The sequence below is a fragment of the Marinobacterium marisflavi genome (assembly GCF_982447095.1).
In genome coordinates, this window is record NZ_OZ457898.1 from 1,028,802 (window position 1) to 1,085,676 (window position 56,875).

Below are 56,875 nucleotides of genomic sequence, written 5' to 3' on the forward strand. Positions count from 1 at the left end.
TTGAAGGCGAGGCGCATGATCAGACCTTCTATATTAGTTGTCAGGTTGCTCTATTGAGCGAGCCAACACAGGGAATAGGCAGCAGCCGTCGTCAGGCGGAGCAGGAGTCAGCGCGAGCGGCATTGGTTGCGCTTGGTCTGACTAAACAGGGAGGTGCGAAGTAGTGGAAGCTAGTAACAGCCGTTGCGGCTATGTGGCGCTGGTTGGGCGTCCTAACGTTGGAAAGAGCACGCTACTGAACCGTATTCTAGGTCAGAAGCTCAGTATCACCTCACGTAAACCTCAGACCACGCGTCACCAGATTCTCGGGATTAAAACCGACGATGAGCTGCAGGTGATTTATGTGGACACGCCGGGGCTGCATAACGACTCTAAAGGCAACGCACTTAATCGCTACATGAATAAAGCGGCCAGCGAAGCGCTGCGTCACGTAGATCTTGTGGTGTTCCTAGTTGATCGAACCGCTTGGACTGATGAGGATGAGATCGTGCTCGAGAAGCTCAAGCACGCTCGCTGTCCTGTGGTTCTCGCTGTAAACAAGGTCGATCTGCTCAAGGATAAAGAGTCACTGCTGCCGTGGATTGAGCAGCTCAACGCCAAGCGCAGTTTTGATGAGATCGTTCCCATCTCTGCTGAGAAGGGCCACAACGTTGATAAGCTTGAGGCGGTGGTTGCCGAGCATATGCCTAAGGGTATGCACTTCTACCCTGACGATCAGATTACTGACCGCAGCTCGCGCTTTGTGGCTGCGGAGTTGGTGCGCGAGAAACTGATGCGTAATCTCGGTGATGAGGTGCCATACGGTACAACCGTCGAGATTGAGGAGTTCTCTCAGGATGAGCGCGGTCTGTTGACTATCAGCGCGTTGATTCTAGTAGAGCGTGACGGCCAGAAGCGTATTGTCATTGGTGATAAAGGCGACCGGATTAAGCAGATCGGTCGCGACTCACGTCTTGATATGGAGCGCATGTTCGACGCTAAAGTGATGCTTAACCTCTGGGTTAAAGTGAAGCGCGGTTGGGCCGATAACGAGCGCGCCCTCGCCAGTCTAGGCTACAAACACGACTAGCTATGCATCAGCATGACCAGCAGCACGCCGCCTTTGTGTTGCACTCGCGGCCTTACCGCGAGACTAGTTTGCTGGTCGACCTGTTTGTGGCTGAAGTGGGGAGGGTCTCTGTGGTTGCCCGTGGCGGGCGGCGCCCTGGCTCATCTTTGCGCCAAGCCCTGCAACCCTTCAATCAACTCTCAATTCGATTCAAAGGTCGAGACGAACTGAAGACCTTACTGGGTGCTGAGACAACTGAGCACCTACCAGCCCTGCAGGGGCGATCACTTCTCTGTGGCCTCTATGCCAATGAGCTAGTTCAGCGTTTGCTACAGCCACTCGAGCCGATGCCGCGTCTTTTTCTCTTCTACCGTTATCTGCTGAATGAGCTTATCAGCGGCGAGGATCTGGAGGGAGCACTGCGCACCTTTGAGCACCAACTGCTGAAAGAGCTGGGCCTTTGGGATGATCTGAATCAGCTGACAGAACCCTATTACCGATACACAGAGCAACAAGGCTGGGTGGCAGCCAGTGATCCGAGTCCGGGTTGCTACGCGCAGAGCTGGCTTCGTGAAATTGAAGCGGACCGGTATACTGACGCGAGCGTGCGCAAGGCGGCTAAGCATCTGATGCGTACAAAATTGAACCAACTATTGGGGGACAAACCCCTGCGTTCGCGAGCACTGTTTGAGCGCCGCGACAAAGCAAATCGCACTCTATCAACAGGAGCATCGAGTGAACCATCCTAATCGTCTGCTACTTGGCGTAAACATCGATCATGTGGCGACCCTTCGTCAGGCACGTGGTACGCGTTACCCCGATCCTGTACTTGCAGCCGGCCTAGCCGAGCACGCGGGTGCTGACGGCATTACCGTTCACCTTCGTGAAGATCGTCGCCACATTCAAGACCGTGATATCCGAGTGCTGGCTGATACCCTGCAGACGCGTATGAATTTTGAGATGGCAGTCACTGACGAGATGATCAGTTTCGCTGAGCAGATCAAACCGGCACACGCGTGTTTGGTGCCGGAGAAACGCGAAGAGCTAACTACTGAGGGTGGCCTAGATGTAGCGGGCAACCTAGCAAAAGTTACTGCGGCCTGTGAACGTCTGGCTAAGGCGGGTGTAGAGGTCTCTCTGTTTATCGATCCCGATCCGGTACAGATCGACGCTGCGATAGCCTGTGGCGCACCGGTGATCGAACTGCATACAGGCGCCTATGCCGATACCGAGGGCGCCGAGCAGCAAGCGGAGTTAGAGCGTATTCGATTAGCCTCTGAATACGCCTTCAGCAAAGGCTTGATTGTCAACGCCGGCCATGGTCTGCACTACCACAACGTTGAACCGGTAGCTGAGATTCCACAGCTGCATGAGCTCAATATCGGCCACGGTATCATTGCGCGCGCTATCTTTGTTGGATTGGATCAAGCGATTCGCGAGATGTCTGAGCTGATGCATCGTGCAAGTGGCCGAGTTGAAGCAGAGCGGCTGCGAATTCGCGCATGATTGTAGGTATAGGCACCGACATTGTTGCGATCGCACGGATAGCGACGGCGTTAGAGCGAACCCCCGGTTTGGCAAAACGCATTTTGACGCCGGCTGAGTTGGAGCAGTTTAACGCTTCATCTCAGCCCGAGCGCTTTTTGGCAAAACGCTTCGCGGCCAAAGAGGCGGGAGTGAAAGCACTTGGTACCGGTATCGGCAATGGCGTAGGCTGGCAGCATCTCGAGGTGAGTCACAACGAACTGGGGCGGCCACTGCTCGATGTTTCGTCTACCGCAGCAGAGCGCGCAAAAGAGCTTGGGATAACCCATTGGCATTTAAGTTACAGCGATGAAACGGACTATGTCGTTGCGCAGGTCATCGCTGAAGGGTGCTAGAGATTCAGAGCCCTGTCAGTGTTATGATGTAAAAATTCTAACAAACTAAATTCTTATTACTTTAGCGATCTTCTATGACTCCGAACTATCCAACTATCGCTGACTGTGTCGGCGAAACCCCCCTGGTTCGCCTGCAACGCATTCAAGCCCCGAACGGCAATACTGTGCTGTTAAAGCTCGAAGGAAATAACCCAGCAGGATCGGTTAAGGACCGTCCCGCCCTGAGCATGATTCAGTTAGCAGAAGAGCGTGGTGAGATTAAGCCGGGTGATGTCTTGATCGAAGCGACCTCGGGCAACACAGGAATCGCTTTAGCCATGGCCTCTGCGATCATGGGTTACAAGCTTAAGCTCATCATGCCGAACAACATGAGTACTGAACGCAAGGCAGCTATGACGGCCTATGGTGCTGAGTTGATTGAGGTGACTAAGGAAGAGGGTATGGAGGGCGCGCGTGACCTGGCTCAGGCGATGCAGGCCCGTGGCGAAGGTAAGGTACTCGATCAATTTGCCAACCCGGACAACCCGGTTGCTCACTACAAAGGCACGGGTCCAGAAATCTGGCGACAGACACAGGGCACAGTGACACACTTCGTCAGTTCAATGGGCACTACCGGCACCATCATGGGGACCTCGCGTTACCTGAAAGAGGTTAACCCAGAGATTCAGATTGTCGGTCTGCAGCCCTGCGAGGGCTCTGCTATTCCGGGTATTCGCCGCTGGCCAGAGGCCTATCTGCCTAGCATTTTTGAGCGCCCACGTGTTGATCTGGTCTTAGACGTAGATCAGTCCGACGCTGAAGTAATGATGCGTCGTTTGGCGCGTGAAGAGGGAATATTCTGCGGTGTTTCATCGGGTGGTTCAGTGGCTGGTGCGCTGCGCGTTGCCGAAGAGGTAGAGAACGCAGTTATCGTATGTATCATCTGTGACCGCGGCGACCGCTACCTGTCGACAGGCGTTTTTAATAGTTGAGCCTTTAAAGATCAGCTTTTAACAGATAAATAGTGCCTGTCACATTTGCCGCCAAACGCGTTCACTTCTAAACTGATGGGCATTGTTTGTTTAACCCCGGTTTTTAGGGGGAGTGCCCTCGGGGCATGAGGTTACACAGTTTATGGTTAAGGTCCGAGAGGAACAGCCAGTCAGGCAGGATGGCTCTGTCGATCTAGAGCTCTGGCTGGAGCGTCTTCAGACTCAAATAGAGATCAAAGATCCGGCACGTTTCCTCAACGCTTGTCAGATTGTACAAGCTGCCGTCGAAGAGACGGATGAAGAGTATGATGACTGGGCGTCCGAGCAAGGTGCATTGCAGATCGGCATGGAGATGGTGCAGATTCTGGCTGACCTGCAGCAGGAGGAAGATGCACTCATCGCTGCTGTTCTGTATCGTGCAGTGCGCGAGCGCAAACTCTCGCTAGAGCGAGTAAAGAGCCGCTTCGGTAATAAAGTTGCCCACCTTATAGAAGGTGTGCTGCAGATGGCAGCTATCGCCAGTCGTAAGAATCCTCGCGATGAGAACCCGGTTCTGGGTAACACCACTCAGACTGACAACGTGCGCAAAATGTTGGTCGCGATGATCGACGACGTGCGGGTTGCACTGATCAAACTGGCTGAGCGCACTTGCGCTATTCGAGCCGTAAAAAACGCCGACCGCCGCAAACGTTACCTCGTAGCCCGTGAAGTCTTTGATATCTATGCACCCCTGGCGCACCGCTTGGGTATAGGGCATATCAAGTGGGAACTTGAGGATCTCAGCTTCCGCTACCTAAAGCCGAACGACTACAAACATATCGCTGAGTTGTTGTCCGAGAAACGACTCGATCGCCAGCAGTTCATTGATGATGTTGTCACGCTGTTGCGTGCGCGACTGCTAGATGCTGGGATCGATGGTGAGGTCGCAGGACGGGCGAAACATATCTACTCGATCTGGCGCAAAATGCAGCGCAAGAATATCGACTTCAGCCAAGTTTATGATGTGCGCGCTGTGCGTATTCTGGTGCCGGAAGTGCGTGACTGTTACACCGTGCTCGGTATCGTGCACGGATTGTGGCGCAATATTCCGCATGAGTTTGATGATTACATCGCTTCACCCAAGCCGAACGGTTATCGCTCGCTGCACACTGCTGTATTCGGGCCAGAAAGTAAGGCGCTCGAGATTCAAATCCGAACCTTCCAGATGCATGAAGAGGCAGAGCTTGGCGTCTGCGCACACCACCTCTACAAGGGAACGGATGTGGCGGGTCGACAGGATGGTTATGAAGAGAAGATCTCGTGGCTACGGCAGGTACTCGAGTGGCATGATGACCTGGGCGAAACTGAGTCCCTCGGCGATATGTTGCGTACCGATGTCGCGCAAGATCGTGTCTACGTATTTACTCCCGATGGCCACGTTATCGATCTGCCTGCTGGCGCGACACCGGTCGATTTTGCGTATCGGGTTCATACCGAGATAGGGCATAGATGCCGTGGCGCAAGAATCTCAGGGCGTATCGTTCCGCTTAACCGCAAACTGCAGACGGGTGATCAGGTTGAGGTGATGACCTCGAGCGAAGAGCGCCCAAGTCGCGACTGGCTTAATGCTAACCTCGGCTTTGTGTATACCTCTCGCGCGCGAGCTAAGGTGGCTCATTGGTTTAAGACCCAGGCTCGTGATCAGAATGTTGAAGCGGGCAAAGATATGATTGTGCGGGAGTTCAAGCGCTTGGCGCTGAACGCCACGCATATGGATCTGGAACAGATCGCGACTTACCTCAAGTTCTCGAGCGAAGAGGATCTCTGCGCAGCGGTTGGCGCGGGTGATCTGCGCCTGTCGCAAGTGATCAATGCGGCACAGCGCCGAGAGGAGGAGGCCGAGCGCGATTCGCAGTTGGATCTCGATATTCCAACTCAGCGTCGTCCCAAGCCTAAATCGACCAGTTCGGGCGTCAGCATCCTCGGGGTTGGTAACCTAATGACCCAGTTCGCTAGTTGCTGTAAACCGGTGCCGGGTGACCCGATCGCCGGGTTCATTACTCAGGGGCGGGGTGTTTCGATCCATCATGCTGAGTGTGCGGAGCTTGAGCGCCTGCGCGAGCGAGAAGCAAACCGTATTCTGAGTGTCGATTGGGATGATGGGGCCGAGATTACTTATCCAGTCGACATCGTCATTGAGGCGTTCGACCGCTCGGGTCTGCTGCGGGATGTGATGGTGATTCTAGCCAACGAGAGGGTCAACGTTCTGGGTGCAAACACTCTCACTGATAAGCAGAGTAACCAGGCGCATCTGGAGCTGACGCTTGAGATCGGCAGACTCGACAAGCTCGGTAAGGTGATGGATAAGATTAACCAAATTCCTAACGTCAACGACGTACACCGTAAGCGCACCAGCGTACACTGATTTGAGAGCCGATTTGAGAGCCGATGCCTAGATATACCCTCGAAGATCTGACTTACCTGATGTCTCGCTTGCGCGACCCAGAGGGTGGTTGCCCTTGGGACCTGCAGCAGACTTTTGCCAGCATTGTGCCCCACACCTTGGAGGAGGCTTATGAAGTGGCTGATACCATTGAGCGTGAGGATTGGGTGCATCTGCGGGATGAGCTCGGGGATCTTCTATTTCAAGTGATCTTCTATTCCCAGCTCGCCAAAGAGGAGTCGCTGTTTGACCTCGAAATGGTTATTGATCAGTTGGTCACCAAGTTGGTGCGTCGGCACCCACATGTGTTTATCGATGGCCAACTAAGGGGAGCTCGCGCTTCGGCTGAGGTCGAGACGGATGCTGTTAACCAACAGTGGGAGGCTATTAAAGCCCAAGAGCGCGAGCAGAAGTCTCGTGCAGGCGTGCTCGACGAGATACCGCTGTCACTACCTGCGCTCAGCCGCGCTGCCAAACTACAGAAGCGTGCCGCCGGCGTTGGCTTTGACTGGCAGGAAGCGAGTGACGTTCTCGATAAGATCGAGGAGGAGATTACTGAGCTACGAGAAGCGATGGCTGCCGGCGATGAAGCGGCAGTTGCTGCCGAGATGGGTGATCTACTCTTTGCTCAGGTTAATCTGGCGCGCAAATTAGGCGTCAACTCTGAGCAAGCTGTGCGCGCCACCAATGCCAAATTTGAGCGCCGTTTCCGCTATATTGAAGAGAAGCTGAACGCGTCTTCGCGAGATTGGAGCCAGTTCTCTCTCGACGAACTCGATCATTGGTGGGACGAAGCCAAAAAGCTCGAGAGATAAACCGCTCGAGTCCTAAACCTCTGTTCTCACCCTCAACTTGAGTGGAGTCCTCTATGAGTAGCCTACACGAAGATCTACGTGATGATGTCCGTCGCCTCGGTGATAGCCTGGGGCGCACCATTTCGGCTGACCTTGGCCCTGAAATGGTTACAGCGATTGAGCGTATCCGCCAATATGCCAAGGAGGGGCGCGCTAGCGGTGCGAGCGATGCTCTGCAAGCTGAACTTAGCGCGCTGGATGACGAAGATCTACTGCCCGTCGCGCGGGCTTTTACCCAGTTTCTCAACCTCGCTAATATTGCTGAAGAGCATCACCGTATTCGCCGCCAAAAACAGAAGATCCAGGCAGATGAGGATGAGACCTTCCGAGTATTCTCGATGCTGCGCGATGCGGGTCATTCAAATGCAGAGATCGCTGCTGCACTGAGTCAGATGAAGATCGACCTAGTGCTGACCGCCCATCCGACTGAGGTGAACCGTCGCACTCTGATTAACAAGTTCGATGGGGTGATGGATTGCCTCAAAGCGATGGATCACGGAGTTGAGGTAGGCTCGCGTTTGGATGAGCTGATCAGCCAGATCTGGCACACCAATGAGATTCGCAAACAGCGACCCACACCGGTCGACGAAGCCAAGTGGGGCTTCACCGTGATCGAGAACTCACTCTGGCATGCAATCCCTAAATACCTCAAGCAGTTGGATGCGCAGATGCGACACTCCTTGGGTAGTGGACTGCCTTTGGATGCCTCACCTGTGCGCTTCTCCTCGTGGATGGGTGGCGACCGGGACGGCAATCCGAATGTGACCGCTAAGGTGACGCGTGAAGTGCTGCTGCTGGCGCGCTGGCAGGCAGCAGATCTCTACTATCAGGATGTTGATCAACTGCGCTCAGAGCTGTCGATGAGTCGTGCCAGCGCAGAGCTGCAGTCGGTTGTTGGTTCTAATGTTTCCGAGCCTTACCGCGCGCTGCTGGGTGATCTGCGTGCGCGTCTGGCGCATACGCGCGATGGCATTCAAGCCTGTCTTGAGGGTAGGCCCTGTGACCCATCGAGCTGGATCCGCACAGCCGATGAGATACTCGAGCCGCTGCAGCTATGCCACCGCTCATTGTGTGACTCTGGATTGGAGCTGATCGCTGGCGGTCGCCTCGAGGATCTGTTGCGCCGTGTCGCTTGCTTCGGCGCTACGTTGGTACGCTTAGATATTCGCCAGAACTCTGAAGTGCATGCTGGTGTTATCGCTGAGATCTGCGACCATTACGGCATGGGCAATTATCTGGAGTGGACAGAAGCGCAGAAGCAGCGTTTTCTGCTGGATGAACTCGCGTCTAAACGTCCCCTGTTTCCGCGAGACTGGCAGCCCAGCAGTATGACCCAGGAGGCGCTTGATACCTTTGCTGTGGTCGCGGGGACCTCGCCAGAGGCCTTGGGTTCCTACGTCATATCGATGGCGGGTCAGCCCTCTGATGTGCTCAGCGTGATTCTCTGCCTGCGAGAGCAGGGGATGAAGTACAACATTGCGATCTCACCGCTATTTGAGACCTTGGCTGATCTAGATAACGCCAAGCCCTGTATTGAACGGCTGCTCTCAATACCCTGGTATCGAGAGTACATTGACGGCCATCAAGAGGTGATGATCGGCTATTCGGACTCCGCTAAAGATGCTGGTCAGTTGGCTGCGGCCTGGGGGCAGTATCGTGCTCAGGCGGATCTGACCGCGCTGTGTGAGGCTGAGGGTGTGCATCTAACGCTGTTTCATGGCCGTGGTGGTACGGTGGGGCGTGGTGGCGGCCCAAGCCATACCGCGATCCTGTCTCAACCGCCGGGTTCGGTAGCGGGCAGTATGCGTGTCACAGAGCAGGGCGAGATGATTCGCTTCAAGTTCGGGGTGCCGGAGTTAGCGATGCGCAATCTCGCGCTCTATACCCATGCTGTAGTGCAAGCGACGCTCGAACCGTTCGGCAAGCCAGAGCCGCAGTGGGCTGAATGCATGGATCGGATGGCAGCAACCGGATTGAAAGCTTATCGTGCAGTGGTGCGCGAAGATCCCTTGTTCGTTCCCTATTTCCGTGCTGCTACCCCCGAGCAGGAGTTAGCGAAGCTGCCACTGGGCTCGCGTCCCGCTAAACGCAAATTGGACGGCGGTGTGGAGAGTCTGCGAGCTATTCCGTGGATTTTTGCGTGGACGCAGATCCGCTTAATGCTGCCCGCTTGGCTCGGTTCGGATCAGGCTTTAGCTGAGGCGATCAACGAGGGTAAGCAGCCGCTGTTGAATACAATGTACCAGCAATGGCCCTTCTTTAGGTCTTATATCGACCTACTGGAGATGTTAATGGCGAAGACCGATGCCCAGATCGCTGCCTACTATGAAAAGCGTCTGGTCTCAGAGGAGTTAGGGGTTCTTGGCTCAAGCCTAAGGGAGCGCTTATTAACAATGAAACAGTTGGTGCTGGACCTAAAACAGCAGAAGCTGCTATTGGTTGACAGCCCCCTGATCAAACAGTCTATAGAGGTACGCAATCCCTACCTGGATCCTCTGCATTATCTGCAGGCTGAGCTCCTTTACCGAGATCGCAATCACCCCGAAGAGCGTTTAGAACAGGCCCTCATGGTGTGCATCGCGGGTATCTCTGCTGGCATGCGAAACACCGGATGATAGAAAAGATAGGGAAATAGACTTCGGTCTGATTGTCATTCATGTCCCGATCTTATAATGTCAGTCCAATTCGGATTTTAGTACCGCCCATCGGGCGGTAAATTTATTTTGAGGAGATACAGTTAATGCGCATTATTCTTCTGGGCGCTCCCGGTGCCGGTAAGGGTACTCAGGCTCAGTACATCACAGAGAAATACGGGATTCCGCAGATCTCTACTGGTGATATGCTTCGTGCAGCTGTTAAAGCAGGAACACCTCTGGGTATTGAAGCCAAGAAGGTTATGGACGCAGGTCAGCTTGTTTCTGATGACATCATTATCGGTCTGGTGAAAGAGCGTATTGCCGAAGCTGATTGTGCCAACGGCTTCCTGTTTGATGGTTTCCCACGCACCATTCCCCAGGCAGATGCCCTGAAGGACGCTGGTGTAGAGTTGGATGCGGTGGTTGAGATCGACGTGGCTGATGAAGAGATCATCAAGCGTATGTCGGGTCGCCGCGTGCACCCAGCGTCTGGCCGCACCTACCACATTGTCTTCAATCCGCCTAAAGAAGAGGGCAAGGATGATGTGACGGGTGAAGAGCTGGTTCAGCGTGCTGACGATGCAGAAGATACCGTACGTGAGCGTCTCAATGTTTACCATGATCAGACTAAACCGTTGATCAGCTACTACCGCGGTTGGTCTGAAGCCCAACCTGCCTCTGCTCCAAGCTACGTATACGTTCCCGGTGTTGGCTCGGTAGATGCTATTCGTGATGCTGTGTTTGCTGGTCTCGACAGCTAAGCACCGCATTCATTAAAATACAGGGCCGCCTCGAGCGGCCTTTTTTGTTTCTCCCCTCCAAACTCTCCCGAGGCGCTAATGAAGAATGATCTGGTTTTCGGTATCCACGCAGTTGCTACTCTGCTGACGCGTGATCCGAGTCGCGTGCGTAAGCTCTTTCTTGTGAAGGGGCGTGATGATGGCCGTATCCAGCAGATTATCGACCTTGCAAACCAGCAAGGTGTCAGCATCGAACCGATCAACAAGCAGCGCTTGGATGAGCGTGTTGACGGTGTACATCAGGGCGTTGCAGCCGAGGTAAAGCCAGCGCCGCAGTTGGGCGACAAAGAGTTGGATGCTCTGCTAGAGGGATTGACCTCTCCTGCACTCTTGTTGGTATTGGATGGGGTGACTGACCCGCATAATCTCGGTGCCTGTCTTCGCACCGCTGATGCTGCCGGTGTTGCAGCGGTGATAGCGCCGCGAGATAAGTCTGCACCGCTGAACGCAACTGCGTCCAAGGTCGCTTGTGGTGCGGCTGAGGCGGTTCCTTACTTTCAGGTGACCAACTTGGCCCGTACACTGCAAAACCTGCAGCAAGCTGGCATCTGGATTGTGGGTACAGCGGGAGAAGCAGAGCAGTCGATCTACCAAGCCGATCTTACCGGCCCTATGGCGCTGGTGATGGGTGCTGAGGGTAAGGGGATGCGCCGTCTTACGCGCGACCACTGCGACCTGCTGGTCAATATCCCTATGGCGGGTGAGGTGAGTAGCCTGAACGTGTCTGTGGCGACTGGTGTCGCACTGTTTGAGATTGTTCGACAGCGCGGCTAAGCGCTGTCGTTTGGGCTGGATCTAAGCTGGGCCTAGGCGGTCTTTAGCTTATCCTGATAAGGTGGCCAGCCCATTGCTTTACCACCAAGCAGGTGCAGATGGATGTGGTACACCGTCTGTCCACCATCCTCATTACAGTTCATCACCGTACGGTAACCTGCTTGGTCAAAACCCTGCTCTTTGGCGATCTTTGCCGCTGCCAGACTCATCGCGCCAAGCACAGCTTTGTCACTCTCATCGGCAGAATTCAGCGTAGCGATATGTTTGCGCGGGATGATCAACGCATGGGTAGGTGCCTGCGGATTGATATCGTTAAAGGCGATTACTTCGTCATCTTCATAAATGCGGTTGGCAGGGATTTCGCCTGCAATAATTTTGCAGAAAAGGCAGTCCATTGGGGATTACTCCTGTGCTAAAAGCGGTCGATCCCAGGATTGTAACAGTAGTTCGCGATCTTCAGGACTGAGTCGTAGATTTAATTCGATATCCTCACGCAGAGATACGCCCAGTGCCTCTAGATTTGTCCCAAAAGGCTCATCGGTTAGCCCGAGTTGAAGCTCTCGCTGCCATTGGAGCCAGCGGCGTAACTCAGCGATACGGTACTCTAAATCCTCTTTGTGAACGCCGATCGGTTGCATATAGAAACCGCCCTCTGGACCAGAGAGCTCAGCACAGGAGGCAAGCACAGGATTACAGCCTGAAACGGCGGTCTGCGGTTTGGTATGCTGGCACCCCAGTAGCGGTAGTGTCAGTAAAGCGAATAAGAGTGGCTTAGGGTCCATCCTAGTATCTCGGTGCTCGGTGGTATGACTCTGAGCTTAATAGTAGACCAGTCGAGAACAAAGTGCTCAGTTACAGCGGCCTCAGTTGCGCTTTGCAATAGTGATTCCTCTGCTATGCTGAAATTGTCGGCATTCATAACCGACTCACTCAAATGGATTGAGTGAACTAATGATCATGGAGGATCTATCATGTCTCGAGGCATCAATCGCGTTACCCTGATCGGCCATCTGGGGGCTACACCTGAGATGCGCAGCACATCGACCGGTAATCACGTCACAACGCTATCCCTTGCAACCCATGAAAGCTGGCGTGATCGCGCCACACAGGCGACTCAGGAACGCACCGAGTGGCACAGAGTTGTACTCTTCTCACGCCTTGCCGAATTGGCAAATCAGTATCTCGCCAAAGGGAGTCAGGTCTACATTGAGGGCTCATTGCGCACCCATAAATGGAAAGATCAGAAAGGTCAGGATCGCTACACCACCGAAGTAGTCGCCAACGAGATGGAGTTGCTGGGAACGGTCAACCGCAAAGGGTCAGAACCGAAGGAGGGGCAGATTTCCAATGACCTTGAGGATGAGGATATTCCGTTTTAGAGGTTAGACCGATCGCGTCTTTCGGCTGCGCCGAAAAACCCTCCCACAAAGGAGGGAACAACTGCCTCACTCGAATGTCGGGTAATACTCTTTGCCTACAACCCTCCTACAGGCTCGCTGAGGTTGGCTGAAATTCGACTCGGCATTGGAACGCTCACCCGCTCGAAGTTATGTCCGAGCGGGTGAAGGTAGAGGGTAGATCAGCTATTCTCGCGAGCGATTGCTCTGTAGCCGATATCGGTACGGAAGTAAGCATCTTTCCAGCTTACCTCTTTTAGCAGTGCATAGGCGTTCTGCTGCGCTTCAGTGACGTTAGCACCGAGTGCAGTCACACAAAGCACGCGACCACCTGCAGTAACAACCTTGCCATCTTTCAGCGCAGTACCTGCGTGGAACACTTTGGCATCAGCTGGCGTTGACTCAGGCAGAGAGATCTCATCGCCCTTGTTGTAGTCACCCGGGTAGCCACCGGCTGCCATTACGACACCGATTGCCGGACGTGGATCCCACTGTACAGTTGTAGTGTCGAGCTTGCGTGCCAGCGCAGCTTCACAAAGTTCAACCATGCTGGTCTGCAGACGCATCATAATTGGCTGAGTCTCTGGGTCGCCGAATCGGCAGTTGTACTCAATAACCTTAGGCGTGCCATCAGCAGTGATCATCAAACCGGCGTAGAGGAAACCTGTGTAGGGGTTGCCCTCTGCGGCCATACCGCGAACGGTCGGCATGATAACCTCTTCCATGATACGCGCATCGATCTCAGGTGTTACCACCGGGGCAGGGGAGTAAGCACCCATGCCGCCTGTGTTCAGGCCCGTATCACCGTCGCCCATACGCTTGTGGTCCTGGCTGGTCGCCATTGGCAGCACGTTGGTGCCGTCAACCATGACGATGTAAGAGGCCTCTTCACCTTCGAGGAACTCCTCGATGACAACACGGCTACCCGCATCGCCAAAGGCGTTGCCCGCTAGCATATCTTTAACGGCTTCTTCAGCTTCCTCGAGTGTCATCGCAACGATAACGCCTTTGCCTGCAGCAAGTCCGTCAGCTTTGACAACGATTGGGGCACCTTTCTCACGCAGGTAAGCCAGTGCAGGCTCGATTTCATTGAAGTTCTGGTACTCAGCTGTTGGGATCTGCTGGCGGTCCAGGAAGTCCTTAGTGAAGGCTTTAGAGCCCTCCAGCTGGGCAGCGCCTGCGCTTGGGCCGAAGATCGCAAGGCCGCGGCTCTCGAACAGGTCAACAACACCATCAACCAGCGGCGCTTCGGGGCCTACGATTGTCAGTGCAATGTTGTTCTCTGTAGCGAAATTAGCCAGCGCCTCTTTGTCCATCACATCGATAGCGAGGTTCTCAAGCTTCGGCTCAATGGCAGTGCCAGCATTACCTGGCGCAACAAAGACAGTCTCAACGCGGCTATCTTTGGCGCAGGTCCAGGCCAGTGCATGCTCTCGACCGCCCGAGCCTAGAATCAAAATTTTCATACTTTTCTACCTATCCTACCTATTCTTAGTGGCGGAAGTGGCGCATGCCAGTGAAGACCATCGCGATGCCGTGCTCGTTAGCTGCGTCGATCACTTCCTGGTCACGCATTGAGCCACCTGGCTGGATAACCGCTTTGATGCCAGCTGCTGCAGCGGCGTCGATACCGTCACGGAATGGGAAGAAGGCGTCAGATGCCATTACGGAACCGGCAACTTCCAGGCCTTCGTCTGCAGCCTTGATACCTGCGATTTTAGCCGAGTAGACGCGGCTCATCTGGCCCGCACCAATACCGATTGTCTGGCCATCTTTGGCGTAAACGATCGCATTGGATTTAACGTATTTGGCCACTTCCCAGCAGAACAACAGATCGCGGATCTCCTGCTCAGACGGCTGGCGCTGAGTCACAACTTTGAGTTCAGACGCATCGACCATACCTAGGTCACGATCCTGCACCAACAGGCCACCGCTTACGCGCTTGTAGTCAAAGGCAGCACCCGGCTGAGCGGCGAACTCACCACACTCTAACAGGCGAACGTTGGGTTTAGCTGCGACAACTTCAGAAGCTGCTGCTGAAACCTTAGGCGCAATAATAACTTCAACAAACTGGCGCTCAACGATCACACGAGCCGTCTCTTCGTCCAGTTCACGGTTGAAGGCGATGATGCCACCGAAAGCTGAGGTTGGGTCAGTCTGGAAAGCGCGGTTGTAAGCTTCAAGGATGTTGTCGCCAATCGCTACACCGCAAGGGTTAGCGTGCTTCACGATGACACAAGCGGGCTCTTTGAATGGCTTCACACACTCAAGTGCAGCATCGGTATCGGCAACGTTATTGTACGACAGCTCCTTACCCTGCAACTGACGCGCGGTTGATACGCTCGCCTCATTCGCATCCGCTTCAACATAGAAAGCTGCGCGCTGGTGCGGGTTCTCGCCGTAGCGCATGTCCTGCACTTTCACGAACTGAGTGTTGAAGGTGCGTGGGAAGGTTGCTGGCTGCTCTTCAGGCTGGTTTACGATGGCGCCCAGGTAGTTGGCAATCATACCGTCGTAAGCTGCGGTGTGTTCGAACGCTTTTACAGCTAGATCGAAACGCGTCGCATGCGTCAGGCCTTTCTGCTCGTTGAGCTCAGCTAGGATGCTGTCGTAGTCAGATGCGTTTACAACGATGGCAACATCTTTGTGGTTCTTCGCGGCTGAGCGAACCATTGTTGGACCGCCGATATCGATATTCTCGATAGCCATTGGTAGGTCACAATCAGGGCGCGCAATGGTTGCCGCGAACGGGTAGAGGTTTACCACAACCATGTCGATTGGGTTGATACCGTGCTCCTGCATGACTGCATCATCGGTACCGCGACGGCCGAGGATACCGCCGTGTACTTTTGGATGCAGAGTCTTAACGCGACCCGCCATCATCTCTGGGAAACCGGTGTAGTCGGATACTTCAACTGCGGCAATGCCTTTTTCGCAGAGCAGTTTGTAAGTACCACCGGTCGAGAGAATCTCAACGCCCATTGCTGTGAGCGATTGAGCAAACTCGACGATACCGGTTTTATCAGAGACGCTGATCAGCGCGCGACGTACAGGTGTAAGGTTTTGTACAGACATCAAATATTTCCGTGTGCTGGAGAGTTAAAATCAGAGCAGGCCGTACTGCTTAAGTTTTTTGCGTAGAGTGCCGCGGTTTAGGCCGAGCAGCTCTGAGGCGCGAGTCTGGTTGTCTTTGGTGTAGGCCATAACCGACTCGAACAGTGGCGCTTCTACTTCTGCCAGTACCATCTGGTAGACGTCTGTTACCTCAGTACCGTCCAGCTGTTTGAAGTAGCTGTTCAGTGACTGATGGACTGAGTCACGCAGGGTGTGGGATGGCATCTCTGTCGCCGTAGTTGTCTCAATGTACTGCTTTAGTTCTTTTGTGTTCACTCGGTTCTACCTTGATCCATTCAGGCTGCATGAGCATTGGCGAAAAATTGATCAATCGCCTGCAGCTGAGTTTGTGCTTCATCTATCTGGTTAAAAAATTTGCGGAACGCTTTGCCCTCTGGTTCGGCTGCCAAATACCAACCGACATGTTTGCGCGCGATACGCACGCCCATCAGCTCCCCGTAAAACTGATGCAGGGCTAGGACATGCTGTTTCAGAATGTCATAAACTTCGCTGCGCTCCGGAGCAGGCAGTTTTTTGCCTGTACGAAGGTAATGATCGATTTCACGCAGCAACCAAGGGCGTCCCTGTGCCGCGCGACCGATCATAACGGCATCAGCACCGGTGTATTCCAGTACCTGTTCTGCCTTTTCGGGGCTGTTGATATCGCCATTGGCGATCAACGGAATCTCTATCTCTTGGCGCACAGCGCGAATGCTGTCGTACTCAGCGGCACCTCGGTAAGCGTCTGCGCGCGTACGACCATGCAGTGTCAGCATGGCGATGCCTGAGTCTTGAGCCAGGCGCGCAATCCGTGTGGCATTACGTGTCTCATGGCACCATCCAGTGCGTGTCTTCAACGTGACTGGCAAGTCTACAGCGTCAACAACCGCACTTAGAATCTCTGCAACTAAACCCTCATCTCGTAACAGCGCTGAGCCTGCTGCTTTGTTACAGACCTTCTTTGCCGGACAACCCATATTGATATCAATAATCTGAGCGCCGTTCTCGGCGTTGAGTTTGGCCGCGGTTGCCATCATTTCGGGATCACCGCCAGCTATCTGTACCGCGCGGGGTTCAGCTTCGCCATCATGGTTGAGTCGGTATGAGGATTTGCGTGTATGCCATAGGCTGGGGTCGCTGGTCACCATCTCGGAGACCACTAATCCAGCGCCCATTTTGCGGCACAGCTGACGAAATGGGCGGTCTGTTACGCCTGCCATCGGAGCCAGAGCAACCTGAGTATCTAGATTGTAGGGACCGATCCTTAGCATTGCGTACCTAATATCAAACAGTCGCTGCTCTAGTTCAATGGGGAGCGGCAAGTAGGGTGCTTTTGAGAGGGCGTTATGATACCCGCGTGAGCGCTGAGCTCAAAGGGATTTTTGTACAAAAAATGATCGATTTTGGGGTTGACCTTGATCGTTTTTTATACATCTTAGCTTTTCGCTGAATGTAGACGAATCTCGTAGCTGACCGCTTCAGGTCCAGGGGTGGTGAGTGGTAGGTTGACTTCAATATCTAGGCCAGCTGGTAGACGAGCTGCGCCCTCAGTGTTGGTGCCAAGATATTGTCCGGGCTGGAAGGTGCGGCGACTCACCAAGTTGCCTTTAAGATCAGTAAAGCTGACTTCAATGGCCGGGTAGGGTTGCGCAAATGCAGCCTCATTGCGAATTCGGATCGCTAGGCTGATAAGGTCTGTAAACTGTTGATGTGGCCGCGCCACCACTTGATCGGGCTTAAGGTTTGCTAGGCCCTGATTAGCATTTAGGTCGCAGCGCACGCGCTCACAGGCGATCTGGTAGAACGGCGTTAGCGCTGGTTGGTTCGCCAAAGTGGCGCGTTCAAACCAGAGGTACTGTCCCAGTAATCCCGCCAGGGCAAGCATTGAACAGAGCGTCCAGAAGAGCACTGCGACTGGGTTAGCGTCGCGCGGCTCGTTATTGTGCAGTACGATCGGCTCCGCCAGGATGTCGATCTGCGGAATGAGTGCCGGGTCAATCGCAGGTTTGGGCTGCTGTTGCTGTGGTGCTTGAGTATTGGGGGTTGGCTGCGAACCTGGTGCAGACCTGGCAGCAGGTACCGTCGGAGCGGGCGCAGCTTCAGAAGCAGGATTCTGGTTAAACTGCACGACTCGCGCATTCGCGCCCTGAGTGGCGTAGTTAGAACGTGCTGTGGAATCTGCCAGGCTGGCTGAACCTAGCGGCTCAGGCTGGGCGGACTGCTGAGGTGCGTTAGGCGTTGTGGCGCTTGATTGACTTCGCGTTTGAGTCTGACCTACAGGTTGCAGCGCGTGAGATTGGGCGTCAAAGACGGTCAGGCAGGCGCCACAACGCACCTGTCCTTGCGCAAGACGCATCTGGCCTTCGCTGACTCTGAACAGTGCATGACACTCGGGGCACTGGGTAACGACCAACTCTAACTCCTGTCCTCGTGAACCATTTAGCGGCGCTTGGTGCCGCTCAGACGGATCCACTCTTCCTTGTTCGCAGCAGGCTCCATATCGAACCACTGCGAGTAGTGTTCAATTACTTCCTCTCCCTGTGAGTCTAGCAGACCTGAGAGCAGGAGTTTACCACCGGGCTTAATCAGCTCAGCCAGTGTTGGCGCAAGCTGCTTCAGCGGGCCGGCTAAAATATTCGCCACCAACGTGTCCGCCTGAATCAGCGGTACATCCTCTGGGAAGAAGACCGGCAGGCGACTCGCATCAAGCTGGTTGCGCACCAGGTTGTCTTGGGTAGCCTGCAGCGCCTGCGGATCAATATCGACGCCTGTAACAGACTCCGCCCCTAACAGCAGTGCGGCAATACCTAAGATGCCGCTACCGCAGCCATAATCCACGACTACCTCACCTTGCAAACTCTGTGCCGCCAGCCACTCAAGGCATAGCGCCGTAGTTGGGTGGGTACCGGTTCCGAACGCTAAGCCAGGATCCAGCATCAAATTGATGGCATCTGTATCCGGCACTTCACACCAGCTTGGACAGACCCAAAAGTTCTCGCCAAACTGCATTGGGTGGTAGTGACTCATCCACTCCCGTTCCCAATCCTTATCCTCAAGAATCTCTGACCTGAAGCTGGGTTTTTGCTCCTGCTCACCGAACATCGAGCCCTGGGCTTCATCGAGCAGCTCTAGGGTCTCTTCAAGGTTGTGCTCTGCGGCAAAAAGACCGGTGACTGTGGTGTTATTCCACAGCGGAGTGGTACCTAGGTCAGGTTCGAAGATAGGTTGATCTTCGCCGTCCTGATAGGTCACTGCTGCGCAGCCAGCTGCCAAGAGCAGGTCTTCATACTGTTCGGCTTGATCGGGAGAGGTTTGAACCTTGATTTGTAGCCAGGGCATAGCGGGTTTCCTTTGGAGCTCGAGCCATAAGTATCGCCCAAGATCTGAGTTTTAAATAGTTCACGTCAGAAACAAAAAGGCCCGCCAGTGCGAGCCTCTTATTCCATCCTCGATGTAGAGTCCTACAGGCCCAGTTTCTTCTCGAGGTAGTGGATGTTAACGCCGCCTTTCTCAAAGTTAGCATCGCGCATGATGTCATGGTGTAGCGGGATGTTGGTTTTGATGCCGTCAATAACCATCTCATCCAGTGCGTTGCGCATACGAATCATCGCTGTTTCACGATCATCAGCGAATGTGATCAGTTTAGCAATCAGTGAATCGTAATGAGGCGGCACTTTGTAGCCAGAATAGATGTGCGAATCGACTCGAATACCGTTACCGCCCGGCGCGTGGTAGTAGTTCACCGGGCCCGGGCTTGGCATGAAGTTCTTCGGATCTTCAGCATTGATACGGCACTCAAAGGCGTGGCCGCGCAACACGACATCTTCCTGTTTGATAGAGAGTGGCAGGCCAGAGGCGATACGCAACTGCTCTTTAACGATATCAACCCCGGTAACCTCTTCAGTCACCGGGTGCTCTACCTGTACACGAGTATTCATCTCGATAAAGTAGAAACCGCCATCTTCGTAGAGGAATTCGAACGTACCGGCACCGCGGTAACCGATTTCAATACAGGCATCGACACAGGCTTTTAGTACCTTGGCGCGTGACTCTGGGTCTAGGTGTGGCGCTGGAGCTTCCTCGACCACCTTCTGGTGACGACGCTGCAGTGAGCAGTCGCGGTCATAGAGGTGAATGGCGTTACCCTGACCATCGGCCAAAACCTGGACCTCTACATGGCGAGGCTTCTCGAGGAACTTCTCCATGTATACGGTATCGTCGCCGAATGCAGCCTTGGCTTCTGAACGAGTGACCTGCACAGCGTTGTGTAGATGAGCTTCAGTGTGCACCACGCGCATACCGCGACCACCGCCACCGGCAGCAGCTTTGATGATGACAGGGTAGCCGATGCGGCGAGCAATTTTATGTAGCTCTTCGACATCATCGATCGGGAGTGGGCCATCAGAGCCCGGTACCGTTGGTACGCCGGCTTTCTGCATCGCCTGAATCGCAGATACCTTATCGCCCATCAGTCGAATAGTGTCAGCGCGCGGTCCGATGAAGGCGAAACCAGAGCGCTCTACCTGCTCAGCAAAATCAGCGTTTTCTGCCAGAAAGCCGTAACCCGGGTGAATACCCATAGAGTCGGTCACTTCTGCAGCAGCGATTAGAGCAGGAATGTTGAGGTAGCTTTGGGCGGAGGAGGCGGGGCCGATACAGACGGCCTCATCTGCCAAACGTACGTGCATCAGGTCACGGTCTGCCTGTGAGTGCACTGCCACAGTCTTGATGCCCAACTCTTTACAAGCGCGCAGGATGCGCAGGGCGATCTCGCCGCGGTTGGCAATAAGCACTTTATCCAGCATGGGGTAGATCCTTTCGTTGGTGGTGCTTAGGCAATAATAATCAGCGGCTGGTCGTACTCAACTGGCTGACCATCTTCAACCAGGATCGCTTCGACCACACCGCTCTTATCTGCTTCGATCTGGTTCATCATCTTCATCGCCTCAACGATGCAGATTACGTCACCCGCTTTCACCGTCTTGCCGACTTCGACAAAGGCTGGAGCGCTTGGAGAAGGTGAGCGGTAGAAAGTACCAACCATCGGAGAGTTAACTGTGTGTCCAGCAGGTGCTGCGGGCGCCGCTTCTGCCGCTGGTGCAGCAACAGGTGCTGGAGCCGCTGCCAGAGCCGGTGCAGCCATAACAGGAGCTGCTTGTACCATTGGTGCTACTGATGAACCGCGGCTGATACGAACTGACTCTTCGCCCTCTTTGATCTCAATTTCGTTGATGTTTGACTCTTCGAGGAGTTCGATAAGTTTTTTGACTTTGCGGATATCCATCAGACTTTCCTAAAACAACTAAATGGCTGCCATATCGCGGCAGATAGAGGGAGAAGAGAGCAAACAGGGCCTCTTCTACATTGGTCGATAGTGTGCGTAATCTAGGTTGGAATGTCCAGCGAAAATAATGGCAAAATGAGGTAGATGTGTGACATTTATCGACAGTTTCCTCGAACATATCTACAAAGTTTCGTCAATCCTTCTTGTCGTTCATCGATGCGTCAGATAAGCGCTTAACAATAGGACTTTGCCCTATTCACCATCCCTGCTATTGTGGAACTGTTTATAGTGCAGTGCAGCATAATCAAAATTTGAGGTACAAAAATGCAGTCGCTCCAACGTCGTTGGCTAGATTTATGGGACCGATACAGTGCTACCCGCGGAAGTCGCCTGTTATTCCCGCTGGGGATTGTGCTGGCACTCTATCTCTTCGCTGCGATTGTTATTGGCATTTATTGGAGTTGGGCTCCATCACAGTTTGATGTGCGTGCTACTGCGGCCGAGCGTGCCGCTGCTGAACAATCTGAAGTCGTTGTTGGCTCTCATACAACTAGCACGCTGATCTCTCTGGTGGAGACTTTGCTGGACAAGCCAGGTGGCTATATGTCTAACGATCGAACTCCACCGGGAGTCTGGCTGGATAATATCTCCAACTGGGAGTTTGGTGTGCTGGTTCAGGCGCGAGATCTGAGCCGCGCGATGCGCAAAACCTTCAGCCGTTCGCAGTCGCAATCAACCGAACAGCCTGACCTTGCCGCGGCAGAACCGAGACTGCATTTTGACAACAACTCATGGCTATTACCCTCTACCGAGAGTGAGTACAGGGACGCCCTTGGATCGCTTTACGCCTACCACCAAAATCTATCGAGTGCTTCAGCAGAGAATACGCAGTTTTACGCGCGCGCTGATAACTTGCGGGATTGGCTGGGTGACGTTTCGACCCGCTTAGGCAGTTTGTCCCAGCGCTTGAGCGCCAGTGTTGGGCAGAAACGCCTGAATACCGACCTAGCGGGAACCAGCGGTGCCGATCAATCTACAGCAGTAGCGGCCGAGGTCGAAGTGCAGACGCCTTGGATGGAGATAGATGATGTTTTCTATGAAGCGCGAGGGACTGCTTGGGCGTTGATCCATATTTTGAATGCCATCGAACTCGACTTTCAGCAATCTCTTGAGCGGAAAAATGCTGTTGTGAGTCTGCGCCAGATTGTCCGAGAGCTGGAGGCGACGCAGAACACCATCTGGAGTCCGATGATTCTAAACGGCACTGAGTTCGGTTTGCTCTCCAACCATTCGCTGGTGATGGCGTCCTATATATCGCGGGCGAATGCAGCCATCATCGATCTGCGAGAGTTGCTCTCTCAGGGCTAGCCGGTGCGAGGCTTTTCGCGATTCAAAGGTGTGTAATTTAAAGTAGAGGAGCGCTTATGCGCCGAGTCGTTTTTAATCAGAAAGGTGGTGTGGGTAAGTCCAGCGTCGCCGTTAATCTGGCCGCTGTCAGCGCGCAGAGTGGTAATCGCACACTGGTTATTGATCTCGATCCCCAGTGTAACTCGACACACTATCTACTCGGTGATGACTCTGATCTGCCAGAGCTCGATATTAGTGACTACTTTGAATCGACTCTGAGCTTTTCGGTAACAGCTAAACAGGCGAGCGACTACTGTCACTCTACGCCGTTTGAAAACTTGGATATCCTGCCGTCCAACCCTGAAGTTGGGGATCTGCAATCCAAGCTGGAGTCGCGCCACAAAATCTACAAGTTAAGAGATCTGTGTGAGCAGTTAGAGCAGCACTACGATGCGATCTACATTGATACTCCACCTGCGTTTAACTTCTTTTCGCTGTCAGCACTTTGTGCTGCTGAGCGCTGTTTAATCCCGTTTGATTGCGATGAGTTTGCCCGTCAGGCGCTCTATTCGCTGGTTCATAACCTACGTGAAACTCAAGCGGATCATAACGAGAAGTTAATATTAGAGGGGATAGTGGTAAATCAGTTCCAGCCGCGTGCCTCTTTGCCGGCAAAAATTATTGCCAGTCTGGAAGAGCAGAAACTACCGGTACTGAAAACTCGAGTGCCCGCTTCAGTAAAGATGAAGGAGTCACATATGGAGGCTAAGCCGCTGATCTACTTGGCACCCAAGCATAAGCTGACGCAGGCGTTTGTTGAGCTTTATGGCGAGTTAAACACCTAGCCGCCTGACAGGCATCAAGCGCCTTTTCGAATGCAGACCCAGGTTTAAACCGGGATTCAGACTTTAGCTTTGCTTCGGCGAGAGGATTCGGAGCAAGGCTGAGATTTTCTTCTTAAGTTGAAAAGCCAAAGGGCGAGAGCCGCACTGCTGATCAATAGAACGTCAATCTCTGTCATTGGTCGTCCTTGTTATTTTTCTCAATTGTCAGTCTAACGAATTCCACCAGACTGACAATGAAAAATATTAAAGACCGGTTACAGCCCTTTCACCGCAAAAATACCCGGCGCGTTGCGCCAGTAACCCTTGTAGTCCATGCCGTAACCGAAGATGTAACGGTCAGGTATGGTAAGGCCTGTGTAACGGGCTTTGAGTCCGGGAATCGCCTTGCGGTCGTGCTCTTTATCGATCAGAACGGCAGCCTCAACAGATGAAGCGCCTTCACGTTCGAAGTGTTTCATCACCTCAACCAGCGTATGACCCTCATCGAGAATGTCGTCAACCACGAGCACAGGTCGGCCCTTGAATTCGATCATTGGCGGCACCTTCCACTCAAGTTCATGGCCTGAGGTGGTGTTGCGGTAACGCGTTGCGTGCAGATAGCTCGCTTCCAGGGGGAAGTTCAGGCGCGTCAAGAGTTGGCCACCAATGACCAATCCACCATTCATGATTGAGAAGATAACTGGATCTTGGTCAGCGAGATCTGCGCTGATCTCTGCGCCCATTTTATCGATCGCCTGTGCCACTTCGGATTCGCTGAAAAGTAGATCAGACTCGATGTAAACCTGTTTGATCTCGTCTAAATTGGGTCGGCTCATGACTGCAGTCCTGTAAAAATCTTGAACGCACCTTAATGTGACTTGGTGCCTCACGCAAGTTTGTTAAATCGAGCGTGCGGATATAAAAAAACCCGCCGAGTCGAACTGGCGGGTTTGGTGTATGAGTGTTGCTTACTTGGCAGCTTCGTACGCAGCCGCAGACTGTTCGATTGCAGCGCGCGCAGCAGCAGCGTCTGACCAGCCTTCAACCTTAACCCACTTACCTTTCTCAAGCTTCTTGTAGTTCTCGAAGAAGTGAGAGATCTGATCTTTCAGCAGGTCAGACAGGTCATCAACATCGTTGATGTCGTTGTAAGCCTGGCTCAGTTTTTCGTGTGGCACAGCGACGAGCTTAGCATCTTCGCCCGCTTCGTCAGTCATGTTGAGGATACCGACTGGACGGCAACGGATTACAGAGCCAGTCATTACTGGGTGTGGAGTCAGTACCAATACGTCCAGTGGGTCACCGTCGTCTGCCAGGGTGTTGTTCACGTAGCCGTAGTTAGCAGGGTAGAACATAGGCGCAGCCATAAAACGGTCAACGAAGATTGCGTCTGCATCTTTGTCGATCTCGTATTTTACTGGCGAGCTCTCAGCTGGGATCTCGATGATTACATAGATATCGTTGGGCAGATCTTTGCCCGCAGGTACTTTTTCAAAGCTCATGCTTGCTTCCTATCAGTTAAGTGTAAGCTGTTTGGCCATTAGTTCGTGGCCGCGATTATAGTCAGTTCTTTGTCTGGGTGCGATGGTAAGCTTTCAACGTTTCGATCTCTTTCTTCGAGCCCATGGCGACAGAGACACGCTGGTGAATGTCGTCCGGTTCGATATCGAGAATCTCTTCGTAACAGGTCGTGGCTCCACCGCCCGCCTGTTCTATTAGCATCCCCATTGGATTGCCTTCGTACATCAGGCGCAATTTACCTGGTTTCTTCGGATCGCGTGAGTCCCATGGGTAAGTAAAGATACCACCGCGTGTCAGCAGGCGATGGATTTCAGCCACCATCGATGCGATCCAACGCATGTTGTAGTTCTTCTCGCGCGGACCCGCTTCACCCTGGATCAGATCACTAATGTATGACTGCATTGCTGGCTCCCAAAAACGCTGGTTGCTCATATTGATGGCGAACTCAGCAGTCTCTTCGGGTACTTTGACGTTCTCTTCGGTGAGAATGAAGTCACCGGTGTGGGCCAGCGTGAACATGTTTACGCCTTTGCCTGTGGTCAGCGCCAATACAGCAGATGGGCCGTAGAGTACGTAGCCCGCCGCGACCTGACGGCGACCCGCCTGCAGGAATTCAGCTTCATCCTGTTTCGCCCAGGGCTTAGGTGCCTCGAGAATAGAAAAAATTGTACCTACCGATACATTGATATCGATATTAGATGAGCCATCGAGCGGATCGAAGGTAATTAAGTAGCGACCATCTCGATCGCCCCAGACAGGCTTGTCCTCCTCCTCTGATGCGACGCCACGTACCAAACGGTTATCCAACAGGACCTTTTTGATAATGTCGTTGGAGACGATGTCGAGCTTCTTTTGGGTCTCGCCCTGTACGTTGGTCAGTGTGCTGGTGCCCAAGACGCCGGCCAAGGCTCCCTCACGCAGCTGCAGTGCTACCTCTTTGCAGGCGATCATCAGTACTTCAATGACTTCAACCAGATCCTGGTCAGTTTTATTGTGCTTTAGAAAAGAGCTAAGTAACTGCATCGGTTGGTTGGCCTCGGTGTTTTTTGGAGGGAAAAATAGGATGCAAATTATAGGGGAGTTGTTAGTCTATTGCACCGCGGCATAGCCGTTTTTTCGGCTAAGGTCTTAGATATTCGGCCTTTTTCCCTTCAGTTTACGGAGTCTGCCTTGATGCACCTGCACATCTTGGGTATCTGCGGCACCTTTATGGGGTCCCTGGCACTGCTGGCGCGCGAGCTCGGCCACAGAGTGACCGGTTCAGATCAAAACGTTTACCCACCGATGAGCACGCAGCTGGAGCAGGCGGGTATCGAGCTAATTCAGGGTTATGATCCGGCGCAGCTCGACCCTCCACCTGACTTGGTAGTCATCGGTAATGCGATGTCGCGAGGTAATCCCTGCGTGGAAGCGGTTCTTAATCGAGGGCTGCACTACTGCTCGGGTCCACAATGGTTGCACGATCATCTGTTGGCTGATCGCTGGGTGTTGGCTGTTGCCGGCACCCACGGAAAGACCACAACGGCTAGTATGCTGGCTTGGATACTCGAGTATGCCGGCATGAGACCAGGCTACCTTATTGGTGGTGTCCCGCTCAATTTCGAGCGCTCCGCGCGCGTGGGCGAGACAGACTTTTTCGTTATCGAGGCGGACGAGTACGACACCGCATTTTTCGATAAACGCTCTAAATTTATTCACTATTCGCCGCGCACTCTGGTTATGAACAACCTAGAGTTCGACCATGCTGATATCTTCGACAATCTGCACGCGATTGAACGCCAGTTCCACCATCTGGTGCGCATTGTTCCCGGTGAGGGGCAGATTATCTCGCCCAGAGAGAACGAGGCGTTAAACAGGGTTCTTGAGCAGGGCCGTTGGTCAGATTTGCTTCAGACTGGCGAAACGCCTGAGGCAGACGCCTGGATAGAGGTTAGCGAAGAGAACCCGCAACAGTTCACGCTCTGTTTGCAACAAGGCGAGCGTGCGCGTGTGAGCTGGACGCTGAGTGGTACACACAATCAAGTAAACGCGCTACACGCTGCTTTAGCGGCCCGACATGTGGGCGTAACACTGGAGGCCGCAGCTGAGGCGCTGAGTCAGTTCCGCTCAGTAAAACGCCGGATGGAGTTGCGTGAGGAGATTAATGGCGTCGCACTCTATGATGACTTTGCTCATCATCCGACCGCCATAGCGACCACGCTTGAGGGGCTCAGAAGAGTTAAGCCCGATGCGAGGATTGTCGCGGTGATTGAACCCCGCTCAAATACGATGAAACAGGGCGTGTTTAGCGACCAGTTAGCTAATTCTTCTAAAGCTGCAGATCAGGTTTTTTGGTATCAACCCGCAGAGCAGGGCTGGTCGCTGGATGAAGCAGTAGCTGCCGCATCGAACCAACAGGTGTTCGGCGATTTTGATGCGATGATTGAACAGGTTGTCGCAGCGACGACTTCGGGAACTGAACTGGTCGTGATGTCCAATGGCGGCTTTGGTGGTATACATGAACGCCTAATAGAGGCGCTAAGGGAGCGTAAATAGATGGATAGTCCGCGTAGAGTTAGTCTAGCGATAACCGGCGCATCTGGTGTGCAGTATGCATTGCGCCTACTCGAGTGCCTTGTCGCTCAAAAGGTGCAGGTGCTGGTTATGATTAGTAAAGCTGCTCAGGTTGTTACCGCTGCTGAGACGGAGATTAAGTTGCCGGGAACCCCTGAAGCTCAAGAGTCGTTTCTGACTGGGTTTTACGGTGCAGCTGAGGGGCAGATTCGCGTCTTTGGCCGCGAGAATTGGTTCGCTCCGGTCGCTTCAGGCTCTGGTGCGCCGAGTTCGATGGTTATTTGCCCCTGCAGCACAGGAACCTTGTCGGCGGTAGCCACTGGGGCCAGTAATAATCTTATCGAGCGTGCGGCTGACGTGACACTCAAGGAGCGTCGCAAGTTGATACTGGTGCCTCGTGAAGCGCCATACTCCGAGATACATCTCGAGCACATGTTGAAGCTAACGCGTATGGGTGCCGTCGTGGTACCGGCATCTCCGGGGTTCTATCATAAACCTGAGAGCGTCAACGCTATGGTCGACTTTATCGTTGCTCGCATACTCTCTCAGCTAGATCTGCAGCAAGATCTGATGCCCGCCTGGGGTAACAAGCTGCTCTAAGGTAGCTATCAATTGATTAGATTGAGGAGACAGATATGGCGCAGATTATCGCGCTAGATACAGCAACTGACGCGTGCTCTGTTGCACTACATTGCGATGCCGGTAAGTTTGATCGCTTTGAAATTGCGCCACGCCAACATACGCACCTACTGCTGCCAATGGTTGAGGCTGTGCTGGCCGAAGCACAACTGCGTGTGAAGGATCTTGATCTTGTTGCTTTTGGTCGAGGTCCGGGCTCATTTGCTGGCATACGAATTGCTACTGGAGCTGCACAGGGGTTGGCCCTGGCCTATGAAACGCCGGTTGTGGGTGTTTCCACCCTCGAAACGATGGCATGGCGCGCGCTGGAGGAGGCTCCGGGCGCTGAGTATATCCTCGCAGCACTAGATGCTCGGATGGACGAGGTCTACTGGTGCTGTTATCAGCTGGTTGATGGCGATCTCAAACCGTTGCACGAAGAGCGGGTTAGCGCGCCGGCTGATGTAGCGCTCGCTGTTGAGGGTAAATGGACACTGGCCGGTAGCGGTGCTGTTTATCTGGCAAACTCGTCGAAAATAGAGGCGAGTGTAGTACGCTGCCTACCCGAGATTTACCCGGTTGCAAGGATCATGGTGCAACTGGCCGAGAGAGAGTTCAATGCGGGCCGTGCGCTTGCGCCAGAAGAGGCACAGCCTGTCTATCTGCGTGAAGGTAGCTGGAAGAAAAAGGACGAACAGTGACACTCAGCGATTGGATACACACCATTATTCTTGCCCTGATCCAGGGGCTGACCGAATTCCTGCCGATCTCAAGCTCTGCGCATCTAATACTGCCATCGCAGCTACTTGGTTGGGAGGATCAGGGTTTAGCCTTTGATGTTGGTGTGCATGTCGGCACTCTCTGCGCGGTGGTTATCTACTTCCGCACTGAGGTCTTTACTATTGCCAAAGCTTCGACGCTGTCGCTTTTTGGTCAGCGCTCGAGCGAAGCGAAGCTCGGTTGGTTGGTAGTGCTCGCTACATTACCGGCTATTCTCGCGGGTTTGCTGCTGGGTGATTTTATTGATCAGTATGGTCGATCGATCCTCGTTATCGCGGCGACCACACTCATTTTTGGCGTTCTGCTCGGATGGGCTGATGCCACTAATCGCGCGACCAAAAAGATGGAGTCGCTCGGCATTCCCGAAGCGCTTGTGATCGGTATTGCACAAGCGATCGCGCTGATCCCTGGAACTTCACGTTCGGGTATTACTATTACTGCCGCGCTGGCACTGGGTTATGAGCGTCAAAGTGCGGCGCGTTTCTCCTTTCTGTTGTCGATTCCAGTCATTTTGGGTGCAGGGACGCTGAAAACTCTCGACCTGATAGAACAGGGAGCTGATGCACCTTGGATGATGGTGGGTGTAGGAGCATTGATCGCAGCGCTGAGTGCTTGGGCCTGTATCCATCTGTTCTTGAGCTGGCTTGATCGTATCGGCATGCGTCCGTTCGTTATCTACCGTTTGCTGCTGGGCTTCGGGCTGCTAGCCGTCTGGGGTATGAGTGCCTGATGCTCGCAATCGCGGCTGAACCTCCATTTATTTCTGCGGCAACAGCGCTGGCTGAGCAGGTCGGTGCTGAACTGCTGACAGAGTGGTCTCTGGACGATGATAGCCGCTTCGAACAGTTATTGGTGTTTGGTGCTGAGGGTGTATCACTCTGTACCACAGGACGTAAACGACCGGGTCCCGTGCAGGTGGATTTCCTCTCAGGTGCGGTCAATCACCGGCGTCAGTTTGGTGGCGGGCAGGGGCAGCAGATCGCCAAAGCCTGTGGCGTATCAAGTTCATTTAAACCCTATATCGCTGATATGACCGCAGGTTTGGGGCGGGATGCATTCGTGCTGGCGACGCTGGGCTCAAAGGTACAGATGGTGGAGCGTAATCCGCTGGTTGCAGCGCTGCTTCAGGATGGTCTCGAGCGAGCTCAGTGCACCGATGATCCAGCGATTATGGATATTGTCCAACGCCTGAGCTTTGATTCGGGTCAATCAGTTGACTGGCTGAATAGGCATCAAGGTGAAGCAGATGTCGTCTACGTCGATCCGATGTTTCCTCACTCCCAGAAGAGTGCTCAGGTCAAAAAAGAGATGCTCGCTTTTCGTTCGTTAGTGGGTGCTGATGAGGACAGTGCTGAGTTGCTGGCGGCGGCGCTGGAGAGTGCTCGTTGCCGGGTTGTGGTCAAGCGTCCCCGCAAAGCACCCTGTATCGAGGGACCACAGCCCGATTATGCGCTGGAGGGCAAATCGGGTCGTTTTGATATCTACGCCCTGCGCAAGCTCGAACCCTCTCAGTAGTGCGGTGGAATCTCGTTCGCTTTAGCCGCGTCATCACCTGTATCGAAGTTGCGAATTTGGGTGCTCAAAATCAGCACCATCCGCTTGAGCTGGTCTAGCTCTTTCTCCTGACGAGCGATAACGTCACTGAGTTTATCGATCGCATCCTCCTGAAAGGCAATGCGTGACTCTAGATCGTCGAGTCGGGCACTATCAGACATCTTGTTGCTCCTGTTAAACAGTACTGCGGCGCTTATTTACAGCTTTCTCGCTGCTCCGCTACCGCTTACTCGCGGCTCTCTGACCGCTTTCTAGCGGCTTTCCAACCAACGCGGCGCACGATTATATGAGATTCTTCCGTTCTCTTTATACCAGTATGGTTACAATTCTTGTCGATGCCACCGAAGTGCGGGGCCTAAGAGCTGACACTAGCCTTAAGTACTAGGCGTGAAATGGGCTAAGTTGTTGAAAAAAATTGGTTAGTAGGATATATCTGCGGGTTGCTGACGATCTTGCAAAGATTTAATAGAGCGTCATTTGGGCAAATTTAGACTGTAATTTCGAATAACAAGAGACAATTTGATAGATGAGTGGTTCGCAATTGGTAAAAAATATAGTTATTAGTTTTGTTGCGGTTGCCGTGATCGCTGCTGCTTGGCAGGTTCTCGGTGTCGACAATTATGTGGGCGTTCTTGGCGTTGCGTTCGTTGCAGTGCTGGTGAGTACCTTTGTAGCGGGCTCAGGCTCAGCCTCGGCTGCTGCAGATACATCAGACGATGATCTGTATGTCGACGACAACGCTGAAGGTCGTGAAGTGGGTACCGTTAAGTTCTTCAATGTTAAAGAGGGTTGGGGCTTCATTACTCGCTCTGAAGGAGATGATGTATTCGTTCATTTCCGTAACATCCGCGGCCGTGGTCATCGTTCTCTGAACGAGGGGCAGAAGGTCACCTTTAGTGTTGGTACAACGGATAAAGGCTTGCAGGCGGAAGACGTTGCAGTGATGCGCGGCTAAAACCTACTGAGCATAGAAAAGGCAGCTTCGGCTGCCTTTTTCATTTTTGGTTCATGGGTGATGCTTTAACCTAAAATTTTACAGTGGAGTCAGACCCCTTTTTAGTGTTTTTATGAGAGCGCCTGAATGAATATTGTTAAAAAGGGGTCAGACCTCTTAGTACTGCCCAAGGTATGGATGAAAAAGGGGGCCGACCTCTTGGCACAGCCCGCGATGCTGTTGGGACTAGCGTTGTTTGCACCTCTAGCCCAAGCTAGCGACTGTGCCAGAAACTTGCTCGAGGCTCAGCGTGATCAGAACTGGGTCTATCAAGTTGCGTACCAGGGTATGGGAACTGAAGCGACTCGTCGGCTAGAGTCTGCTGGGACTGATAACTGGGTGTTGTCGCAGTCGATGTCACTGCTCATTGTCAGTCTTAACGAGAAGAGCTCAATGCAGCTTATTGACGGTCAGTTGGCGACATCTGAGTATCTCAAAGAGCAGAAGGGGCTGGGCGCCAGAACGACTCAAATCAGCGTGGATAGTGCAACTGGAACGGTGAATTCCAACTACAAAGGAAAGGCTCAGAGCTATCAAGTTGATGGAGTCGTTCTTGATCCCTTATCACATAGTTTGCAAATACAGATCGACCGACACTGTGGAGCAGCCTCTAATTCATTGGAATACCGATTGGTAGCTCGCTCTGATACTCGAAATTACCAATATCAACTGCTTGGGGAGGAGGCTGTTGGAACTCCCTGGGGTGAGATGCTGGCCGAGCGCTGGCAGCGTCAGGCGGGAGACGTTAGAGATACGCTCTGGCTCGTCCCTGACAAGTCCTTCGCACTCGTGCGCGTCGAGCATGAAGAGAAGGGCGAACTGAGTTCGCTGGAGTTGAAGGCGCTCAATTAGTTCGATCGGAATCCGCAAATTTTCTAGAGATCAAATTGTTCACTGGCAAGCCCGAGGATATGTCGCCCGATCGGAAGTGATGAGGTCGCGGCAGGCGAGGGCGCGTTGCAGACGTTTATCGTTCGCTTTGTGTGAACAAATTTGAAGTCGTCGATTAGCTTCCCATCTGGCGACACCGCCTGGGCCCGAACGCCCGCTGGATACGGCTCTAAGTCCTCGAGTTCAATGCTTGGGCAGTATTTGTTGACCTCTTTTAGATAGCCGCGTTTGAACATTGAGTTTTTCATTTCGGTCAGTCCCGGCTGCATATTCTTGGCCAGTAGTCGCAAGATACCCTGGTTGCTCAACGTCTCAACGGTGTCTTTGAGCGAAAAGTCTGTTTTCTTGTAGCCTTCTCGCTTGAATGCTAACACGGCGTTGGGCCCTACCGTGACGCTGCCATCGATCATGCGAGTAAGATGCACTCCCAAGAAGGGCATGGAGGGGTCCGGGATGGGATAGATCAGGTGATTGACGATCTGATTGTGCTTGCTCGCAAGACGGAAATATTCGCCACGAAACGGACAGATCGTAAAGTCTGGGGTGAGCCCGAGCATCCGTATTACGCGGTCCGACATCAGACCTGCACAGCTAATTAGGTACTTGCCAGTAAAAGTGTCTCGCTCGCTCATCAATTCGACCTTATCAGGGTACTCCTTGATCTCTTTGATCTGAGCGCCATATCTGATCTCACCACCGGCCGCTTTGATCGATTTCTCCATCGCGCGACAGACAGCTGAGTAGTCCACGATTCCGCTGGAAGGAACGAAGATCGCTCCAATACCTGTTATGTTGGGTTCTCGCGCTTGCAGCTCGTCTGAGTCTAGCCAGTAACGCTCCAGCCCGTTGGCGGCGGTGCGCTCCCAAAGCGCGCGCATGCGAGTCATCTCAAGCTCGTTAGTTGCAACAAGCAACTTGCCACATGTATCGAATGGGACGTTTTCACGCTCACAGAACTCTTTAGTGAGTCGGTTCCCCTCGAGACAGAACTTCGCTTTAAGAGTGCCGGGCGTGTAGTAGACACCGGCATGTATGACGCCGGAGTTGTTGCCTGTTTGGTGGGCTGCGCAGTGCTGCTCTTTGTCTAAGACCAGAACCTTTTTCCCCGGGTACTTTTCAAGAAGTTGCATCGCGGTTGATAAACCGAGGATTCCTGTGCCGAGAACAATAACGTCGTAAATCATTTAGGAGATACCTGTAGATACAGATTAACTTTTTAGAAATAGGATCCTGTCGGTTTTCGGCGCCACTCTCAAGCGGCGAAATATCCATTTAGGTTCCACTCTGAGATACGAACTGTTTTGGAGTCTAAGATTCCTCGGAAGATTCCGTTACAGGACTCCCCTCTGTGTTTTTTGCTGCCTGTGCGGCTCGCCACTGTGTCATCTCTGCCCGGTAGACATCCCAAACGCAGGGCTCGCAGCCGCTCTCACAACAGTCATAATCTCCCGGTGCTATCGGTTCTTCCACAGAAAACTCCTATCTAATGAGTGCGATTAAAACTGGCGTGATTATATCAGAACCTTCGACGCTACTCAGCGCTCTTGCGCCTGAGCGCAGCGTTAGTGAGGTGGCTGGCTTCAGCTTTTAGCGGATCCTCCGGCCAAGGATGTTTCGCATAACGCCCCCGGTTCTCTCTGCGCACCTCTGGGTATATGTTTTGCCAGAAATGGGCGAGATCGGTTGTCATTGCCAGAGGGCGGCCTGCAGGCGAGAGCAGCTCAACTCGGATGGGCAGTCCGAGACCTGTGGTGGGAGAAGCTTGTTCTCCAAACATCTCTTGCAGCTTCAAACTGATACTCGGTATCTCGGCGTTATAATCGATTTTTACAGTGCGCCCAGATGGGGCCGTGTAAGTTTGTGGGGCATACTGATCGAGCCACTGCGTTATCTGCCAAGGCAGGATGTTCAGAAGTTGAGTTTTTAGATCGATCTTTCCGAGTTCTGATCGCTGTTTAATAGATCTGAGGGCATCGACGAGCCACTCGTCTAGACGTTTGAGCAGCGTGGCATCATCGAATAGGGGAAGCTCAACGGGTTCTGACGTTCGCTCTTGGTTACGGGCAAGGTAGCGTACGCGAGCTAGCCAAGGGGCTAAATTTTGCCAAGTTGGCAGAGTGTTGAGTCCCTCTTTACGGATGCGTTCACACCAGGCTGATGCGCGGGCGCTATCCGATATGGATTGGGCCTCGCTACGCTCCAGCTCGAGTTTGCCAAGGCGCATAAGATTAACTGCACGCAGATGTTCACCCTCCCAGCGTAGCTCCTTCTGCTGTTGAATCTGCTCACTGAGCACAGTTTTTATCAGATCAATACTTACTGGGAGAGCGAGTGAGAGGCGCAGCTCTGCTTGATCCTCTCGACCGCCCAGGTCGATACATATCAGATAGGGCGAACGACACAGAGGATCAGTTGGATCCAGGCGAACGGCCGTGCCGTTGGTCAAGCGAAATCGACCGTTTGACTGGTCAACGCATTGGGCGACGCGGTCGCTATAGGCGGGCAGCAGCAGTTCTGAGATATCCCAATCCTGAGTGTCTCTCGGGTCTTGGCTATCTCGGTACTCTGGCGTACCGAGCAACTGTTCAAAGCGTTTTGCTATTTGGCCCAACTGCTTGTTTCTGGGTATCTGCTCTAGTGCCTGACGCAGATCTGCGTGACGTTGACGTGGTGGATCGCTGATAAGTGCCGCTAATTGCCCGCCGAGGTTCGATGCACCCAAGGATTCTGCCCAGAGCAACAACCGCGCAACGCGCGGTTCGGCAGGAATCTGGCACATGCGCTTACCCAGTTCACTTAGCGTAGGTCGTTGGTCACGCCAATCGATAGCCCCAAGGGCTGTCAGCTGTTCCAGCGCTGCACGCCAGAGGGTTTCGGACGGGCGTTCAATCCACTCCAGATCATCAATTTGGCTCACCCCCCAGCTAAGGAGAAGCAGCAGGGTATCGCTTAGGTCGACCTGAGTGATCTGCGGGCGGTCATGGTCGATGAGTTGACTCTGTTGATCGTCACTCCAAGTTTGATAGCAGATACCCGCTCTTACGCGGCCAGCTCGGCCGGCGCGCTGGGTCGCCGTTGCGGCACTAATACGTTCTGTCGACAGTCGCGATAGCCCTAGACGCGGATTGAAAATCGGGCGCCTTTCGAGTCCGGAGTCAATAACGCAGGTCACCCCAGGTAGTGTGATCGATGTTTGGGCGATGGATGTCGCTAAAATAAAGCGTTTTTCACCGGCGGGTGCCGCGTTGAAAAGCTCTAGGACACTGGCGTCGTTGACGCCAGAGTAGAGCGGCCTAACGCTAATTTCCGGTCTGTCGTGCCAGAGCTCATTGAGCCTGCGTTCTAGCTGGCGTATCTCGGCGCGCCCGGGTAGAAAAACCAATACATCCCCGTCAATCGATAGGGCGTTTCGACAGCGACGCTCGAGTGCATCAAGCAGTTCAAAGCGATTAATCGGGCTGTTTGAGCGCTGTATGTTAATCGGATAGCTGCGCCCAGGGCTGCTGAGTACCGGTGCGTTACCCAGCTGATTACTCAGCTTCTCTGTATCTAGTGTGGCGGACATCACAAGTAGCCGAAGCGGCTCGTCACGCAGTGCTGCTACTTCACGGCAGAGCGCTAGACCCAGGTCTGTATGGATACTGCGCTCATGGAACTCATCAAAGATAACCAGCGAAACGCCAGAGAGCTCTGGGTCTGAGATTAGCCTTCGAGCCAGAAGCCCCTCGGTAATCACCTCCACTTTGGTGTCACGGCTTACTTTGCGATCTAGGCGCATAGAGTAGCCAACGCGCTGGCCCACCGACTCATTCAGTGACTGTGCCATATACTGTGCAGCAGAACGAGCAGCCACGCGGCGTGGTTCGAGCAGCAATATCTTGCCTTGAACGTAATCCTGCACCATCAATGCCAGCGGTACTCGAGTCGTTTTGCCGGCTCCCGGCTCCGCTTGCAGAATTACAACTGGGTGTTGAGCTAGGGTCTGGGCAAGCTCTGGCAGGATTTGATCAATTGGAAGAGGCTTATTTTGCATGAGCGAAGTATATCGAAAAACGTTAACATAGGCCTTTTCCACTCTGAGTTCCCCGCGTGCGCACCCACCCTTTCAAAGCTGATTTGCTGCTCATACTTGTTACCTTGCTGGCCGCTTCGAGTTGGATCTTTTCGAAAGAGGTCTTAGTAGGGCTGCCGCCCATGCTCTTTATGGGGCTGAGGTTTTTTACTGCTGGGCTCCTGCTAGCGGCTTTCTCTATCGGTGATCTACGTCGATTTCATGCTCGGGATACCGGTCGAGTTTTTTTGGTTGGAGCTGTTTTTGCCGTTGGGATTACCTTCTGGGTGTTTGGACTGCATCTGGGAACCCATATGGGGGTCGGCGGATTCCTTACCAGTATGGGAGCGCTCTTAGCACCTCTTATTGCGATCTTTTTTGGCGAGCGGGCCGGTCGCGCGGTCTGGCTTGCTTTGCCGATAGCCTGTGCGGGATTGGCGGCCCTATCGCTCGACTCTCACTTTGTGTTCGGCATCGGTGAGTGGAGCTATCTTGCCTCTGCGCTCTTTTTTGCCATATTTATCAATCTGAGTGCGCGTGCCGCGGTAAAGACATCTGTAATTGCGTTAACAGCTATCCAGTTGGTGACGGTTGGGCTGCTGCTAATTCCTATCTCTTGGTTTTTTGAGAACTGGGAGCTCGTCAATATGTCCGGTATTTGGGGCTGGTTTGCAGCGAGCGTGCTTCTGGGTTCGGCTGCTCGTTTCCTGATCCAGACCTACAGCTTCAAATTAGCACCGGCAGGACACGGAGCTCTGGTACTTACGCTGGAGCCTGTCTGGGTCGCGATCTTCGCTGCGATTTGGTACGGTGAACGGATGGAGCCGATGCAGTTGCTCGGGTGTCTGCTGATCTTCATCGCAGTACTGACAACCCGAGCAAAGTCTCTCTATGCCTATGCGCAAGCGCTCAGGCAGGCCAAGCAGGCGCGCTGATTAGAGGTCGATAATCTTCCCGGGGTTAAGAATGCCCGTTGGATCAAAGGCGCGTTTCATGGCGCGCATCATCTCTATTTCAACCTCTGAGCGGCAGTAGTGCAGGTAGTTCTTGCGGCCCAGGCCAACACCGTGCTCGGCTGAGATTGAACCGCCGTACTCCTGCAGCAGGCTGTAGACCAGCTTGTCGATGGAAGGTTTATCGTCAACCGGACCCACACAGAAGTGGATGTTGCCATCGCCAAGGTGACCAAAAGTTAGACAGGTGTGCGAGGCATATTTCTCGGCCAGCATCTCATTGACGCGGCGGGTGTACTCCTCCATATCGCGCAGTGGCAGTGAGATGTCGTAAGCGATCAGCGGGCTCAGGTTCTCTACCATCGCGTCAATATCGTCGCGCATCGCCCAGAGGTCTGCGGCTTGCTGGTTAGTCTCAGCGATCACGGCGTCAACAATAATCTCTTGTTCAAGTAGCTCACCGAGCACCTCAAGGAACTGCTCGCGGCCGCGTTCGGCGTCTACACACTCGGATTCGACCAGCACATAGAAGGGGTGCTCAGCTTTGATGAACTCCTTGTTGCGACCAGTCTCAATCGTCATGAAGTTGTAGAAGGAGCTCCAGAGTGCTTCAAACGCAGAGAGCTTACCCTCGAGAGTCTGTTTGAGGCGGTTCAGAAGTTCGAGTACCGAGTCAAAATCACTACAGGCAACCAGAGCAGTTTGACGGGCAGGTGCTGATGGCCAGAGGCGCAGCACTGCGCGAGTGATGATGCCGAGCGTACCTTCTGAGCCGATAAATAGCTGTTTGAGGTCATAGCCGGAGTTGTCTTTGATGGTTTCGCGCATATTGCTCATTACGCGACCATCGGCCAGTACAACCTCTAGGCCAAGCACCTGAGCACGGGCCATGCCGTATTTCACCACCTTGTTGCCACCGGCATTGGCGGCCAGCATGCCGCCGACCTGAGCCGAGCCGCGCGCACCCCAGTCCACTGCAAACAGCAGATCTTCGGCGGCAGCACGATTCTGCAGCTCTTCGATCACTACGCCTGCCTGGACGGTAACGGTGGCACCCTTGGTATCTAGGCGCTCAATCTGATTCATGCGCTCCAGGCTCAGTACCAGATCACCTGGCTTACACTGCGCACCCAGAGCTAGACCTGTAAGACCGCCATGAGGAACGACGGTTTGACCGGCTGCATGGCAGAGTGCCATCACCTGCGAAACCTCTTCGGTCGTCGTTGGGCGAACGATAGCAACCGCCGGGCAGCTGCCCTGGCCCCAGCTATCGTTGGAGCGCTGAGCAACGCGCTCGTCTGCGATCAGTCCGTTGTCACCCACGATTGCGTGAATTTTCTGTAGTAGCTCTTGCATGGTCAGTTTCCAGTTATCAGGCCATTGTCAGCGCATCGTATCCCAGTTTTAGACCGGTTAAAAATAGGAATGCGTAACAGAGTTGGTAGAAGAGGCGCTCATCAATTCGGTTGTGCATATAAATTCCTAGCCATATGCCGACTGGGGCGATCGGCGCAAGGATGAGTGCTGTCAACAGGATGCTCTGATCGAAGAGCCCTAACGAGACATAAGGGATCAGCTTCACATAGTTTATGAAGGTAAAAAAAATCACTGTCGTGGATACATAGAGTGATTTTTCCAACCGAAGTGGAAGCAGGTACATATTCAGAGGTGGACCGCCGGCATGAACGCTAAAGCTGGTAAAACCCGCCAAGGATGACCAGATACTCGCGCGCACAACGTTAGGTTTTTTTGCCGGTGTTTGCCGTTTGCGCAGTGCTTTAATCAACGCATCGGCACAAAAGAGAAAGGTTAGTGTCGCTATCATAAACTTGATGCCGCGCTCGCTCATCAAGTGAAAGCTGAAAGCACCCGCCAGCACACCAACCAGCGCAGCGGGAAGTATGGGTTTGATGACGCTTAAATCGAACTTCCCGCGAAACCCACGAAGAGCAAACAGATCCATAAGACATAGCACTGGCAACAAGATTGCTGCAGCTGCCACCGGTGAAATGACGAGACTGAGCATGGGTACGGCCACCATGCCGATTCCGCCACCAAATCCGCCTTTTGAGATGCCGACAATCAATAGCGCTGGTATCGCCAGCAGATAGAAGTTTAGATCAGTGATCACGCAAAAGGCTCTCGTAAAATTGGATTAAAAATAAAAACCCCGGCTGCGATTGAACCGGGGTTTAAATTGATTAAGCTAGCTTAGTCGCAGAGTGCATCAAGTTTTTTCTTCAGCAAGCCGGTAACGGCACCAGGGTTAGCTTTACCGCCGGTCGCCTTCATTACCTGACCCATAAAGAAGCCAATCATCTTACCGCGCTTGTCAGGCTCGGCTGCTTTGTACTGCTCAACCTGCGGCGTCGAGTTGGCAATCACTTCATCAATCACCTTCTCGATCGCGCCGGTGTCAGTTACCTGCTTCAGGCCCTTCGCTTCGATGATCTCATCGGCTGTGCCGCCATCGCTCCACATATGTTCAAACACCTTTTTGGCGATGTTGCCCGAGATGGTGTTGTCCTTAATACGTTGTAGCAGACCGCCGAGCTGTTCGGCACTCACTGGGCTCTGTTTGATGTCGGTGTCGTTGGCGTTGAGGTTCTTCGCCAGTTCGCCCATCACCCAGTTAGCTGCCAGTTTGGCATCCTTGGATGCTGCGACAACCGCCTCGTAGTAGTCCGCTTGTGGGCGGTAAGCTGAAAGCACACCGGCATCATAGTCAGACAGGTTGTACTCACTGATAAAGCGCTCACGGCGCGCATCAGGTAGTTCGGGCAGTGTTGCACGAATGGCTTCGACGTAGTCGTCATCGACAACGACTGGCAGTAGATCCGGACAAGGGAAGTAGCGGTAGTCGTTGGCATCCTCTTTCGAGCGCATTGAGCGCGTCTCGTTACGATCAGGGTCGTAAAGACGCGTCTCTTGAACCACTTTGCCGCCATCTTCGATCAGGTCGATCTGACGCGCTACTTCGGTATCAATCGCGCGCTCAATGAAGCGGAACGAGTTGATGTTTTTTAGCTCCGTGCGGGTACCGTACTCTTCCTGACCTTTTGGGCGGATAGAGACGTTACAGTCACAACGCATTGAACCTTCTGCCATGTTACCGTCACAGATACCGAGGGTAGTCACGATAGCGTGGATCTTACGCGCATACTCAGCTGCCTCTTTTGAGGTGCGCATGTCTGGCTCGGAGACAATCTCGATCAAAGGTGTGCCAGCACGGTTCAGGTCGATACCTGACATGCCGTGAAAATCTTCGTGCAGTGACTTACCGGCATCCTCTTCAAGATGCGCGTGGTGAATACGCACGCGACGGCTGCCTTCATCAGTAGTGATGTCGACATAACCCTCGCCCACGACAGGCTTTTCCAACTGAGTCGTCTGATAGCCCTTGGGTAGGTCTGGGTAGAAGTAGTTTTTACGCTCAAATACTGCACGCTTACCGATCTCTGCGTTGATCGCCAGACCGAACATAATCGCCATACGCTGCGCGTTTTCGTTGAACACTGGCAGTGTGCCCGGCAGTGCCAAATCAACAGCACAGGCCTGGGTGTTTGGCTCGGCACCAAAGGCGGTGCTGGCGCCGGAGAATATCTTTGTTTGGGTTGAGAGTTGAACGTGGATCTCAAGCCCGATTACGGTTTCCCATTCCATGTCTTAACCCCTTAAATTCCAGCTGGTGTCTGTTTGTGCCAATCAGTCACCTGTTGGAACTGATGAGCCACGTTAAGCAGACGCGCTTCGTCGAAGTAGTTACCGATCAGCTGCATACCAACCGGCAGCCCCTCAACAGTGCCACAAGGCACTGACATGCCTGGCAGACCGGCAAGGTTAAGCGACAGGGTGAAAATATCTTCCATATACATGGAGACTGGGTCGTTGTTCTTCGCGCCAATCTTAAACGCCGGATGCGGCGTTGTTGGGCCGAGAATCAGATCCACCTCGTTAAATGCAGCAAGGAAGTCCTGCTGAATCAGGCGGCGAATCTGCTGTGCCTTGTTGTAGTAGGCGTCGTAATAGCCGGCACAGAGTGCGTAGGTGCCTACCATGATGCGGCGTTTAACCTCGGCACCGAAACCCTCTTTGCGGGTGCGGGTGTATAGATCCATCAGATCTTCTGGGTTTTCGCAACGGTGGCCGTAACGCACCCCATCAAAGCGTGACAGATTAGATGAAGCCTCTGCTGGCGCGATAATGTAGTAAGCAGGGATCGACATGCGCGTACGCGGCAGGCTGATCTCTTTTACGCTGGCGCCAAGCTTCTCGAGCTCTTTAATGCCCGCTTGAACGCGCTCAGCAATCTGTGGGTCGAGGTCGTCACTCATGTACTCTTTTGGTACACCGATGCGCAAACCGCTGATTGATTCATTAAGTTTGGCGCTGTAGTCCTCAACATCGCGCTGTGACGAGGTTGAGTCCATCTTGTCGAAACCCGCCATAACATTGAGCATCAGAGCGCAATCTTCAGCGCTCTGTGCCATCGGGCCACCCTGGTCCAGCGATGAAGCGTAGGCAACCATACCGTAGCGTGACACGCGGCCATAGGTCGGTTTGATGCCAGTGATTCCACAGAGTGCCGCCGGCTGACGGATTGAACCACCCGTATCAGAACCGGTGGCCGCTGGCGTCAGACGTGCAGCAACAGCAGCTGCCGAACCGCCCGATGAGCCACCGGGTACCCGGTCGGTATCCCATGGATTGCGCGAGGCGCCGTAGAAGCTCGATTCGTTTGATGAGCCCATAGCGAACTCATCCATATTGGTTTTGCCCAGCATAACCGCGCCGGCCGCTTTGAATTTGGCAACGACGGTCGCATCGTAAGGTGACTCGAAGTTATCCAGCATCTTTGAGCCACAGCTGGTGCGCACGCCCTCGGTGCAGAAGAGGTCCTTGTGAGCAATTGGTAGACCTGTATAAGCGCCTGCCTGGCCCGCTGCGCGAGCCTCGTCAGCCGCTTTAGCCTGTGCCAGGGCGATCTCAGGTGTGGTGGTGATAAATGAGTTGTACTTGCTATCGAGCGCTGCGATGCGATCGAGGTAGGCTTGGGTTAACTCAGTGCTGCTAACTGCACCTGATGCCAGGTCTGCAGCCAGTTCAGTCAAACTTTTAGTATGCATAAATAGATAATCCGCCCGCTTACTCGATCACTTTAGGAACCAGGAAGAGGCCTTCCTCGGTTGCTGGTGCTACGCTCTGAAGCTGTTCGCGCTGATTCATCTCGCTCACCTCATCGGCACGCAGTCGCTGTTCGCCATCAAGTGGATGTGCCAGAGGTTCTACTCCAGTGGTATCGATCGCCTGCATCTCATCAACGAGTTGCAGTATGCTGCTTAGGTTTTCGGTGTATTGCGGGATGTCCTGCTCATCGATAGCCAGGCGGGCCAAATAAGCAATACGTTCCACGTCAGATCGGTCGAGTGACATCGTTCCTGTCTCGTCTTCAACGGGTTAAATAGCGTAAATGCAGAATCACTTTTAACTCAGTGATTTGCGCGCTTTCAAACGGTTTAAGTTAGCTGTGTAGGGGCGCTAAGGTATCACATTTGAGCCTTGCCCAAAATCCCTCTGATTGCTAGTATGTTGCGATTCTAAAAACACCGCCAAAACGGCTAGGTTCAGGACCAGTTTACCGATGTTTAAAAAAATTCGCGGCCTATTCTCCAGCGATCTCTCGATCGACCTGGGTACCGCTAATACCCTTATATTTGTTCGCCACCAAGATATCGTTCTAGATGAGCCGTCTGTAGTTGCTATTCGTGTTAACGGCAATCAGAAATCTGTGGCAGCTGTAGGCGCCGATGCGAAGCGTATGCTGGGTCGCACACCCGGCAACATTACCGCTATCCGACCACTTAAAGACGGGGTAATCGCAGACTTCCACGTGACTGAGAAGATGCTGCAGTACTTTATCAGCAAAGTTCACAACAACTCTTTCTTGCGTCCGAGCCCACGCGTACTGATCTGTGTACCCTGTAAATCGACTCAGGTTGAGCGTCGTGCGATCAAAGAGTCGGCAATCGGTGCTGGTGCCCGTGAGGTTTATCTGATTGAAGAGCCAATGGCGGCGGCGATCGGTGCAGGCTTGCCGGTAGAAGAGGCAAGCGGTTCGATGGTTGTCGATATCGGTGGTGGTACTACCGAGATCGCGGTTATCTCGCTTAACGGTATCGTCTACTCAGAGTCTGTTCGTGTCGGTGGCGACCGCTTCGATGAAGCGATTGTTACCTATGTGCGCCGCAACTACGGCAGCCTCATCGGTGAAGCGACCGCCGAGCGTATCAAGCAGGAGATCGGCACGGCTTACCCAGCCACCGAAGTGCTGGAGATCGATGTGCGTGGTCGTAACCTGGCCGAGGGTATCCCACGTCTGTTTACGCTCAACTCCAACGAAGTGCTTGAAGCGCTGCAAGAGCCACTGGCGGCAATTGTACAGGCCGTTAAGAGTGCATTGGAGCAGTGTCCGCCTGAGCTGGCCGCTGATATCGCCGAACAGGGTATCGTACTGACCGGTGGTGGCGCGTTGCTGCGCAACCTGGACCGTCTGCTGACTGAAGAGACAGGCCTGCCAGTTATTGTTGCTGAAGATCCGTTGACCTGTGTCGCTCGCGGTGGTGGTCGGGCACTGGAGATGCTAGACCGCTCGGGTCTTGAACTTCTCTCGTACGACTAAACAGAGGTTGAGGCTGAAACTCAGTGTTTCAGCCTCGCTGCTACCGAGATGATCTTTCGTAACGGTCCCTCAAAAGTTCTTTTTCTGCTGCTGATTATTGCAGCACTCTTCCTTATCGCCCTTGATCTGAACTCACCCAAATTCCGCGAAGGGCGCAGTTATGTGAATCTGATCATTACTCCACTGCAGTGGTTGGTCGATATGCCAGCGCGCTTAGCTGATAATGTCTCTGACGTGGTGGTTAGCCGCTCAAGTTTAGTGGCGGAGAATAACCGCCTGCGCACCGAGGCTCTTGAGCTGGAGCAGCGCGTGCTGCAGAACGCGGCCCTGACTGCAGAGAATCGTCGTCTACGTGCGCTACTGAATGCTCGCTCGCGAATTGACTCGCAAGTACGTCTGGCAGAGTTGATTGGTGTTGATCCCAATCCGTTTCAGCATGAGATCCTGACTAACCTTGGTAGCCAAGATGGCATCACCATCGGCCAGCCCGCGCTCGACTCTGGTGGTGTGATGGGGCAGGTGATATCGGTTGCTCCACTGATCAGCCGTGTAATGCTGATCACTGATTCGCGTGCCGCTGTGCCGGTTGAGTCGGTGCGTACGGGTTTTCGCTCAGTGATTCTCGGTAACGGTAACCCCGACAGCCTGGAGCTCGACTTTGTGCCAGCGACCACCGATATCCGAGTAGGCGATACGCTAGTCACCTCCGGACTGGGTGGCCGCTTCCCGGAGGGCTACCCTGTTGCCGAAGTGACCGAGGTAACGCGTGATCCGGGGCGTCCATTCTTGGTAATCAGAGCGGTACCGACCGCTCGGCTCGATAAGTCGCGTCACCTGTTACTGGTAGAACGCCCTCCAGCGCTGTTGTCCGAACAGCTAAGTGAGGCGTCTGATGGCTGAGGCGCGTGGTGGCAGTCTCATCATTTTTGGCACCTTTATCATCAGTCTATTTTTAAGTCAGCTGCCGCTGCCAGACCTGCTACGCTGGGCGCGCCCAGAATGGGTTCTTCTTTTCCTTGTCTACTGGGTGATGCGTGCACCTTCGCGTGTGGGTCTTTTTTATGCTTTTGTGCTCGGCCTACTGTTGGACCTGGCGCATGGTGGTGTTATTGGGCTTAACGCGCTCTCACTGACGCTGGTGGCATTTCTGGCGCAGCTGCTCTACCGGCGTATGCGCATGTTCCCCCTACCACAGCAGGGGATCATCATCGCTCTGCTAACGGGTCTTAACCAGCTTCTGCACTACTGGATGCAGGGCCTGACTGGAACGCACGGAGACTCTCTGCTGTTTCTATTGCCAGCTGTTTTTAGCGGGATTTTTTGGCCGCTGGTTTTTCTGTTTCTCGACCGTCTCGCACGGACTTTCGATCTAAACTGAATTCGTTATGGAATTGATTCTAGCCTCAGCATCTCCTCGACGTCGTGAACTGCTAGCCCAGATAGGTGTCGCTGCTCGGGTGGAGCCAGCTGAGATAGATGAATCCGTTCTCGAGGGAGAGGCTGCGGGCGATTATGTCTTGCGTCTGGCCCGTGAGAAGGCACAGAAAATCTACGATATGCAGCCGCCAAGCAGACGAGTCTCTACAATCTGTCTGGGCTCTGATACCAGTGTTGTTTTTGCCGGAAGAGTTTTAGGCAAACCGGCTAATTTTGCCGAGTCCCAGTCGATGCTGCGGCAACTATCGGGTACAAAGCATCAGGTAATGACCGCCGTGGCCTTGGTTGGCGCTTTTGGTGTGCGAGAGCAGTTAGTGACCACGGATGTCTGGTTTCGAACGCTCAGTGACACTGAAATCGAGACGTACTGGGCCTGTGGCGAGCCGCAGGACAAAGCTGGCTCCTATGGTATTCAGGGGTTAGGTGCGGTATTTGTGGATCATATTGAAGGTAGTTACAGTGCTGTGGTCGGATTACCACTGGCTGAAACCTCTGAACTGTTACGAACAGCGGGTGTGCCGATCTGGCAGCCGCTGAAGCAAGATTAAGGAGCCTGGTTGTGGGCGAAGAGATACTGATTAACTTTACCCCGATGGAGACACGGGTGGCGGTGATCGAAAATGGTATGCCGCAGGAGATCTATGTCGAGCGCGCCAAGCGCCGTGGGATCCTCGGTAATATCTATAACGGCCGCGTGGTGCGTGTACTGCCGGGTATGCAGGCTGCCTTTGTTGATATCGGCTTAGAGCGCGCAGCGTTCATCCATGCTGACGAGGTGTCAGCACCAGATATTCCCGCTGAGGAGCGGGCCAACATCTCTATCTCTCAGCTTCTGAGAGAGGGGCAGTCGCTGCTGGTGCAGGTGACCAAAGATCCGATCGGTAGTAAAGGGGCGCGGCTAACCACTAATCTCTCTCTACCTTCACGCTATTTGGTGCTCATGCCGGGCGCTGAGCATATCGGCATCTCGCAACGCATTGAGGACCAGGAGGAGCGTGAACGCCTGAAGGCGTTGATGCAGACTCTTTTAGAGCGGGAGGAGCGCATCGATGGCTATGGTTACATCCTCCGGACGGTTGCCGAGGGCGCGACTGAGGTTGAACTAAAAGCCGATATCGCCTTTTTGCACCGCCTATGGAATAAGGTCCAGGCGCGTATTAAAGAGTCCAAACCACCGGCTAATGTCTATGAGGATCTACCGCTCAACATGCGGGCCCTGCGCGATATGACTCACTCGGGCATTGAGCGTATTCGTATCGATTCACGTGAGACTTATCAAAAGGCACTGAGCTTTGCGAACACGCTGGTGCCCGAAATTGAAAGCAAACTGGAGTACTACCCGGGCGAGCGCCCCATCTTCGACATGTTCAACGTTGAGGAGGAGATGCAGCGTGCGCTGGGTCGCAAGATTGAACTCAAATCGGGTGGTTATCTGATCTTCGACCAGACCGAGGCGATGACCACCGTTGATATCAATACGGGTGCGTTCGTTGGGCACCGCAATCTCGAAGAGACTATTTTTAAGACAAACCTCGAAGCCGCAACAGCGATAGGCAGACAACTGCGCCTGCGTAACCTTGGTGGGATTATCATTATCGACTTTATCGATATGGAGGATCCTGAGCATCAGCGTCAGGTACTACGCACGCTCGAGCGTGTTTTGGAACGTGATCACGCTAAATGTAAGCTAACTGGCGTGTCTGAGCTTGGCTTGGTTGAGATGACGCGTAAGCGTACGCGCGAGAGTTTGGAGCACGTTCTCTGTGAAACCTGTAGTCAGTGTCAGGGCCGCGGGATGATACGTACCGCGGAGACGGTTACTTACGAGGTGTTCCGCGAAATTCTGCGTCAACATCGCGCCTATGAGAGTGACTCCTATTTGGTGATTGCGGCGCCTCCAGTAGTTGAGTACCTGCTGGAAGATGCATCGGATCACGTTGCTGAACTGGAGAGTTTTATTGGAAAAACGGTACGTTTTCAAAGCGACTCGATCTACAACCCTGAGCAGTTTGATGTCGTGCTGCGCTAGTATGACGGCATACCGCGCACCGTTCAGTCGGAGTAACCGCGCGTGATTCGTCACACCCTTTGGGCGGGCTGGCTAGCACTTGTGTTCGGGATGATCCTGGCACTGGTGCTCACAGCAGTGCGCTTTGGCTTTCCGCTGCTCGGTGAATATCGTGAATCCTTAGCTGACAGACTCTCTCAAACCTTTGGCGTTCCTGTCTCTATTGAACAGTTAGAGACCCGCTGGAATGGACCCTTCCCACAGTTCGAACTGCGCGGTATCGAAGCCGCCGCCATGGCCGATGAAGGGCCGGATGTTCGTTTCAAATTTGACCGGCTTCTGCTCGAGCTGAACTGGTGGGATTCAATAGTCGCTCGTGCGCCAATCTTTCAGCGAGTGGATGCCAGCGGTCTTTTTGTGCGTTGGTACCAGCGCGATGGTCGATGGTTACATCTCCCCGGTGAGGGCAGTAGTGCTAGTCCCGTCGATCTTGGTGCGCTGGAGGCCAGTCTCAGTATCGTGCTGGCGCAGCCGGAATTCCGTTTGCATGAGTCGCAAATTGAGCTGGTACCTCAAATAGGAGAGTCTCAACGCATCAATCTAGGCCAGGTGCTGTTTGAGAATTCATCAACGCGGCATCAACTCAGTGGCGACTTCAGTGTGCCGCTGTTGGGCGTAGATACTCGACTGGAGTTTGCCGCCCAGCTAGACGGCGACATTCAGCACGCCTCTACACTAGAGTTACCCTTCTATCTAAAACTCGACGATTTAGGCCCTGAGCTGCTGAAAGTGGCAGACGCTGAATTGCCATTGTCAGAGCTGAGCGCTGGTGCAGAGGTCTGGGGCAGTGTGAATCAGTTTGGACTGAGCTTCCTGCGAGGGCGATTGGGCGTTGACCAAGCTCGGGTTGAGTTGAAAGAAAACACTCTAAATCTAGTCGATAGCTCAACGGAATTTAGTCTGCGACCCTACTCAGAGGGCTACCAGCTTCTGCTGCGTGATACTCATATCGGTGATGCTTTAGGGCAGCTCGACTTTGGGCCGAGTCAGTTCGAGCTGCATCGAGTTGCCGGTGAACTGCAGCTCTCGCGTATTTTGCTGCGCAGCCTCGACCTTGAGTTGCTTGATGAGTTACTGGTTCGCTATCCGCTGCCAGAAAAGATCAAATTGATGCTGGTCGATCTTGCGCCTAAAGGTGAGGTCAATAATATTCGACTGGATCTGAGTGATCAGGAACGCGGGCCCTTCTTGCGGGCAAATTTGGTGGGTGTGGATATCGCCTCGTGGCGCCGAGCTCCTTCAGTCAAAAACCTAACCGCTCAGCTGGAGTTAGATGCACAGTCGGGTCGGCTTGATATCGATTCGCGTGAGATTGAACTTAGTTTTCCAACGGTCTATTCCCAAGCTCAGAGTTATGAGCTCGCTCAGGGGCGGTTGAACTGGCGAATTCGAGACGAGGCGGTTGAGCTTAGCTCCGGCCCGCTGCAACTGGTGCATGAGCAGTTTGCGGCGGATGGCGCTTTTTCGATTAATTTGCCTTTCGACCCTGAACAGCAATCCTTTCTGAAACTTATGATCGGCTTGCAGGGGGCTAAAGCCGAGTCTGCTGCGCTGTTGACCCCTGACGTCTTACCGGGAACAGAGAAAGTTCAAGAGTGGGTCGCGCGCGCCATTCAAGCTGGGCAGGTGGATGAAGCCGGATTGATTGTTCACGCCCCGACGCGTGCTTTAGAGGGGCGTCCGGCCCCAAGCGTTGAGCTCTATGTCGCAGCCCGCGACGTAAATCTGGATTACCAAGCGCCTTGGCCCGAACTGCTGAACGCGAATTCGTTTACCCATATGCGCCAAGGCGAGGTAAGGGTTGATCTGTCTCAGGCGCAGATTCTCAACTCTGAAGCGGGACCTTCGGTTCTGATTAAACCTCAGGGTAAAAATGAGCTTTTTATTTGGGGGCAGGTTGAGGGTGATCTTGTTCAGGTAGACCAACTGCTGCGCTCAGATCCGCTTGCTGCGACAGCAGGCAAGAGCCTTGATGATTGGCAGCTTGCAGGCGCGCACCGCTCTTTGGTCAAACTGGGTATCGCCTTGGACCGCAGTTATGCGCCCAGAGTGCGTGTGCAAGCAGGGGTGAATGAAGGGATATTTGCTTCAGAGAAGCAGCGTCTAGCCCTGACCGATATCGAAGGAACCCTAGTGTTTGATACGCGTTCTGGTTTAAGTGCCAGGGGTGTGGATAGCCGTTTTCTTGGCCGTGCCGCTAAGGTTGATATCAGTAGTTCCGCAGAGCAGGGCACAGAGGTGCAATTCTCTGGCCGTTGGGGTGTAGAGCCGCTGTTGGAGTGGGGACGGATTCCGCTTAAATCCTTTATCTCTGGTGAGATCCCGCTGAGTGGCCGTTTGAAACTGTGCCGAGTCGATCAGTGTCGCTCCTCTCTTGTACTCGAGTCGAATATGGCGGGTACGCAGGTGAATGGACCTGAGGCGTTTGCGTTAGAGCCCGATCAGACCAGTCGGTTGAGTGTGGAGTTGGCCTTGGGGTCTCCCTTGCTACTTGCCGTCAATTACGCTGATCGCTTACGTGCATCAATGCAGCTCGGCGAAGTGCTCAAAGCACATTTTCGCTTAGGAGGGGACGCTGCACGCATACCTCAAACAGCTGGATTCAAAGTGGATGGGCAGTTAGATGAGTTGGAGCTCGGCGAGCTGTTCAGCTTTATCGCAACGCTCAATTCAACTTTCAATAAGGGTGGTAATGGCAGCCTGCCGCTCGATCTCGATCTGGGTGTCGGTGCATTGACGGCTGGCCCCTTAGTGCTGGATCAGGTTGAAGCGCAGTTATCACAGCTCGGCTCTGAAATGCAGGTGCTTCTGTCCGGACCTAAAGTAGAGGGTCTTGTCTCATGGAGCCGGGAGCAGCCCGCCTATCGTATCGCTCTCAATCGTATGCATTTGCGCGTGCCCAAAACTGAATCGACTCAAGTTAGGGAAGGTGCTGATGTTGACCCTGAACGTACCTCTCAAACGCTGTTTGACGCAGTTCCGGCACTCGATTTTGATGTTGCCGATCTGCGCTGGAATGAGGCGGCCCTTGGACGGTGGCGCGGCAGTATGCGCCGTATAGGCCAGAGTGTGGCGCTGAGTTCTCTTCGGGGTGAGATGCAGGATCTAGAGCTGAATGGTAACGCCAGCTGGATACTCGCCGATACTGAGCTGACGCAGGTAAACCTGGGCTATCAAGGTAAGGATTTAGGCAACACGCTGGTGAGTCTGGATGAGGCTAGGCTAATCGAGACAGAGTCGCTCAGCGGGCGTATCGCCTTGGCTTGGGAGGCTGCCCCCTGGCAGTTTGCAGGACGCTATATGTATGGCAACCTGAAATTCTCTACTGGGAAAGGTCGTCTATTGGAGGCCTCTGGTGGCACAGGTCTGTTGCGTCTGTTTGGGATTTTGAACTTCAATAATCTAGTACGGCGCCTGCAATTAGACTTTACCGATCTCTTTGCCAAAGGGGTGGTGTTCGATGGCATTAGCGGCGACTTCCTGATACAGGATGGTATCGCAAGCTCGGTGAAGCCGATGGAGATGAAAGGCCCCTCAGCCGGTATGCTCGCTAATGGCGATATCGACTTGGGTAGCAAACGACTCAACATGCAGGTCAACGTGACGCTGCCGCTGGTCAGCAATACACCGCTCGCGGCGGTTTTGCTCGGTGCACCTCAGGTTGCAGGAGCGCTCTTTCTGATCGATAAACTGATCGGCGATAAGATTGAAAAAGCGACTTCCATTGCCTATAAGCTCAGCGGCGGCTGGGATTCTCCTGAGCTCAATTTGTTGAACTCCGCTGATAAAAAGGCGAATCAGTGAGTCGTGTCGGGCTCGTTCAGATGGTTTCAGGTGCCGATCCTGAGGTGAATCTCGAGCAGGCGGTTGAAGGTGTAATTGCAGCTAAGGAGCAGGGGAGTAAGCTTGTTCTCTTGCCCGAGAATTTTTTGCTGTTCGACTCTAAACGTTTGGTCGAGTTCGCTAACTCCAGTCGGGCACAGGCTGCCATAGAGACGTTGGCTGAGGCAGCCATCGAGCACTCAATCTGGATTCTTGCGGGCAGCTTTCCCGTTCCATCGGCGGACGGACGTGTATATGCTCGCTCCCTGCTGTTCAGCGCTGCAGGTGAACAGGTCGCTCAGTATGACAAACGTCATCTGTTTGATGTTGATGTGGCCGACTCTAAGGGTGCTTATCGAGAGTCGAGTTGGATAGCACCGGGCGAGGCGCTGAGTCTGGTCCGTACTCCGGTGGGGCTGTTGGGGCTCTCCATCTGTTACGATCTGCGCTTCCCTGCTCATTATCAGCGTTTGCGACACTTAGGTGCTGAGGTGATCTCTGTACCCTCTGCCTTTACTCAGGTGACCGGCGATGCGCACTGGGAGGTGCTGTTGCGAGCGCGTGCTATTGAGAGCCAGTGCTATATTCTTGGTGCCGGGCAGGGTGGTGATCACGGTAATAACCGTCTCACCTATGGTCACTCGATGATTGTCGACCCTTGGGGGGAGGTGATCGCTCAGAGCAAGCCTCAGGGCTTCGATGTCGTGACTGCTGATATTGATTTGCAGCGCCTACACCGGATCCGAACTGAGATGCCGGTGCTAGGTCAGAGGCGTGACAGCCTCTAAAAGTTAACGGGCTGCTAGTTCTCTGACTGCTCTTCCAGCTCACGCAGGTATTGGAATATCTTACGAAACGCCACGGGAGGTTTGTTCTGTGCCCGCTCTTTGACGGCATTGCGAATCAGCGTACGTAGATGCTGGATATCGCAATCAGGGTAACTAGCGATCACCTCACTGAAAGCCGCCTGACTACGCTCACTGTTCTCATCGATTAGCTGCTCACGCAGGCGCTCTAAGCGGTGAAAACGTTGGTTATGGGCTTCTGAAGCGGAATCAAATCGCTCGATAGCAGCTTTGATCTGGTCCTCATCTTCGTTACGCATCAATTTACCGATGAAGTTGAGATGGCGTTTCTTAGCACCATTACTCGTGATGCGGGCCATCTCTTCCACTGCTTCACGTAGACGCTGATCCATGGGTATCTGCGCCTGTTGATCTGGACGTAGCTCAGTCAAACGCTTGCCCAGCGCTTGAAGTTCATCCATGTAGCGCTTCATTTCGGTACGGCTGACGTACTCGATCTCCTCTTCAGGTTCGTCTTGGTAGCGCTCTTTTCTCATTCTCTTAGTCCATCTCGGTTCTATGCGTAGAAGAAGGTTGCTAGCCCCAGGAAGGCGAAGAAACCTACTACATCTGTAATGGTGGTTAGTAGCACGCCGCCGGCGAGTGCGGGATCTATGCCGGCTGATTTCAGTGTCATTGGCAGCAGGCTTCCAGCTGCGGCTCCGGCAATTAAATTGACGATAATAGCCATAGCGATAACGATGCCGATGGTAGTGTCTTGGAACCAAAGTACAGCAATCGCGGCAACAACGGTTGCCCAGAGCATTCCGTTTAGCAGGCCGACTACCAGCTCACGATTGAATAGCCAGCCGATATTAGAACTCTCGATATGCCCCAGTGCTTGACCGCGGATAACCAGCGTCAGTGTCTGGCTACCGGCGATACCACCCATTGATGCAACGATCGGCATGAGCACTGCAAGGGCCACAACCTGGTCGATTGTGGCTTCAAACAGTCCAATAACCGCTGAGGCTAGGAAGGCCGTAATCAGGTTTATACCCAGCCAGACAGCACGGCGTTTACTGGTTTTAAAGATGGGGGCAAAGGTGTCCTCATCCTCATCTAGACCTGCCATGCTCATCAGCGAGTGGTCAGCATCCTCTCGGATAACATCTACCACGTCATCGATAGTGATACGCCCCAGTAGGCGACCCTCGTCGTTCACTACCGGTGCGGAGATGAGGTCGCGCTGCTCGAAGATACGGGCGACCTCGTCATCGGGCATATTAGCGGGAATCGCATCTTCGCCATCAGCCTGCATGATTTCGCGCACGAGCATGGTTGGATCGGCGGTTATCAAACGTGTCAGCGGCAGTACACCTATCAGGGTGTTTTTCTTGCGGCTGACAATGAAGATTGAGTCGGTGCCTTCCGGAATCTCTCGATGGCGGCGCAGATAGCGCAACGCCGCCTCGACAGTAATGTCGGGACGGATGGTCACCGTATCGGTGTTCATCAGGCCGCCAGCGGTGTCCTCAGGGTAGGAGAGTACCTCCTCCAGCCGCTCGCGGTTTTGCAGATCCATGTTCTCGAGCAGTTCGCGCATGATCGTGTCAGGCAACTGCTGCATGATGTCTGCAAGGTCGTCGGTGTCCAGAGATTCGGTGATCGCTAGCAGCTCGGAGGCATTCATTTCGCTGAGGATTTCAGCCTGAATATCGTCACCGAGGTGTTGTAGCACATCACCCTCATTGTCCTGATTGATCAGGCCCCAGAGGATACGACGTTCGCGGGGAGGGGATTTTTCCAGCAGATGCGCAACCTCTACGGGACGCATGCCGCGGTTAATCATAAAACGGATTTCCCGATGCTGATTGGTCTCGAGGGCGGTCGACAGCGATTCTAGATCGATCTGATTATCGTCTGTGCTCATCATTCGTCCCTCAGAGCGAGTGGCTTAAGAGTCTCTTAAGGCACTACTCCTCTTCATCAAAGCGGTTATTAATTAGCGCTGTCACAGCGTCCATTGCTGCCGCCTCATCCTCACCGTTGGTGATGATTTTGAGTTCTGTCCCTTTGGAGGCAGCCAGCATCATTACGGCCATTATACTCTTAGCATCGACCTCGCGACCCCCTTTATCGATACGAATGTCGCAAGCGAAGGAGCTAGTGGTGCCGATCAGTTTAGCGGCGGCTCGAGCGTGCAGCCCAAGCTTGTTGATGATCGTGATCTCTTGTTCAATCATAGAGTTAATTCAGCTCTCGGTGGCGCACCTGCACATTATCCATATGCTCTTTGAAATAACCAGCAAGTTGTTCAGCGACAAACACAGAACGGTGCTGACCGCCAGTGCAGCCAATACCCACGGTGACATAGCTGCGATTGTTACTTTTGAAACCGGGTATCCAGCTCTCGATGAATGAGCGTATATCTTCAATCATCTTCTTCACCTCAGGTTCCTTACCCAAGAATTCGACGACCGGTTGATCCTGCCCGGTATACTGGCGCAGCTCAGGATACCAGTAGGGGTTGGGTAGAATTCTAACATCGAAGCTGAAATCTATATCCAGTGGCACGCCATGCTTGAAACCGAAGGACTCAAACTGCAGTGCCAACGTCTGTTCAGCCCTTTGGGCGACCCGATCTTTTATTGTGTCGCGCAGTTGGTAGAGTGTTAGCTGCGTGGTGTCGATCTGAAGGTCAGCAGCGGAAACGATGGGTTCGAGTAGTGACTTTTCAAGTTGAATAGCTTGTTCGAGAACAATCTCGTCGGTACTCAGCGGATGTTTTCTTCGAGTAGCAGAGTAGCGTTTGAGCAGGGACTCTTCCGAGGCGTCTAGAAAGACAATCTCGAACGACAGATCCGACGCCTCTCTGAGACGCACAACAACCTCTTCGAATCGCTTCAAATCTGCAAACTGATTACGAGCATCGATGCCGACCGCAATTCGCCGTGGGCCATTTGAGTTGGAATTCATTTGATCGACTAGCATCGGCAGCAAACTGGCAGGCAGGTTATCGATGCAGTAGAAACCCACATCCTCCAGTGCCTGAAGTGCAGTGGTTTTACCCGATCCGCTGCGTCCGCTGATTACTACGAGTCGCATCTTAATTATCTCTAGGCTCTAGACAGGGATTGAGCGTTGTTGAATAGCGCATCACTGTTGGGACTCTGGCGCAGTTCGTTAAGCGCTTTCGGGTTGCTGAATAGTTCAGCGAGGCCCGCTAGCGTTTTTAGATGCTCATCGTTGCCGTCGTCCGGAACGATCAAAGCGCAGATTAGGTCGACGGGTTGGCTGTCTATCGCATCAAAGTCGATGGGTTTAGTCAGTGTCAGCAACGCAGCAGCCGGTTTGTCGGCTCCGGCAATGCGACAGTGGGGAATCCCAACCCCTGACCCTAGGCCTGTGCTGCCTAAGCGTTCGCGGTTAAGTAGTCCAGAAAAAATAGTGTCAGCATCGGTGCCATTAACGGAAGTGGCCAGCATCTCGCTGGCCACCTCTAAGACACGCTTTTTGCTAGCAATGTCAGCACCCTGTTGGGTCGCTGAACTGATTAGCAGTTCTCCAAGTTGCATTGTCTATTACTTCACTTATTTGTGTGATTTCATTTTCTCTTTGTGCTTGATGATCTGGCGGTCAAGTTTGTCCACCATCGCATCAATCGCGGCATACATATCATCGTGCTCATGTGAGGCGACAACCTGACCGCCGGCCAAATGAATATCGGCCTCAGCTTTCTGACCCTGCTTCTCCACGCTAAGGGTAACCTGAGCACTCTGGATGTTGTCGAAGTGGCGCTCTAGTTTGTCAAATTTGGTACGCACGTATTCGCTCATGCTTTCAGTCAGCTCTACATGATGTCCGGTGATGTTAATTTGCATATGACTTCTCCTCGTACCGGGCGGAATAGGGTAGAGGCCCGCCCTGCCTCAAAAAATCTATTGCGAAACCAGTCGTTTGCGTTCATTTGACGGTGGTATGTTCAATACCTCACGATACTTTGCAATTGTCCGTCTGGCTACATTGAAACCTTGATCTTCAAGTATTTTGGCTATCTTGCTATCGCTCAGGGGCTTACGGCTATCTTCATCATCGACCAGCTTACGGATGACAGCGCGGATGGCTGTCGATGAAGCCGAACCGCCATCGACTGTGCTGATGTGGCTAGAGAAGAAGTACTTCAGTTCGAAGACGCCGCGTGGCGTATGCATGTACTTCTGCGTAGTGACACGTGAGATCGTTGATTCGTGCATCTCTACCGCCTCAGCGATGTCATGCAAAACCAGCGGTACCATCCCCTCATCACCGCGCTCCAAGAAGCCGATCTGTTTGGCAACAATCTGTGAGGCGACTTTCAGCAGGGTTTCGTTACGACTCTGTAAACTCTTCAGGAACCAACGCGCCTCTTGAAGGTTATCGCGTAGGTACTGGTTCTGTGCGCTGGTATCACCGCGCTTGATCAAGTCCGCATACTGATCGTTGATTCGGAGTTCTGGCGACACTTCGCTATTTAAGCTGACCACCCAATCCCCTTGTACTTTACGTACCAGCACATCAGGAATGACATACTCGGCCGCATTCTCGGTGATAATCGAGCCGGGGTGTGGGTTAAGTGTTTGAATTAGTTCAATAACGGCTTGAAGGCTATCTTCCTTAATCCGCATCCGACGCATAATTGATTTATAGTCGCGGTTGCCCAAAAGCGCCAGATAATCACGGCACAATCTCAACGCCTCTGGGCGCAGAGGGGTATCAGGAGAGAGCTGTTTGAGCTGAATCGTCAGGCACTCGCTCAGGTCGCGTGCAGCGACCCCA

Annotated in this window: 58 protein-coding genes (2 of these 58 only partly in view); 29 read left to right on the forward strand and 29 right to left on the reverse strand. The window is 53.5% G+C overall.

Features of this window, described 5'->3' with window-relative positions; translation table 11 throughout:
• From rnc to rlmB, 11 genes are all read left to right on the forward strand, one after another.
• Positions 1-164 carry the 3' end of a ribonuclease III gene (gene rnc, locus AC1WNR_RS05070; protein WP_481643440.1) on the forward strand. The gene continues 532 nt to the left of window position 1, outside the view, so 164 of the gene's 696 nt are visible here — the last part of the coding sequence; its start codon lies off the left edge, out of view; it ends in the stop codon at positions 162-164.
• Positions 164-1,069: a GTPase Era gene (gene era / locus AC1WNR_RS05075; protein ID WP_481643441.1), complete on the forward strand. Its 906-nt coding sequence runs from the start codon at positions 164-166 to the stop codon at positions 1,067-1,069. Before rnc ends, era begins: the two co-directional genes overlap by 1 nt.
• A 2-nt stretch (positions 1,070-1,071) precedes the next feature.
• Positions 1,072-1,797 carry a DNA repair protein RecO gene (gene recO, locus AC1WNR_RS05080; RefSeq protein WP_481643442.1) on the forward strand — a complete coding sequence of 242 codons (726 nt, stop codon included), beginning with the start codon at positions 1,072-1,074 and terminating at the stop codon, positions 1,795-1,797.
• Positions 1,784-2,554, forward strand: a complete 771-nt coding sequence (pdxJ, locus tag AC1WNR_RS05085; RefSeq protein ID WP_481643443.1) for a pyridoxine 5'-phosphate synthase — start codon at positions 1,784-1,786, stop codon at positions 2,552-2,554. The genes recO and pdxJ overlap by 14 nt, the downstream gene beginning before the upstream one ends.
• Positions 2,551-2,928, forward strand: coding sequence for a holo-ACP synthase (gene acpS, locus AC1WNR_RS05090; RefSeq protein ID WP_481643444.1), 378 nt, complete (start codon positions 2,551-2,553; stop codon positions 2,926-2,928). The genes pdxJ and acpS overlap by 4 nt, the downstream gene beginning before the upstream one ends.
• Before the next feature lie 74 nt (positions 2,929-3,002).
• A complete protein-coding gene (cysM, locus tag AC1WNR_RS05095) occupies positions 3,003-3,899 on the forward strand; it encodes a cysteine synthase CysM (RefSeq protein WP_481643445.1) in 897 nt (298 codons plus the stop codon).
• Positions 3,900-4,041: 142 nt separating this feature from the next.
• Positions 4,042-6,303, forward strand: a complete 2,262-nt coding sequence (gene relA / locus AC1WNR_RS05100; protein WP_481643446.1) for a GTP diphosphokinase — start codon at positions 4,042-4,044, stop codon at positions 6,301-6,303.
• A 23-nt stretch (positions 6,304-6,326) separates the two neighbouring features.
• A complete protein-coding gene (gene mazG, locus AC1WNR_RS05105) occupies positions 6,327-7,136 on the forward strand; it encodes a nucleoside triphosphate pyrophosphohydrolase (protein ID WP_481643447.1) in 810 nt (269 codons plus the stop codon).
• A 53-nt stretch (positions 7,137-7,189) separates the two neighbouring features.
• The gene (gene ppc, locus AC1WNR_RS05110; protein WP_481643448.1) at positions 7,190-9,790 is read left to right on the forward strand and encodes a phosphoenolpyruvate carboxylase; all 2,601 of its coding nucleotides are present in this window, start codon (positions 7,190-7,192) and stop codon (positions 9,788-9,790) included.
• A 125-nt stretch (positions 9,791-9,915) separates the two neighbouring features.
• Positions 9,916-10,572, forward strand: coding sequence for an adenylate kinase (gene adk, locus AC1WNR_RS05115; RefSeq protein ID WP_481643449.1), 657 nt, complete (start codon positions 9,916-9,918; stop codon positions 10,570-10,572).
• A 78-nt stretch (positions 10,573-10,650) separates the two neighbouring features.
• Positions 10,651-11,385, forward strand: coding sequence for a 23S rRNA (guanosine(2251)-2'-O)-methyltransferase RlmB (rlmB, locus tag AC1WNR_RS05120; protein ID WP_481643450.1), 735 nt, complete (start codon positions 10,651-10,653; stop codon positions 11,383-11,385).
• 32 nt (positions 11,386-11,417) lie between these two features.
• On the opposite strand, the gene AC1WNR_RS05125 is transcribed toward rlmB, so the two are convergent.
• Both AC1WNR_RS05125 and AC1WNR_RS05130 read right to left on the reverse strand, forming a co-directional pair.
• The gene (locus AC1WNR_RS05125) at positions 11,418-11,780 is read right to left on the reverse strand and encodes a histidine triad nucleotide-binding protein (RefSeq protein ID WP_481643451.1); all 363 of its coding nucleotides are present in this window, start codon (positions 11,778-11,780) and stop codon (positions 11,418-11,420) included.
• Between the two features lie 6 nt (positions 11,781-11,786).
• Positions 11,787-12,167, reverse strand: a complete 381-nt coding sequence (locus AC1WNR_RS05130) for a hypothetical protein (protein ID WP_481643452.1) — start codon at positions 12,165-12,167, stop codon at positions 11,787-11,789.
• Positions 12,168-12,356: 189 nt separating this feature from the next.
• Here AC1WNR_RS05130 and ssb point away from each other — a divergent pair, with 189 nt between their 5' ends.
• A complete protein-coding gene (ssb, locus tag AC1WNR_RS05135) occupies positions 12,357-12,764 on the forward strand; it encodes a single-stranded DNA-binding protein (RefSeq protein WP_481643453.1) in 408 nt (135 codons plus the stop codon).
• Between the two features lie 200 nt (positions 12,765-12,964).
• Here ssb and purD read toward each other — a convergent pair whose 3' ends face one another.
• The 8 genes from purD to accB all read right to left on the reverse strand — a co-directional run bounded on the left by purD (position 12,965) and on the right by accB (position 21,180).
• Positions 12,965-14,248, reverse strand: coding sequence for a phosphoribosylamine--glycine ligase (purD, locus tag AC1WNR_RS05140; protein WP_481643454.1), 1,284 nt, complete (start codon positions 14,246-14,248; stop codon positions 12,965-12,967).
• 25 nt (positions 14,249-14,273) lie between these two features.
• Entirely contained in the window at positions 14,274-15,857 is a 1,584-nt protein-coding gene (gene purH, locus AC1WNR_RS05145) for a bifunctional phosphoribosylaminoimidazolecarboxamide formyltransferase/IMP cyclohydrolase (protein WP_481643455.1), read from the reverse strand.
• A 30-nt stretch (positions 15,858-15,887) separates the two neighbouring features.
• Positions 15,888-16,172 (reverse strand): DNA-binding transcriptional regulator Fis, encoded by a 285-nt coding sequence (gene fis, locus AC1WNR_RS05150; protein ID WP_481643456.1) that lies wholly within the window; start codon positions 16,170-16,172, stop codon positions 15,888-15,890.
• Between the two features lie 20 nt (positions 16,173-16,192).
• Entirely contained in the window at positions 16,193-17,167 is a 975-nt protein-coding gene (dusB, locus tag AC1WNR_RS05155) for a tRNA dihydrouridine synthase DusB (protein ID WP_481643457.1), read from the reverse strand.
• A 164-nt stretch (positions 17,168-17,331) separates the two neighbouring features.
• Complete coding sequence (locus AC1WNR_RS05160) at positions 17,332-18,309, reverse strand: DUF3426 domain-containing protein (protein ID WP_481643458.1); 978 nt, start codon at positions 18,307-18,309, stop codon at positions 17,332-17,334.
• A 26-nt stretch (positions 18,310-18,335) separates the two neighbouring features.
• Positions 18,336-19,235: a 50S ribosomal protein L11 methyltransferase gene (gene prmA / locus AC1WNR_RS05165; RefSeq protein ID WP_481643459.1), complete on the reverse strand. Its 900-nt coding sequence runs from the start codon at positions 19,233-19,235 to the stop codon at positions 18,336-18,338.
• 122 nt (positions 19,236-19,357) lie between these two features.
• Entirely contained in the window at positions 19,358-20,701 is a 1,344-nt protein-coding gene (accC, locus tag AC1WNR_RS05170) for an acetyl-CoA carboxylase biotin carboxylase subunit (protein WP_481643460.1), read from the reverse strand.
• Between the two features lie 26 nt (positions 20,702-20,727).
• The gene (accB, locus tag AC1WNR_RS05175; RefSeq protein WP_481643461.1) at positions 20,728-21,180 is read right to left on the reverse strand and encodes an acetyl-CoA carboxylase biotin carboxyl carrier protein; all 453 of its coding nucleotides are present in this window, start codon (positions 21,178-21,180) and stop codon (positions 20,728-20,730) included.
• 324 nt (positions 21,181-21,504) lie between these two features.
• Here accB and AC1WNR_RS05180 point away from each other — a divergent pair, with 324 nt between their 5' ends.
• Both AC1WNR_RS05180 and AC1WNR_RS05185 read left to right on the forward strand, forming a co-directional pair.
• Positions 21,505-22,548, forward strand: a complete 1,044-nt coding sequence (locus tag AC1WNR_RS05180; protein WP_481643462.1) for a DUF2333 family protein — start codon at positions 21,505-21,507, stop codon at positions 22,546-22,548.
• A 56-nt stretch (positions 22,549-22,604) separates the two neighbouring features.
• The gene (locus tag AC1WNR_RS05185; RefSeq protein WP_481643463.1) at positions 22,605-23,372 is read left to right on the forward strand and encodes a ParA family protein; all 768 of its coding nucleotides are present in this window, start codon (positions 22,605-22,607) and stop codon (positions 23,370-23,372) included.
• Between the two features lie 254 nt (positions 23,373-23,626).
• On the opposite strand, the gene AC1WNR_RS05190 is transcribed toward AC1WNR_RS05185, so the two are convergent.
• The 3 genes from AC1WNR_RS05190 to AC1WNR_RS05200 form a co-directional block, all read right to left on the reverse strand.
• Complete coding sequence (locus AC1WNR_RS05190) at positions 23,627-24,187, reverse strand: hypoxanthine-guanine phosphoribosyltransferase (protein ID WP_481643464.1); 561 nt, start codon at positions 24,185-24,187, stop codon at positions 23,627-23,629.
• Between the two features lie 132 nt (positions 24,188-24,319).
• On the reverse strand, positions 24,320-24,853 hold the full coding sequence (ppa, locus tag AC1WNR_RS05195) for an inorganic diphosphatase (protein WP_481643465.1): 534 nt from the start codon (positions 24,851-24,853) through the stop codon (positions 24,320-24,322).
• A gap of 61 nt (positions 24,854-24,914) precedes the next feature.
• Positions 24,915-25,895: a class 1 fructose-bisphosphatase gene (locus AC1WNR_RS05200; protein WP_481643466.1), complete on the reverse strand. Its 981-nt coding sequence runs from the start codon at positions 25,893-25,895 to the stop codon at positions 24,915-24,917.
• A gap of 150 nt (positions 25,896-26,045) precedes the next feature.
• On the opposite strand from AC1WNR_RS05200, the gene mpl reads away from it, so the two are divergent.
• From mpl to AC1WNR_RS05225, 5 genes are read left to right on the forward strand one after another with little or no spacing between them, the layout of a single operon-like run.
• The gene (gene mpl, locus AC1WNR_RS05205; protein WP_481643467.1) at positions 26,046-27,407 is read left to right on the forward strand and encodes a UDP-N-acetylmuramate:L-alanyl-gamma-D-glutamyl-meso-diaminopimelate ligase; all 1,362 of its coding nucleotides are present in this window, start codon (positions 26,046-26,048) and stop codon (positions 27,405-27,407) included.
• Complete coding sequence (locus AC1WNR_RS05210) at positions 27,408-28,025, forward strand: flavin prenyltransferase UbiX (protein ID WP_481643468.1); 618 nt, start codon at positions 27,408-27,410, stop codon at positions 28,023-28,025.
• A 35-nt stretch (positions 28,026-28,060) separates the two neighbouring features.
• On the forward strand, positions 28,061-28,744 hold the full coding sequence (gene tsaB, locus AC1WNR_RS05215; RefSeq protein ID WP_481643469.1) for a tRNA (adenosine(37)-N6)-threonylcarbamoyltransferase complex dimerization subunit type 1 TsaB: 684 nt from the start codon (positions 28,061-28,063) through the stop codon (positions 28,742-28,744).
• Positions 28,741-29,553 carry an undecaprenyl-diphosphate phosphatase gene (locus tag AC1WNR_RS05220; RefSeq protein ID WP_481643470.1) on the forward strand — a complete coding sequence of 271 codons (813 nt, stop codon included), beginning with the start codon at positions 28,741-28,743 and terminating at the stop codon, positions 29,551-29,553. The genes tsaB and AC1WNR_RS05220 overlap by 4 nt, the downstream gene beginning before the upstream one ends.
• Positions 29,553-30,338 (forward strand): class I SAM-dependent methyltransferase, encoded by a 786-nt coding sequence (locus AC1WNR_RS05225; RefSeq protein WP_481643471.1) that lies wholly within the window; start codon positions 29,553-29,555, stop codon positions 30,336-30,338. Before AC1WNR_RS05220 ends, AC1WNR_RS05225 begins: the two co-directional genes overlap by 1 nt.
• Here AC1WNR_RS05225 and AC1WNR_RS05230 read toward each other — a convergent pair.
• Positions 30,332-30,538, reverse strand: a complete 207-nt coding sequence (locus tag AC1WNR_RS05230; protein WP_481643472.1) for a SlyX family protein — start codon at positions 30,536-30,538, stop codon at positions 30,332-30,334. The two genes, AC1WNR_RS05225 and AC1WNR_RS05230, sit on opposite strands and share 7 nt — an antisense overlap.
• A gap of 365 nt (positions 30,539-30,903) precedes the next feature.
• Here AC1WNR_RS05230 and AC1WNR_RS05235 point away from each other — a divergent pair, with 365 nt between their 5' ends.
• Both AC1WNR_RS05235 and AC1WNR_RS05240 read left to right on the forward strand, forming a co-directional pair.
• On the forward strand, positions 30,904-31,332 hold the full coding sequence (locus AC1WNR_RS05235; RefSeq protein WP_481643473.1) for a cold-shock protein: 429 nt from the start codon (positions 30,904-30,906) through the stop codon (positions 31,330-31,332).
• A gap of 126 nt (positions 31,333-31,458) precedes the next feature.
• Positions 31,459-32,223, forward strand: coding sequence for a hypothetical protein (locus tag AC1WNR_RS05240; protein ID WP_481643474.1), 765 nt, complete (start codon positions 31,459-31,461; stop codon positions 32,221-32,223).
• Between the two features lie 23 nt (positions 32,224-32,246).
• On the opposite strand, the gene lhgO is transcribed toward AC1WNR_RS05240, so the two are convergent.
• The 3 genes from lhgO to hrpB form a co-directional block, all read right to left on the reverse strand.
• A complete protein-coding gene (lhgO, locus tag AC1WNR_RS05245; RefSeq protein WP_481645362.1) occupies positions 32,247-33,443 on the reverse strand; it encodes an L-2-hydroxyglutarate oxidase in 1,197 nt (398 codons plus the stop codon).
• Between the two features lie 127 nt (positions 33,444-33,570).
• Entirely contained in the window at positions 33,571-33,732 is a 162-nt protein-coding gene (locus tag AC1WNR_RS05250; RefSeq protein WP_481643475.1) for an oxidoreductase-like domain-containing protein, read from the reverse strand.
• A 61-nt stretch (positions 33,733-33,793) separates the two neighbouring features.
• Positions 33,794-36,295 carry an ATP-dependent helicase HrpB gene (hrpB, locus tag AC1WNR_RS05255; RefSeq protein ID WP_481643476.1) on the reverse strand — a complete coding sequence of 834 codons (2,502 nt, stop codon included), beginning with the start codon at positions 36,293-36,295 and terminating at the stop codon, positions 33,794-33,796.
• Between the two features lie 56 nt (positions 36,296-36,351).
• On the opposite strand from hrpB, the gene AC1WNR_RS05260 reads away from it, so the two are divergent.
• Positions 36,352-37,248, forward strand: a complete 897-nt coding sequence (locus AC1WNR_RS05260) for a DMT family transporter (protein WP_481643477.1) — start codon at positions 36,352-36,354, stop codon at positions 37,246-37,248.
• Here AC1WNR_RS05260 and AC1WNR_RS05265 read toward each other — a convergent pair whose 3' ends face one another.
• The 5 genes from AC1WNR_RS05265 to gatC form a co-directional block, all read right to left on the reverse strand.
• The gene (locus AC1WNR_RS05265; protein WP_481643478.1) at positions 37,249-38,622 is read right to left on the reverse strand and encodes an FAD-binding oxidoreductase; all 1,374 of its coding nucleotides are present in this window, start codon (positions 38,620-38,622) and stop codon (positions 37,249-37,251) included. It abuts the gene before it with no gap.
• 16 nt (positions 38,623-38,638) lie between these two features.
• The gene (locus AC1WNR_RS05270) at positions 38,639-39,397 is read right to left on the reverse strand and encodes a sulfite exporter TauE/SafE family protein (RefSeq protein ID WP_481643479.1); all 759 of its coding nucleotides are present in this window, start codon (positions 39,395-39,397) and stop codon (positions 38,639-38,641) included.
• Between the two features lie 80 nt (positions 39,398-39,477).
• Entirely contained in the window at positions 39,478-40,929 is a 1,452-nt protein-coding gene (gene gatB, locus AC1WNR_RS05275; RefSeq protein WP_481643480.1) for an Asp-tRNA(Asn)/Glu-tRNA(Gln) amidotransferase subunit GatB, read from the reverse strand.
• An 11-nt stretch (positions 40,930-40,940) separates the two neighbouring features.
• A complete protein-coding gene (gene gatA / locus AC1WNR_RS05280; protein ID WP_481643481.1) occupies positions 40,941-42,392 on the reverse strand; it encodes an Asp-tRNA(Asn)/Glu-tRNA(Gln) amidotransferase subunit GatA in 1,452 nt (483 codons plus the stop codon).
• A 19-nt stretch (positions 42,393-42,411) separates the two neighbouring features.
• Positions 42,412-42,699, reverse strand: a complete 288-nt coding sequence (gatC, locus tag AC1WNR_RS05285) for an Asp-tRNA(Asn)/Glu-tRNA(Gln) amidotransferase subunit GatC (RefSeq protein ID WP_481643482.1) — start codon at positions 42,697-42,699, stop codon at positions 42,412-42,414.
• Positions 42,700-42,907: 208 nt separating this feature from the next.
• On the opposite strand from gatC, the gene AC1WNR_RS05290 reads away from it, so the two are divergent.
• The 7 genes from AC1WNR_RS05290 to AC1WNR_RS05320 are packed head-to-tail and all read left to right on the forward strand — an operon-like array spanning position 42,908 to position 52,060.
• Complete coding sequence (locus AC1WNR_RS05290; protein ID WP_481643483.1) at positions 42,908-43,945, forward strand: rod shape-determining protein; 1,038 nt, start codon at positions 42,908-42,910, stop codon at positions 43,943-43,945.
• A gap of 48 nt (positions 43,946-43,993) precedes the next feature.
• Positions 43,994-44,845: a rod shape-determining protein MreC gene (gene mreC / locus AC1WNR_RS05295; protein ID WP_481643484.1), complete on the forward strand. Its 852-nt coding sequence runs from the start codon at positions 43,994-43,996 to the stop codon at positions 44,843-44,845.
• Positions 44,838-45,323, forward strand: a complete 486-nt coding sequence (gene mreD / locus AC1WNR_RS05300) for a rod shape-determining protein MreD (protein WP_481643485.1) — start codon at positions 44,838-44,840, stop codon at positions 45,321-45,323. Before mreC ends, mreD begins: the two co-directional genes overlap by 8 nt.
• Positions 45,324-45,330: 7 nt before the next feature.
• Positions 45,331-45,930, forward strand: a complete 600-nt coding sequence (locus AC1WNR_RS05305) for a Maf family protein (protein WP_481643486.1) — start codon at positions 45,331-45,333, stop codon at positions 45,928-45,930.
• Between the two features lie 11 nt (positions 45,931-45,941).
• Positions 45,942-47,411, forward strand: coding sequence for a ribonuclease G (gene rng / locus AC1WNR_RS05310; protein WP_481643487.1), 1,470 nt, complete (start codon positions 45,942-45,944; stop codon positions 47,409-47,411).
• A gap of 42 nt (positions 47,412-47,453) precedes the next feature.
• Positions 47,454-51,254 carry a YhdP family protein gene (locus AC1WNR_RS05315; protein ID WP_481643488.1) on the forward strand — a complete coding sequence of 1,267 codons (3,801 nt, stop codon included), beginning with the start codon at positions 47,454-47,456 and terminating at the stop codon, positions 51,252-51,254.
• Positions 51,251-52,060 carry a carbon-nitrogen hydrolase family protein gene (locus AC1WNR_RS05320; protein WP_481643489.1) on the forward strand — a complete coding sequence of 270 codons (810 nt, stop codon included), beginning with the start codon at positions 51,251-51,253 and terminating at the stop codon, positions 52,058-52,060. The genes AC1WNR_RS05315 and AC1WNR_RS05320 overlap by 4 nt, the downstream gene beginning before the upstream one ends.
• A gap of 14 nt (positions 52,061-52,074) precedes the next feature.
• On the opposite strand, the gene yjgA is transcribed toward AC1WNR_RS05320, so the two are convergent.
• The 7 genes in view from yjgA to AC1WNR_RS05355 are tightly spaced (at most 57 nt apart) and all read right to left on the reverse strand, a layout consistent with a single transcriptional unit that may run on beyond the window.
• Positions 52,075-52,614 carry a ribosome biogenesis factor YjgA gene (gene yjgA, locus AC1WNR_RS05325; protein ID WP_481643490.1) on the reverse strand — a complete coding sequence of 180 codons (540 nt, stop codon included), beginning with the start codon at positions 52,612-52,614 and terminating at the stop codon, positions 52,075-52,077.
• Positions 52,615-52,634: 20 nt separating this feature from the next.
• Positions 52,635-53,990 (reverse strand): magnesium transporter, encoded by a 1,356-nt coding sequence (gene mgtE / locus AC1WNR_RS05330; RefSeq protein WP_481643491.1) that lies wholly within the window; start codon positions 53,988-53,990, stop codon positions 52,635-52,637.
• A 43-nt stretch (positions 53,991-54,033) separates the two neighbouring features.
• A complete protein-coding gene (locus AC1WNR_RS05335) occupies positions 54,034-54,303 on the reverse strand; it encodes an HPr family phosphocarrier protein (RefSeq protein WP_481643492.1) in 270 nt (89 codons plus the stop codon).
• Positions 54,304-54,307: 4 nt separating this feature from the next.
• Positions 54,308-55,165 (reverse strand): RNase adapter RapZ, encoded by an 858-nt coding sequence (gene rapZ / locus AC1WNR_RS05340; RefSeq protein WP_481643493.1) that lies wholly within the window; start codon positions 55,163-55,165, stop codon positions 54,308-54,310.
• A gap of 11 nt (positions 55,166-55,176) precedes the next feature.
• Positions 55,177-55,635 carry a PTS sugar transporter subunit IIA gene (locus AC1WNR_RS05345; RefSeq protein WP_481643494.1) on the reverse strand — a complete coding sequence of 153 codons (459 nt, stop codon included), beginning with the start codon at positions 55,633-55,635 and terminating at the stop codon, positions 55,177-55,179.
• A 15-nt stretch (positions 55,636-55,650) separates the two neighbouring features.
• The gene (gene hpf / locus AC1WNR_RS05350; RefSeq protein ID WP_481643495.1) at positions 55,651-55,941 is read right to left on the reverse strand and encodes a ribosome hibernation-promoting factor, HPF/YfiA family; all 291 of its coding nucleotides are present in this window, start codon (positions 55,939-55,941) and stop codon (positions 55,651-55,653) included.
• Between the two features lie 57 nt (positions 55,942-55,998).
• Positions 55,999-56,875 carry the 3' portion of an RNA polymerase factor sigma-54 gene (locus AC1WNR_RS05355; RefSeq protein ID WP_481643496.1) on the reverse strand. The gene runs 683 nt beyond the window's last position, so only the last 877 of its 1,560 coding nucleotides appear in the window; the start codon falls outside the window, past its right edge — the gene reads right to left on this strand; it ends in the stop codon at positions 55,999-56,001.

Coding starts and splice junctions, on each gene's coding strand:
- AC1WNR_RS05130 (WP_481643452.1), bottom strand. CDS start 12,167: ATGGACCCTAAGCCACTCTTATTCGCTTTACTGACACTACCGCTACTG.
- AC1WNR_RS05180 (WP_481643462.1), top strand. CDS start 21,505: ATGCAGTCGCTCCAACGTCGTTGGCTAGATTTATGGGACCGATACAGT.
- recO (WP_481643442.1), top strand. CDS start 1,072: ATGCATCAGCATGACCAGCAGCACGCCGCCTTTGTGTTGCACTCGCGG.
- accC (WP_481643460.1), bottom strand. CDS start 20,701: ATGCTGGATAAAGTGCTTATTGCCAACCGCGGCGAGATCGCCCTGCGC.
- AC1WNR_RS05265 (WP_481643478.1), bottom strand. CDS start 38,622: ATGCAAGAGCTACTACAGAAAATTCACGCAATCGTGGGTGACAACGGA.
- relA (WP_481643446.1), top strand. CDS start 4,042: ATGGTTAAGGTCCGAGAGGAACAGCCAGTCAGGCAGGATGGCTCTGTC.
- AC1WNR_RS05225 (WP_481643471.1), top strand. CDS start 29,553: ATGCTCGCAATCGCGGCTGAACCTCCATTTATTTCTGCGGCAACAGCG.
- mgtE (WP_481643491.1), bottom strand. CDS start 53,990: ATGAGCACAGACGATAATCAGATCGATCTAGAATCGCTGTCGACCGCC.
- gatC (WP_481643482.1), bottom strand. CDS start 42,699: ATGTCACTCGACCGATCTGACGTGGAACGTATTGCTTATTTGGCCCGC.
- mreD (WP_481643485.1), top strand. CDS start 44,838: ATGGCTGAGGCGCGTGGTGGCAGTCTCATCATTTTTGGCACCTTTATC.
- AC1WNR_RS05125 (WP_481643451.1), bottom strand. CDS start 11,780: ATGGACTGCCTTTTCTGCAAAATTATTGCAGGCGAAATCCCTGCCAAC.
- acpS (WP_481643444.1), top strand. CDS start 2,551: ATGATTGTAGGTATAGGCACCGACATTGTTGCGATCGCACGGATAGCG.
- tsaB (WP_481643469.1), top strand. CDS start 28,061: ATGGCGCAGATTATCGCGCTAGATACAGCAACTGACGCGTGCTCTGTT.
- gatB (WP_481643480.1), bottom strand. CDS start 40,929: ATGGAATGGGAAACCGTAATCGGGCTTGAGATCCACGTTCAACTCTCA.
- purD (WP_481643454.1), bottom strand. CDS start 14,248: ATGAAAATTTTGATTCTAGGCTCGGGCGGTCGAGAGCATGCACTGGCC.
- AC1WNR_RS05230 (WP_481643472.1), bottom strand. CDS start 30,538: ATGTCTGATAGTGCCCGACTCGACGATCTAGAGTCACGCATTGCCTTT.
- hpf (WP_481643495.1), bottom strand. CDS start 55,941: ATGCAAATTAACATCACCGGACATCATGTAGAGCTGACTGAAAGCATG.
- accB (WP_481643461.1), bottom strand. CDS start 21,180: ATGGATATCCGCAAAGTCAAAAAACTTATCGAACTCCTCGAAGAGTCA.
- rlmB (WP_481643450.1), top strand. CDS start 10,651: ATGAAGAATGATCTGGTTTTCGGTATCCACGCAGTTGCTACTCTGCTG.
- dusB (WP_481643457.1), bottom strand. CDS start 17,167: ATGCTAAGGATCGGTCCCTACAATCTAGATACTCAGGTTGCTCTGGCT.
- hrpB (WP_481643476.1), bottom strand. CDS start 36,295: ATGCAAAATAAGCCTCTTCCAATTGATCAAATCCTGCCAGAGCTTGCC.
- adk (WP_481643449.1), top strand. CDS start 9,916: ATGCGCATTATTCTTCTGGGCGCTCCCGGTGCCGGTAAGGGTACTCAG.
- gatA (WP_481643481.1), bottom strand. CDS start 42,392: ATGCATACTAAAAGTTTGACTGAACTGGCTGCAGACCTGGCATCAGGT.
- AC1WNR_RS05335 (WP_481643492.1), bottom strand. CDS start 54,303: ATGATTGAACAAGAGATCACGATCATCAACAAGCTTGGGCTGCACGCT.
- AC1WNR_RS05235 (WP_481643473.1), top strand. CDS start 30,904: ATGAGTGGTTCGCAATTGGTAAAAAATATAGTTATTAGTTTTGTTGCG.
- AC1WNR_RS05200 (WP_481643466.1), bottom strand. CDS start 25,895: ATGCAGTTACTTAGCTCTTTTCTAAAGCACAATAAAACTGACCAGGAT.
- AC1WNR_RS05345 (WP_481643494.1), bottom strand. CDS start 55,635: ATGCAACTTGGAGAACTGCTAATCAGTTCAGCGACCCAACAGGGTGCT.
- ppa (WP_481643465.1), bottom strand. CDS start 24,853: ATGAGCTTTGAAAAAGTACCTGCGGGCAAAGATCTGCCCAACGATATC.
- mreC (WP_481643484.1), top strand. CDS start 43,994: ATGATCTTTCGTAACGGTCCCTCAAAAGTTCTTTTTCTGCTGCTGATT.
- AC1WNR_RS05185 (WP_481643463.1), top strand. CDS start 22,605: ATGCGCCGAGTCGTTTTTAATCAGAAAGGTGGTGTGGGTAAGTCCAGC.
- mpl (WP_481643467.1), top strand. CDS start 26,046: ATGCACCTGCACATCTTGGGTATCTGCGGCACCTTTATGGGGTCCCTG.
- AC1WNR_RS05290 (WP_481643483.1), top strand. CDS start 42,908: ATGTTTAAAAAAATTCGCGGCCTATTCTCCAGCGATCTCTCGATCGAC.
- ppc (WP_481643448.1), top strand. CDS start 7,190: ATGAGTAGCCTACACGAAGATCTACGTGATGATGTCCGTCGCCTCGGT.
- cysM (WP_481643445.1), top strand. CDS start 3,003: ATGACTCCGAACTATCCAACTATCGCTGACTGTGTCGGCGAAACCCCC.
- purH (WP_481643455.1), bottom strand. CDS start 15,857: ATGTCTGTACAAAACCTTACACCTGTACGTCGCGCGCTGATCAGCGTC.
- mazG (WP_481643447.1), top strand. CDS start 6,327: ATGCCTAGATATACCCTCGAAGATCTGACTTACCTGATGTCTCGCTTG.
- prmA (WP_481643459.1), bottom strand. CDS start 19,235: ATGCCCTGGCTACAAATCAAGGTTCAAACCTCTCCCGATCAAGCCGAA.
- AC1WNR_RS05305 (WP_481643486.1), top strand. CDS start 45,331: ATGGAATTGATTCTAGCCTCAGCATCTCCTCGACGTCGTGAACTGCTA.
- AC1WNR_RS05190 (WP_481643464.1), bottom strand. CDS start 24,187: ATGAGCCGACCCAATTTAGACGAGATCAAACAGGTTTACATCGAGTCT.
- AC1WNR_RS05240 (WP_481643474.1), top strand. CDS start 31,459: ATGAATATTGTTAAAAAGGGGTCAGACCTCTTAGTACTGCCCAAGGTA.
- rapZ (WP_481643493.1), bottom strand. CDS start 55,165: ATGCGACTCGTAGTAATCAGCGGACGCAGCGGATCGGGTAAAACCACT.
- ssb (WP_481643453.1), top strand. CDS start 12,357: ATGTCTCGAGGCATCAATCGCGTTACCCTGATCGGCCATCTGGGGGCT.
- yjgA (WP_481643490.1), bottom strand. CDS start 52,614: ATGAGAAAAGAGCGCTACCAAGACGAACCTGAAGAGGAGATCGAGTAC.
- AC1WNR_RS05210 (WP_481643468.1), top strand. CDS start 27,408: ATGGATAGTCCGCGTAGAGTTAGTCTAGCGATAACCGGCGCATCTGGT.